General features: G+C 67.6%; 52 protein-coding genes. 21 read left to right on the top strand and 31 right to left on the bottom strand.

What is annotated here, in order from left to right:
- Positions 1-16: 16 nt before the first annotated feature.
- Together hpnI and F3J14_RS08300 are read left to right on the top strand one after the other, a co-directional pair.
- Positions 17-1,186 (top strand): bacteriohopanetetrol glucosamine biosynthesis glycosyltransferase HpnI, encoded by a 1,170-nt coding sequence (gene hpnI, locus F3J14_RS08305; RefSeq protein ID WP_166722572.1) that lies wholly within the window; start codon positions 17-19, stop codon positions 1,184-1,186.
- Positions 1,183-2,271, top strand: a complete 1,089-nt coding sequence (locus tag F3J14_RS08300; protein ID WP_166722571.1) for a lysylphosphatidylglycerol synthase domain-containing protein — start codon at positions 1,183-1,185, stop codon at positions 2,269-2,271. The genes hpnI and F3J14_RS08300 overlap by 4 nt, the downstream gene beginning before the upstream one ends.
- A gap of 75 nt (positions 2,272-2,346) precedes the next feature.
- Here F3J14_RS08300 and denD read toward each other — a convergent pair whose 3' ends face one another.
- The 8 genes from denD to F3J14_RS08260 form a co-directional block, all read right to left on the bottom strand.
- Complete coding sequence (denD, locus tag F3J14_RS08295) at positions 2,347-3,318, bottom strand: D-erythronate dehydrogenase (RefSeq protein ID WP_166722570.1); 972 nt, start codon at positions 3,316-3,318, stop codon at positions 2,347-2,349.
- Positions 3,319-3,346: 28 nt separating this feature from the next.
- Positions 3,347-4,123, bottom strand: a complete 777-nt coding sequence (gene otnI / locus F3J14_RS08290; protein ID WP_166722569.1) for a 2-oxo-tetronate isomerase — start codon at positions 4,121-4,123, stop codon at positions 3,347-3,349.
- A gap of 64 nt (positions 4,124-4,187) precedes the next feature.
- Positions 4,188-5,513 carry an MFS transporter gene (locus F3J14_RS08285; RefSeq protein ID WP_166722568.1) on the bottom strand — a complete coding sequence of 442 codons (1,326 nt, stop codon included), beginning with the start codon at positions 5,511-5,513 and terminating at the stop codon, positions 4,188-4,190.
- A 139-nt stretch (positions 5,514-5,652) separates the two neighbouring features.
- Positions 5,653-6,291: an aldolase gene (locus F3J14_RS08280; protein WP_166722585.1), complete on the bottom strand. Its 639-nt coding sequence runs from the start codon at positions 6,289-6,291 to the stop codon at positions 5,653-5,655.
- Positions 6,291-7,589, bottom strand: a complete 1,299-nt coding sequence (otnK, locus tag F3J14_RS08275) for a 3-oxo-tetronate kinase (protein ID WP_166722567.1) — start codon at positions 7,587-7,589, stop codon at positions 6,291-6,293. The genes F3J14_RS08280 and otnK overlap by 1 nt, the downstream gene beginning before the upstream one ends.
- A gap of 19 nt (positions 7,590-7,608) precedes the next feature.
- Positions 7,609-8,499 carry an L-threonate dehydrogenase gene (gene ltnD, locus F3J14_RS08270; protein ID WP_105831861.1) on the bottom strand — a complete coding sequence of 297 codons (891 nt, stop codon included), beginning with the start codon at positions 8,497-8,499 and terminating at the stop codon, positions 7,609-7,611.
- A gap of 70 nt (positions 8,500-8,569) precedes the next feature.
- Positions 8,570-9,274, bottom strand: a complete 705-nt coding sequence (locus F3J14_RS08265) for a FadR/GntR family transcriptional regulator (RefSeq protein WP_166722566.1) — start codon at positions 9,272-9,274, stop codon at positions 8,570-8,572.
- A 206-nt stretch (positions 9,275-9,480) separates the two neighbouring features.
- Complete coding sequence (locus F3J14_RS08260; RefSeq protein WP_166722565.1) at positions 9,481-10,554, bottom strand: GlxA family transcriptional regulator; 1,074 nt, start codon at positions 10,552-10,554, stop codon at positions 9,481-9,483.
- Positions 10,555-10,816: 262 nt separating this feature from the next.
- Here F3J14_RS08260 and F3J14_RS08255 point away from each other — a divergent pair, with 262 nt between their 5' ends.
- From F3J14_RS08255 to F3J14_RS08230, 6 genes are read left to right on the top strand one after another with little or no spacing between them, the layout of a single operon-like run.
- The gene (locus F3J14_RS08255; RefSeq protein ID WP_166722564.1) at positions 10,817-12,202 is read left to right on the top strand and encodes an L-serine ammonia-lyase; all 1,386 of its coding nucleotides are present in this window, start codon (positions 10,817-10,819) and stop codon (positions 12,200-12,202) included.
- Between the two features lie 15 nt (positions 12,203-12,217).
- Entirely contained in the window at positions 12,218-13,462 is a 1,245-nt protein-coding gene (locus F3J14_RS08250; RefSeq protein WP_006480591.1) for a sarcosine oxidase subunit beta family protein, read from the top strand.
- A 25-nt stretch (positions 13,463-13,487) separates the two neighbouring features.
- Entirely contained in the window at positions 13,488-13,802 is a 315-nt protein-coding gene (locus F3J14_RS08245; RefSeq protein WP_166722563.1) for a sarcosine oxidase subunit delta, read from the top strand.
- On the top strand, positions 13,799-16,810 hold the full coding sequence (locus F3J14_RS08240; protein ID WP_166722562.1) for a sarcosine oxidase subunit alpha family protein: 3,012 nt from the start codon (positions 13,799-13,801) through the stop codon (positions 16,808-16,810). The genes F3J14_RS08245 and F3J14_RS08240 overlap by 4 nt, the downstream gene beginning before the upstream one ends.
- Positions 16,800-17,429 carry a sarcosine oxidase subunit gamma gene (locus tag F3J14_RS08235; RefSeq protein WP_166722561.1) on the top strand — a complete coding sequence of 210 codons (630 nt, stop codon included), beginning with the start codon at positions 16,800-16,802 and terminating at the stop codon, positions 17,427-17,429. The genes F3J14_RS08240 and F3J14_RS08235 overlap by 11 nt, the downstream gene beginning before the upstream one ends.
- Entirely contained in the window at positions 17,426-17,866 is a 441-nt protein-coding gene (locus tag F3J14_RS08230; protein WP_006749884.1) for a dihydroneopterin aldolase, read from the top strand. Before F3J14_RS08235 ends, F3J14_RS08230 begins: the two co-directional genes overlap by 4 nt.
- Positions 17,867-18,160: 294 nt before the next feature.
- On the opposite strand, the gene F3J14_RS08225 is transcribed toward F3J14_RS08230, so the two are convergent.
- Complete coding sequence (locus F3J14_RS08225) at positions 18,161-19,273, bottom strand: alkene reductase (RefSeq protein WP_166722560.1); 1,113 nt, start codon at positions 19,271-19,273, stop codon at positions 18,161-18,163.
- A gap of 169 nt (positions 19,274-19,442) precedes the next feature.
- Between F3J14_RS08225 and F3J14_RS08220 the strand changes: the two genes are divergently transcribed.
- Positions 19,443-20,318 carry a LysR family transcriptional regulator gene (locus F3J14_RS08220; protein WP_166722559.1) on the top strand — a complete coding sequence of 292 codons (876 nt, stop codon included), beginning with the start codon at positions 19,443-19,445 and terminating at the stop codon, positions 20,316-20,318.
- Positions 20,319-20,391: 73 nt separating this feature from the next.
- Here the strand turns inward: F3J14_RS08220 and F3J14_RS08215 are convergent, their stop codons facing one another.
- The 5 genes from F3J14_RS08215 to F3J14_RS08195 all read right to left on the bottom strand — a co-directional run bounded on the left by F3J14_RS08215 (position 20,392) and on the right by F3J14_RS08195 (position 25,078).
- On the bottom strand, positions 20,392-21,060 hold the full coding sequence (locus tag F3J14_RS08215) for a lytic transglycosylase domain-containing protein (protein ID WP_166722558.1): 669 nt from the start codon (positions 21,058-21,060) through the stop codon (positions 20,392-20,394).
- Between the two features lie 220 nt (positions 21,061-21,280).
- A complete protein-coding gene (locus F3J14_RS08210) occupies positions 21,281-22,048 on the bottom strand; it encodes an ABC transporter permease (RefSeq protein WP_166722557.1) in 768 nt (255 codons plus the stop codon).
- On the bottom strand, positions 22,045-22,983 hold the full coding sequence (locus F3J14_RS08205; protein WP_166722556.1) for an ABC transporter ATP-binding protein: 939 nt from the start codon (positions 22,981-22,983) through the stop codon (positions 22,045-22,047). Before F3J14_RS08205 ends, F3J14_RS08210 begins: the two co-directional genes overlap by 4 nt.
- Positions 22,980-24,158, bottom strand: coding sequence for an ABC transporter permease (locus F3J14_RS08200; RefSeq protein WP_166722555.1), 1,179 nt, complete (start codon positions 24,156-24,158; stop codon positions 22,980-22,982). Before F3J14_RS08200 ends, F3J14_RS08205 begins: the two co-directional genes overlap by 4 nt.
- Positions 24,155-25,078: an ABC transporter substrate-binding protein gene (locus tag F3J14_RS08195; protein ID WP_166722554.1), complete on the bottom strand. Its 924-nt coding sequence runs from the start codon at positions 25,076-25,078 to the stop codon at positions 24,155-24,157. Before F3J14_RS08195 ends, F3J14_RS08200 begins: the two co-directional genes overlap by 4 nt.
- A 166-nt stretch (positions 25,079-25,244) precedes the next feature.
- Here F3J14_RS08195 and F3J14_RS08190 point away from each other — a divergent pair, with 166 nt between their 5' ends.
- A complete protein-coding gene (locus tag F3J14_RS08190) occupies positions 25,245-26,177 on the top strand; it encodes a 2-hydroxyacid dehydrogenase (protein WP_166722553.1) in 933 nt (310 codons plus the stop codon).
- Between the two features lie 16 nt (positions 26,178-26,193).
- Here F3J14_RS08190 and F3J14_RS08185 read toward each other — a convergent pair whose 3' ends face one another.
- The 3 genes from F3J14_RS08185 to F3J14_RS08175 form a co-directional block, all read right to left on the bottom strand.
- The gene (locus tag F3J14_RS08185) at positions 26,194-26,412 is read right to left on the bottom strand and encodes a hypothetical protein (RefSeq protein ID WP_166722552.1); all 219 of its coding nucleotides are present in this window, start codon (positions 26,410-26,412) and stop codon (positions 26,194-26,196) included.
- Between the two features lie 129 nt (positions 26,413-26,541).
- The gene (locus tag F3J14_RS08180) at positions 26,542-28,497 is read right to left on the bottom strand and encodes a Xaa-Pro dipeptidyl-peptidase (protein WP_166722551.1); all 1,956 of its coding nucleotides are present in this window, start codon (positions 28,495-28,497) and stop codon (positions 26,542-26,544) included.
- 603 nt (positions 28,498-29,100) lie between these two features.
- Positions 29,101-29,439: a helix-turn-helix transcriptional regulator gene (locus F3J14_RS08175; protein ID WP_034176340.1), complete on the bottom strand. Its 339-nt coding sequence runs from the start codon at positions 29,437-29,439 to the stop codon at positions 29,101-29,103.
- Positions 29,440-29,517: 78 nt separating this feature from the next.
- On the opposite strand from F3J14_RS08175, the gene F3J14_RS08170 reads away from it, so the two are divergent.
- Positions 29,518-30,423: a hypothetical protein gene (locus F3J14_RS08170; protein WP_166722550.1), complete on the top strand. Its 906-nt coding sequence runs from the start codon at positions 29,518-29,520 to the stop codon at positions 30,421-30,423.
- A 278-nt stretch (positions 30,424-30,701) separates the two neighbouring features.
- The gene (locus tag F3J14_RS08165) at positions 30,702-30,932 is read left to right on the top strand and encodes a hypothetical protein (protein ID WP_006749871.1); all 231 of its coding nucleotides are present in this window, start codon (positions 30,702-30,704) and stop codon (positions 30,930-30,932) included.
- A gap of 123 nt (positions 30,933-31,055) precedes the next feature.
- Here the strand turns inward: F3J14_RS08165 and F3J14_RS08160 are convergent, their stop codons facing one another.
- From F3J14_RS08160 to F3J14_RS08125, 8 genes are all read right to left on the bottom strand, one after another.
- The gene (locus F3J14_RS08160; protein WP_166722549.1) at positions 31,056-32,063 is read right to left on the bottom strand and encodes an aldo/keto reductase; all 1,008 of its coding nucleotides are present in this window, start codon (positions 32,061-32,063) and stop codon (positions 31,056-31,058) included.
- A gap of 62 nt (positions 32,064-32,125) precedes the next feature.
- Positions 32,126-32,458 (bottom strand): carboxymuconolactone decarboxylase family protein, encoded by a 333-nt coding sequence (locus F3J14_RS08155; protein ID WP_166722548.1) that lies wholly within the window; start codon positions 32,456-32,458, stop codon positions 32,126-32,128.
- A 96-nt stretch (positions 32,459-32,554) separates the two neighbouring features.
- Complete coding sequence (locus F3J14_RS08150; RefSeq protein ID WP_166722547.1) at positions 32,555-33,454, bottom strand: LysR family transcriptional regulator; 900 nt, start codon at positions 33,452-33,454, stop codon at positions 32,555-32,557.
- 69 nt (positions 33,455-33,523) lie between these two features.
- Complete coding sequence (locus F3J14_RS08145) at positions 33,524-34,426, bottom strand: alpha/beta hydrolase-fold protein (protein WP_166722546.1); 903 nt, start codon at positions 34,424-34,426, stop codon at positions 33,524-33,526.
- Between the two features lie 110 nt (positions 34,427-34,536).
- Entirely contained in the window at positions 34,537-35,268 is a 732-nt protein-coding gene (locus tag F3J14_RS08140) for an alpha/beta hydrolase (protein WP_166722545.1), read from the bottom strand.
- Positions 35,265-36,071, bottom strand: a complete 807-nt coding sequence (locus F3J14_RS08135; protein ID WP_166722544.1) for a DinB family protein — start codon at positions 36,069-36,071, stop codon at positions 35,265-35,267. The genes F3J14_RS08140 and F3J14_RS08135 overlap by 4 nt, the downstream gene beginning before the upstream one ends.
- 136 nt (positions 36,072-36,207) lie before the next feature.
- Positions 36,208-36,639 (bottom strand): YciI family protein, encoded by a 432-nt coding sequence (locus F3J14_RS08130; protein ID WP_166722543.1) that lies wholly within the window; start codon positions 36,637-36,639, stop codon positions 36,208-36,210.
- A 270-nt stretch (positions 36,640-36,909) separates the two neighbouring features.
- The gene (locus tag F3J14_RS08125) at positions 36,910-38,679 is read right to left on the bottom strand and encodes an ATP-binding protein (RefSeq protein WP_166722542.1); all 1,770 of its coding nucleotides are present in this window, start codon (positions 38,677-38,679) and stop codon (positions 36,910-36,912) included.
- A 154-nt stretch (positions 38,680-38,833) separates the two neighbouring features.
- Between F3J14_RS08125 and F3J14_RS08120 the strand changes: the two genes are divergently transcribed.
- Positions 38,834-39,064: a hypothetical protein gene (locus F3J14_RS08120; protein WP_166722541.1), complete on the top strand. Its 231-nt coding sequence runs from the start codon at positions 38,834-38,836 to the stop codon at positions 39,062-39,064.
- A 37-nt stretch (positions 39,065-39,101) separates the two neighbouring features.
- On the opposite strand, the gene F3J14_RS08115 is transcribed toward F3J14_RS08120, so the two are convergent.
- The 3 genes from F3J14_RS08115 to F3J14_RS08105 all read right to left on the bottom strand — a co-directional run bounded on the left by F3J14_RS08115 (position 39,102) and on the right by F3J14_RS08105 (position 41,699).
- Positions 39,102-39,806 carry an MBL fold metallo-hydrolase gene (locus F3J14_RS08115; RefSeq protein ID WP_166722540.1) on the bottom strand — a complete coding sequence of 235 codons (705 nt, stop codon included), beginning with the start codon at positions 39,804-39,806 and terminating at the stop codon, positions 39,102-39,104.
- Between the two features lie 172 nt (positions 39,807-39,978).
- Positions 39,979-40,749, bottom strand: a complete 771-nt coding sequence (locus F3J14_RS08110; protein ID WP_166722539.1) for an ABC transporter permease — start codon at positions 40,747-40,749, stop codon at positions 39,979-39,981.
- Positions 40,750-40,754: 5 nt separating this feature from the next.
- Positions 40,755-41,699 (bottom strand): ABC transporter ATP-binding protein, encoded by a 945-nt coding sequence (locus F3J14_RS08105; protein ID WP_166722538.1) that lies wholly within the window; start codon positions 41,697-41,699, stop codon positions 40,755-40,757.
- Between the two features lie 862 nt (positions 41,700-42,561).
- Here F3J14_RS08105 and F3J14_RS08100 point away from each other — a divergent pair.
- The 5 genes from F3J14_RS08100 to F3J14_RS08080 all read left to right on the top strand — a co-directional run bounded on the left by F3J14_RS08100 (position 42,562) and on the right by F3J14_RS08080 (position 48,350).
- On the top strand, positions 42,562-44,160 hold the full coding sequence (locus F3J14_RS08100; protein ID WP_166722537.1) for a DUF2957 domain-containing protein: 1,599 nt from the start codon (positions 42,562-42,564) through the stop codon (positions 44,158-44,160).
- A 71-nt stretch (positions 44,161-44,231) separates the two neighbouring features.
- The gene (locus F3J14_RS08095; protein ID WP_166722536.1) at positions 44,232-45,485 is read left to right on the top strand and encodes a DUF2957 domain-containing protein; all 1,254 of its coding nucleotides are present in this window, start codon (positions 44,232-44,234) and stop codon (positions 45,483-45,485) included.
- A gap of 74 nt (positions 45,486-45,559) precedes the next feature.
- Positions 45,560-46,384 (top strand): OmpW family outer membrane protein, encoded by an 825-nt coding sequence (locus F3J14_RS08090; protein WP_166722535.1) that lies wholly within the window; start codon positions 45,560-45,562, stop codon positions 46,382-46,384.
- Positions 46,385-46,500: 116 nt separating this feature from the next.
- Positions 46,501-47,004 carry an activator protein gene (locus F3J14_RS08085; RefSeq protein ID WP_166722534.1) on the top strand — a complete coding sequence of 168 codons (504 nt, stop codon included), beginning with the start codon at positions 46,501-46,503 and terminating at the stop codon, positions 47,002-47,004.
- A 248-nt stretch (positions 47,005-47,252) separates the two neighbouring features.
- Entirely contained in the window at positions 47,253-48,350 is a 1,098-nt protein-coding gene (locus F3J14_RS08080; RefSeq protein WP_166722533.1) for a hypothetical protein, read from the top strand.
- Between the two features lie 84 nt (positions 48,351-48,434).
- On the opposite strand, the gene betA is transcribed toward F3J14_RS08080, so the two are convergent.
- The 3 genes from betA to betI are packed head-to-tail and all read right to left on the bottom strand — an operon-like array spanning position 48,435 to position 52,243.
- Positions 48,435-50,135 (bottom strand): choline dehydrogenase, encoded by a 1,701-nt coding sequence (gene betA / locus F3J14_RS08075; protein WP_166722532.1) that lies wholly within the window; start codon positions 50,133-50,135, stop codon positions 48,435-48,437.
- A 22-nt stretch (positions 50,136-50,157) separates the two neighbouring features.
- Complete coding sequence (gene betB, locus F3J14_RS08070) at positions 50,158-51,627, bottom strand: betaine-aldehyde dehydrogenase (RefSeq protein WP_166722531.1); 1,470 nt, start codon at positions 51,625-51,627, stop codon at positions 50,158-50,160.
- Positions 51,628-51,658: 31 nt separating this feature from the next.
- Entirely contained in the window at positions 51,659-52,243 is a 585-nt protein-coding gene (gene betI, locus F3J14_RS08065) for a transcriptional regulator BetI (RefSeq protein ID WP_166722530.1), read from the bottom strand.
- 723 nt (positions 52,244-52,966) lie between these two features.
- On the opposite strand from betI, the gene F3J14_RS08060 reads away from it, so the two are divergent.
- The 3 genes from F3J14_RS08060 to F3J14_RS08050 all read left to right on the top strand — a co-directional run.
- Positions 52,967-53,869: an alpha/beta hydrolase gene (locus F3J14_RS08060; protein WP_166722529.1), complete on the top strand. Its 903-nt coding sequence runs from the start codon at positions 52,967-52,969 to the stop codon at positions 53,867-53,869.
- 67 nt (positions 53,870-53,936) lie between these two features.
- On the top strand, positions 53,937-54,506 hold the full coding sequence (locus F3J14_RS08055) for an isoprenylcysteine carboxylmethyltransferase family protein (protein ID WP_166722528.1): 570 nt from the start codon (positions 53,937-53,939) through the stop codon (positions 54,504-54,506).
- 19 nt (positions 54,507-54,525) lie between these two features.
- A partial coding sequence (locus F3J14_RS08050) for a glycosyltransferase (protein ID WP_166722527.1) occupies positions 54,526-55,509 on the top strand: 984 nt, incomplete at its 3' end.

Genomic DNA, 55,509 nt, shown 5'->3' with positions numbered 1-55,509 from the left:
ACCTCGGGAGAGAGGCATGGAGTTGTTGCAGGTGGTGCACGCGCTGGCCCGGGCGATGTCGCTCGTTTGCGTGTTGGGCGTGCTGCTGGGCATTGCCTACACGATCGCGGCCAGCGTGCTGGTCGGCCGGTTCTTTTCCCGCGCAGCGGCGGTGCCGCGCGATTTTCCAGGTGTCACCGTCGCGAAGCCGTTGCACGGCGACGAATGGCATCTTGGTCAGCATCTCGAAAGCTTCTTCGTTCAGGATTATCCGGGGCCGGTTCAGCACCTGTTCGGCGTGCACGACGCGGGCGACGCCGCGCTCGAAGCCGTCGAAGCGCTGCGTGTGCGCTATCCGGATGCCAACATCACGGTCGTCGCCGATGCGCGGCTGTACGGGCCCAACCGGAAAGTCGCCAATCTCGTGAACATGCTCGAACACGCGGAGCATTCGGTGCTCTGCCTTGCCGACAGCGACGTGGTGGTCGAGCGCGACTATTTGCGCGGCATCGTCGGCGCGCTACAGGAGCCGGACGTCGGCATCGTGACGAGCGTGTATCGCGGCGTCGCGTCGCCGGGTTTCTGGCCCGGTGTTGCCGTCGCGATGACGAACTACCATTTCCTGCCAGGTGTGATCACCGGGCTCTTCATCGGGCGCGCGCGTCCGTGTTTCGGCCAGACGATCGCGATCACGCGCGCGACGCTCGAACGCATCGGCGGCCTCACGCGTTTCGCGCATCACCTCGCCGAGGATCACGCGCTGGGCGAAGCGGTGCGGCAGATCGGGGCGCGAGTCGTGGTTCCGTCGTTCGTCGTCGGGCATGCGTGTGTCGACGACACGTTCGCAAACCTGTACGCGCACGAATTGCGCTGGAGTTGCACGATCCGCGCGGCGGACCGGATCGGTCACGCCGGTTCGGTGCTGATGCATCCGGTGCCGCTCGCACTGCTGGCGCTGCTGCTGTCCGGCGGCACGGCGGCCGCGTGCGGGCTGACAGTAGCCGCGCTGGCCGCGCGGGCGCTGCTGATGGTGAAAACGGCGCGCGCGATCGGCACGAGCCTGCGCGGCGCGCTCTGGTTGCCGTTCGTCGATCTGGTGCAGTTCCTGATCTTCGTGTCGAGCTTCTTCTCGTCGCATGTCATCTGGCGCGGCACGCGCTTTCGCGTCGACCGCGAGGGTTTGCTGTCGCCGGCGGGGAAACCATGACGCACGACACGCATTCCGACGATGAAGGCGCGGGGCGGCTGTCCACCTATCGCGACGCGCGGCTCCGGCATGCGGGACGCCTCGCTGCACTGGCCGGGCTGGCCATCGCCGTATGGCTGATCTGGCGCGAGCATCCATTGACGGTCCTGCACCGGCTGCAGGCCGCCGGCGCCGGGTTGCTGCTCGCCGCCATGGTTCACGTGCTGCCGATGCTCGCGAATGCATGGGATTGGCGGATGCTGATCCGCGGCCGGCGCCGGCCCTCCTTCGCGACGATGCTGAAGCTCGTCTGGATTCGCGAATCGATCAATGGGCTGTTGCCGGTCGCGCGGATCGGCGGCGAACTCGTGTCGTTCAGCTTGCTGCGGCAGGCGGGCGTGCGGCCGGCGACCATCGTGGCGAGCCTCGTCGCCGACATGCAGTTGACGCTGATCAGCCAGCTGGTGTTCGCGCTGGTCGCGATCGGCTACGTGCTCGACCAGGGCTCGTCCGATGCCGCGCGGGTGGCCGCGCAGCTCGCCATCGGGATGGCGGCGATGGTGCCGGTGCTGCTGCTGTTCGCACTGGTGCAGCATGCGCGGCCGTTCGAGCGGGCGATGCGCGCGCTCAACCGCATCACGAGCGGGAAGGTGGTGGCGCTGGTCGGCGAATCGGCGCGCACCGATCAGTCCATCCGGATGATCTGGCGCAGGACCGGCATCGTCGTGCGCTATCTCACGATCTGGCAGACGCTGCAGTTCGCGGGGCATGCGCTGGAAATCTGGGTCGCGCTGCACTTCCTCGGCGCCGATCCGACGTTCGCGCAAGCGCTCGCGATCGAGGCGCTGATTCAGCTCCTGAGCAGCATCGCGTTCATGATGCCGGGCGGGCTGGGCGTGCAGGAAGGCGGGTTCGTGCTGATCGGCGGGCTGCTCGGCTTCGACGCGCCGACCTGTCTGGCGCTGGCCGGCGCGCGGCGCGTCCGCGATCTGCTGTTCTATCTGCCGGGTTTGCTGGCGTGGCAGCACGCGGCCGGCGCGGCGCGCCCGCCGGGCGGGGCGAAGCGCGCATCGATGCGCGTAGGAGAATCCGCCAGGCCGCGCTGATGCGGCCCGACGGGGCCTGTCGCGCGGGCGTCGGCGGCGCTTGTGTGGCCGCTTGCCCGCTCGGCGGCGCGGCCGTCAACGCCGTTCGTCGGCGATATGGCTGCGGATCACGTCCGCGAACGACGTGTCGCCCTTCAACCCGAGCGCTTCCGCGCGCGTCGTGTCCCAGCGGCCCGGCCAGCTGCCGACGATCTTCTCGACGCGTTCGTCCGGCGCATGGCGGATCAGCTTCACGACGTCGTCGCCCGCGACTTCGCGCAGCGCCGCGATCATCTCGTCGACCGACACCGACAGGCCGGGCAGGTTGATCACCCGCTTGTTGCCGAGCTTCTCGCTGTCGATTTCACAACCGGCGACGAGCGCTTCGATCGCGCCGCGCGGCGACAGCAGCCACAGTCGCGTCGAACCCGGCACCGGGCACACGCTTTCCTCGCCGTTCAGCGGCTCGCGGATGATGCCGCTCGCGAACGACGACGCGGCGGCGTTCGGGCGGCCCGGCCGCACGCTGATGGTCGGCAGCCGCAGCACGCGGCCGTCGACGAAGCCGCGCCGCGCGTAGTCGCACAGCAGCAGCTCGGCGATCGCCTTCTCCGCACCGTATGACGATTGCGGATTCAGCGCGGTGTCGTCCTGCACGATGTCGGGCAGCACACCGCCGTAGACGGCCACCGAGCTCGTGAAAACGACGCGCGGACGATGGCCGCGCGCGCGGCACACCTCGAGCAGCGTGCGCGACGCGTCGAGGTTGATCCGCATGCCGAGATCGAAATCGGCTTCGGCCTGCCCGCTGACGATCGCCGCGAGGTGGAAGATCGCGCCCGTGCGCGTGTCGATCGCGCTTTCGAGCACCGCGCGATCGGCGATGTCGCCGATGATCGACGTCACGCGCGCGTCGCCGAAATCGCTGCCTTCGACGACGTCGAGCAGCACCAGCTCGTCGATCTTGCCGGTCCGGCCGTCGGGGCCGGTCAGCTCGCCGCGCTCGAGCAGCTTGCGCGCGAGACGCTGGCCGAGAAAGCCGGCGCCGCCGGTGATCAGTACTTTCATGTTCATTACCCTCTTAGGAATGCTTGAATCACAGGTACGGCTTGAGCCAGCCGAGGCCTTCGGACGTGCCGGCCTTCGGGCGATACTCGCAGCCGATCCAGCCGTCGTAGCCGAGCGCGTCGATCAGCGCGAACAGATACGGGTAGTTGAGCTCGCCGATATCCGGCTCGTGGCGCTCGGGCACGCCGGCGATCTGGATGTGGCCGATGCCCGCGAAATCGCGCTTGAGCTTCATCGCGAGGTCGCCCTCGACGATCTGGCAGTGATAGCAGTCGAACTGCACCTTCAGGTTCGGCGCGCCGACTTCCGCGCAGATCTCGTGCGCATCGTCCTGGCGGCTCAGGAAATAGCCGGGCATGTCGCGCTGGTTGATCGGCTCGATCAGGATCGTGATGCCGTGCGCGAAGGCGGCCTGCGCCGCATGCCGCAGGTTCGCCAGGTAGGTGTCGCGATGGCGCGCGCGGTCGGCGCCCGGCGCGACCATCCCGGCCATCACGTGCAGCTTCTTGTTGCCGAGCACGCGCGCGTAGTCGAGTGCCTGGTCGATGCCGCGCCGGAACTCGTCCTCGCGGCCCGGCAGCGACGCGATCCCGCGCTCGCCGGCGGCCCAGTTGCCAGGCGGCGCGTTGAACAGCGCCTGCTCGAGGTTGTGCGCGTCGAGCCGCGCGCGGATGTCCTCGGCGGCGAAGTCGTACGGGAACAGGTACTCGACGGCCTTGAAGCCGTCGTACGAGGCAGCGGCGAAGCGTTCGAGGAACGCGTGCTCGGTGTACATCATCGAGAGGTTGGCGGCGAAGCGGGGCATGGCAGCGGTTCCTGTGAATGAATGGGGCGGGGCGCACGGCGCCCCGCATCGAATGGCGGCAGGCTCAGCGGTTCACGAGTTTCGCGGGCGTGAGCCACACGGCGATCGCACCGATCACGAGCATCGACGCGAGCACGTACATGCCGGACGACGTGCTGTGCGTGAGGTCCTTCAGGTAGCCGATCACGTACGGGCTTGCGAACCCGGCGAGGTTGCCGACCGAGTTGATGATCGCGATCCCGGCGGCCGCGGCGGAGCCGGCGAGGAACGCCGTCGGCAGCGACCAGAACAGCGGGGCGCAGGTCAGCACGCCGCCCGCCGCGAGCGACAGGAACACGATCGACACCGCCGTATTGTGCGAGTACGACGCGGCGACCGCAAACCCGACGGCGCCCATCAGCGCCGGCACGATCAGGTGCCAGCGGCGTTCGCGGTGCTTGTCCGCGCTGTGGCCGAACAGGTTCATCACGACGATCGCGACGACGAACGGAATCGCCGACAGCAGGCCGATCTGCAACGTATCGGTGATGCCGGTCGACTTGACGAGCGTCGGCATCCAGAACGTGAGGCCGTACTGGCCGGTGACGAACGCGAAGTAGATCAGCGACATCCACCACATGCGCGGGTCGGAGAACACGGCCTTCAGCGAATGGCCGTGCTGCTGCTGTTCCTGCGGCTGCGCGGCGATTTCATCCTCGAGCAGCTGCTTCTCGCGCGCGTCGAGCCACTTTGCGCTGCGGATGCCGTTGTCGAGATACAGGATTGTCGCGATGCCGATGAGCAGGGCCGGCACGGCCTCGATCACGAACATCCACTGCCAGCCGTGAAAGCCGGAGCCGCCGTGAAAGCGTTCCATGATCCAGCCCGACAGCGGGTTGCCGAAGATGCCCGACACCGGAATCGCCGACATGAACACCGCGATGATCTTCGCGCGGCGATGCGACGGGAACCAGTACGTGAGGTACAGGATCACGCCCGGATAGAAGCCGGCTTCCGCGAGACCGAGGAGAAAGCGCAGCACGTAGAACTGCGTCGGCGTCTTCACGAACGCGAACACGGCCGACAGCAGGCCCCACGTGATCATGATCCGCGCGATCCAGATGCGCGCGCCGATGCGGTGCATCAGCAGGTTGCTCGGCAGTTCGAACAGGAAGTAGCCGAGGAAGAAGATGCCGGCGCCGAGGCCGAACACGGTTTCGCTGAACGCGAGGTCCTGCGACATCTGCAGCTTCGCGAAGCCGACGTTCACGCGGTCGAGATACGCGACCACGTAGCAGAGCATCAGGAACGGCACGATGCGCCAGAACACTTTCTTGTAGGTGCGGTCGAGCTCGGCCGATTGGGCGGGCGCGGTGGGCGAGCGGCTTGCGGCCGCGTCGAGAGCAGTCATCGTCGTCTCCATCGATATCGTGTGCCGGCGGCGCGTACGCCGCCGGATCGTGTGTGTGTGCTGAGGCAAGGGCCCGCGCACACGGCGGGCAGGGGAATCGGTACGTGGTTCGCGCGTGGTCCGTGCGCGATGCGTCGCGCTACCAGTGCGCGCCGAAGGCCTGGCGCAGTTCGTCGAGTGCGGCGTCGGACAGCGGCTCGGGCTTCGGATGCGTCATCAGCCACAGCCGCGCGGTTTCCTCGAGTTCCTCGAGCGCATACGACGCGTGCGACACCGACGGCCCCCACATCACCGGGCCGAGGCGCTCGAGCAGCACGCCGCGCACCTGGTCGGCGAGCGCCGCGACTTCGGCCGCGACGGCCGGGGCGCCGGGGCGGCGATAGCGGATCAGCGGAATGTGGCCGACCTTCATCACGTAGTACGGCGTGATCGGCGGCAGCACGTCGGTGTCGCACCACACGCCCGCGAGCGTCAGCGCGACGAGGTGCGTCGAATGCGTGTGGACGATGCCGTTGGCTTCCGTGTTGCGTGCGTAGATCCCGCGATGCAGCGTGAGCGTCTTCGACGGCTTGCCGCCCGATACCGGCTGGCCGTCGAGGCCGACCTTCGCGATGTCGTTCGGGTCGAGCCGGCCGAGGCACGCATCGGTCGGCGTGATCAGCCAGCCGTCGGCAAGCCGCGCGCTGATGTTGCCGGCGCTGCCGACCGCATGGCCGCGCGCATACAGGCTCGCGCCGACGACGCAGATCTCTTCGCGCAGTTTCGCTTCGTCGCGCATCATGCGGCTCCGTCGAGGGCGCGCAGCGCCTTGTCGAAAAAGTCCACCGTGCCGAAGTTGCCGGACTTCAGCGCGAGGCCGAGCGGCTGCGCGTCGATGGTGGCGGTGGCCGGCACGCCGGGGTCGATCTGCGCGCCGATCTGCAGCGACTTCACGTCGAGCGCCTGCACGACCGCACCGGACGTCTCGCCGCCGGCGACGACGAACTTGTGTACGCCGAGCTCGCGCAGGCCGCGGGCGATCGCCGCGAGCGTGCTTTCGACGAGATGGCCGGCCGCTTCGACGCCGAGCGCCTGCTGGACGGCCTTCACTTCGTCGGGCGTCGTGGTCGCATAAATCAGCACCGGTTGCGGCAGGTGCGAGCGCGCGAATGCGAGTGCGTCGTCGACGACGGGTTCGCCGCGCGATGCCGCGAGCGGATCGATCCGGAAGCTCGGACGGCTTTCGCGCCACGCGGCGACCTGGGCGTTGGTCGCCTTCGACGCGCTGCCGGCGAGCACGGCCGACAACCCGTCGATGCGCGGCAGCGAGGCCGCGTTGTCGCGCTCGGGCAGCAGCCCCGCGCGGCGGAAATTCTCCGGCAGGCCGAGCGCGACGCCCGAGCCGCCCGTGACGAGCGGCAGGTTCGCGCACGCTTCGCCGAGCACGTGGAGGTCGTGGTCCGACAGGGCGTCGGCGATCGCGAAGCGCGTGCCGTCCGCGCGCAGCGCGTCGATGCGCGCACGCACGGCGGCCGCGCCCTGCGCGATCGTGTCGTAGCGGATCAGGCCGACCTTCGACGTCGTCTGCCGCTGCAGCACGCGCACGAGGTTCGCGTCCTTCATCGGCGTGAGCGGATGGTGCTCCATGCCCGATTCGTTCAGCGGCACGTCGCCGACGAACAGGTGGCCGCGGAAGATCGTGCGGCCGTTCTCGGGGAAGGCCGGGCACGCGATCGCGAAGCCGCCGTCGGCCGCATCGAGCAGCGCGTCGGCGACGGGTCCGATGTTGCCCGCGTCGGTCGAGTCGAACGTTGAGCAGTACTTGAAGAAGAATTGTCGGCAGCCCTGCGCGCGCAGCCATTCGTAAGCAGCGAGCGATTGCGCGACGGCGTCGGCGGCGGGAATCGTGCGCGACTTCAGCGCGACGACGATCGCATCGGCGTCGACCATGGTGTCGAGCGCGGCGCCGTCGGCGGGCACGCCGATCGTCTGCACGGTACGCATGCCGCTCTTGACGAGCATGTTCGCGAGATCGGTCGCGCCGGTGAAATCGTCGGCGATGCAGCCGAGCAGGGGACGGGAAGCGGAAGCGGTCATGGCAGGAGCGTCGTTCGAATCAGCGGGCGGGCGGCAGCGTGATGCCGGGGAAAGTCTTGATCACGGCGGAATCGTCCTCGCCGCCGTGGCCGGCGCTCGACGCGCTCATGAACATCTGGTGCGCGGTGGCCGACAGCGGCAGCGGGAACTTGCTGCGGCGCGCGGTATCGAGCACGAGGCCGAGATCCTTCACGAAGATGTCGACGGCCGACAGCGGCGTGTAGTCGCCGTTCAGGATGTGCGGCACGCGGTTCTCGAACATCCACGAATTGCCGGCGCTGTGCGTGATCACGTCGTACAGCGCGTCGGCGTCGACGCCTTCGCGCAGGCCGAGCGCCATCGCCTCCGCGGCCGCCGCGATATGCACGCCGGCCAGCAGCTGGTTGATGATCTTCACCTTCGAGCCGATGCCGTGCGCGTCGCCGAGGCGATACACCTTGCCGGCCATCGCGGCGAGCACGTCGTCGCAGCCCGCATACGCGGCGGCCGGGCCCGACGTCATCATCGTCATTTCGCCCGAGGCCGCGCGCGCGGCGCCGCCGGACACCGGGGCGTCGAGCATCTGCAGGCCCGCGGCCTCGATGCGCGCGCCGAGCGCGACCGCGAAGTCGGGCGCGACGGTCGCGCTCGCGATCACGACGCCGCCCGGCTTCATCGCCGCGACCGCGCCGTGCTCGCCGAACAGCACCGTTTCAGTCTGCGCGGCATTGACGACGAGCGTGACGACGACGTCGCACTGCGCGCCGAGTTCGGCCGGGCTCGCGCAGGCCACGCCGCCTTCGGCCGCGAACGCCTGCAGCACGGTGTCGCGCACGTCGCATGCGTGCACGCGGAACCCCGCGCGCAGCAGCGAGCGGGCGACGCCCAGGCCCATTGCGCCGAGGCCGATGACTCCAACATTTCGTGACATGGTCAACCTTGATCGATTCGGGAAGAGGTTCGGGACGGTGGCGGCGCCCGGTCGGGCACCGCTGCCGGCTTCAGCAGATGCCGGCTTCCGCGAGACGGCGGGCGGCGTTGTACATGTGCGTGCGCGCCGCATTGCGCGCCGCCATCGGGTCGCGCGCGCGGATCGCGTCGGCGATCGCCGCGTGTTCCTCGCGCACCTGCCGCGAGAAATCCTCGCGCGTCGCTTCGTTGCGCCGCGTGACCTTCACGCCGGCCTCGAGGTACTGGTTCAGGAACTGCAGCGTCTTCAGGAAATACGGGTTGCCGGTGACGGCCGCGATCGTGCGGTGGAACGCGACGTCTTCCGCGACGCCGTCGCGCCCTTCGGCCGCCGCATCGTCGATCTTGCGCAGCGCGTCGTCGATGTCGGCCATGTCCTCGGCGGTGTGGTGCAGTGCGGCTTCGGCCGCGACTTCAGCCTCGATCGCGCGGCGCACCGCGAGCAGGTGCGGCAGCGAGCTGGCCTCGACGGCTTCCGCGTAGTCGATCCGCAGCGGCCGGATCGCGCCGTGCTGGTTCACATACACGCCGCTGCCCTGGCGCGGCTCGACCACGCCTTCGTTCTTCAGCCGCGAAATCGCCTCGCGGATCACGGTGCGGCTCACGCCGAATTCCTGCGCGAGCACGGCTTCCGTCGGCAACTTGCCGGTGGCCGAGAAACTGCCGGCTTCGATCTGCTTGAGCAGTTGCTGTGCGACGTGGTCGCTCATCGCACGGGCGGGAATTTTCTCGAACATGGCGCTCTGGTTTGTAGGGTGATGTGGTCATCATACAAATTTGGAACGGCGGCAGCATCCGGAATAACCCTCAATCAACGCGGCAGAACGTCGGCCAAATTGCCTGGAACCGGTTCCAAACTGGCGGGAACGTGCGGCGATCGTGTGCGCGGGTCGACGCGCGGTCGGAGGAGGAAAGGGTGCGCGCCGGGGACGGCGCGCGATCGTCAGTCGGCGATGTCTTCGACGGGATCGGGATCGGCCGCGGCCGGCTCGGCGACTTCCGCGACCTCTCCGCCGCGCTCGCGATAGGTTGCCGGCGGCACGCCGAACTGCTTGCGGAACTCGCGGCCGAGGTGCGACGCGTCGGCGAACCCGCAGCTCGACGCGATATCGGCGACGGTGCGGTCGGAGCTGGTCAGCAGCCACGCGGCGGTGCGCAGCCGCACCTGCTTCGCGAACGCCTGCGGGCTCCTGCCCGTCTCGGCCTTGAACAGCCGCTCGAGCTGGCGCGTCGACATGTCGAGCTTGCACGCGAGTTCCTCGAGCGGCAGCGAGCGCCCGACATGCTGTTCCATCAGAAGAATCGCGCGCTTGACCTTCGGGTGCGTGGCCGGTTCGAGGCCCGGCGGATGCGGCTGCGGCGCGTTGCCTTTCTGCATCTCGCCGACGAGCAGGATGCGCAGCGCCTTCTGCACGGTCGCATGGTCGAAATGGCGCAGCAGGATCGCGGCGGCGACGTCGATCGACGCGCGGCCGCCCGAGCAGGTGATGCGGCGCTGGTCGATCACGAACAGGCGGTCGGCGATCAGCAGGTCGGGATCGGCGCTCGGGAAGCGCTCGATGAAATCCCAGTAGTGGAACCAGCTCACGCAGGTGCGATAGCCGTCGAGCACCTTCGCGCGCATCAGCGTAAACACGCCCGTGCAGATGCCGACGACGGTCGCGCCGGCCGCCGCCGAGCGGCGGACGAACTCGAGCGTTTCGGGGCCGGCTTGCGGCCCCGAGTGCAGCAGCCCGCCGACCACGACCACGTAGTCGAACGGTTCGGCCCCATCGAAGGTTTCCCACGGCGTGATCTGGATCCCGCAACTCGCGCGCACCGGCGCCAGCGTTTCGCCGATCACGCTCCACGCGCAGCGCACGGGCTTGCTGTAGTCGCCGTCGTCGGCCGACAGCCGCAGCATGTCGACGAAACCCGAGAAGGCCGTGAGCGTGAAGTTCGGCAGCAGCACGATGCCGAAGCGGATGCGCTGCGGTGCCGGTTCGGCGAGGGGGGAAGCGGGTACGTCGGGTGTCATCGCGGTCAATCTCGTCACGCCGGAAAGGCAGGTCTCACTCGTTTCACTCGGTTTGCGGGGTACGTCTGCCGGGCGGTGCAGGCGCGGGCCGACTTGTGCTTTTGCGTCGCGAACCATCGCCAAAACGCACTTTCCGGCCGTCCTGCGCGGGGCTTGGCGGCGCTATCCCACGCCGATGCCGTTTTTGTTCTATCGGCCAATTTTACGCTTTGATGTACTGATGCCAACGACATTTCACGTACGCCCACCCAGAGGAAGCCAGATGAACGTCAGCGCGTTCGACCTGTTCAAGATCGGCATCGGCCCGTCCAGTTCGCATACGGTCGGCCCGATGATCGCCGCGTGCCGCTTCGCATCGCATATCGAGGACGCGAACCTGCTCGGCTTCGTGCGCCGCGTGCGGGTCGAACTATACGGCTCGCTCGGTGCAACGGGCAAGGGCCACGGCACCGACAAGGCGGTGCTGCTCGGTCTCGAGGGCCATCTGCCGGACACGATCGATCCGGACCTGATCGAGCCGCGGCTCGCCGGGATTCGCGCGGAGAAGTCGCTGGCGCTGCTCGGCAAGCAGACGATCCGCTTCGACGAGAAGGAGAACATCGGCTTCTATCGCAAGCTGATGAGCGGCACGAGCATCGTGCACCCGAACGGGATGCGCTTCCAGGCGTTCGACGAGCACGGCCAGTTGCTCGTCGAGAAAGAGTATTACTCGGTCGGCGGCGGCTTCGTCGTCAATCGCGACGGCGATCGCGTGAACGGCGTGCGCGCGGCGGTCGAAGTGCCGTATCCGTTCCGTACCGGCGACGACCTGATGCGCCAGTGCCGCGAACACGGGCTGTCGATCGCCGAGGTGATGCTGCGCAACGAATGCGCGCTGCGCCCCGCGGACGAAGTGCGCGCCGGGCTGCTCGCGATCTGGCGCACGATGGCTGCATGCGTCGAGCGCGGCTGCAAGGTCGAGGGCGAACTGCCGGGCCCGATGCGCGTGAAGCGCCGTGCGGCCGAACTGAACGGGAACCTGCGTGCGCGTTCGGAGGAGTCGCTGCGCGACCCGCTGTCGATGCTCGACTGGGTCAACCTGTATGCGATGGCCGTCAACGAGGAGAACGCGGCGGGCGGCCGGGTCGTCACCGCGCCCACCAACGGCGCGGCCGGCGTGATTCCCGCGGTGCTGCACTACTACGTGAAATTCGTGCCGGGCTCGAACGAAGCCGGCATCGTCGAATTCCTGCTGACGGCCGCGGCGATCGGGATCATCTACAAGGAAACGGCGTCGATTTCCGGCGCGGAAGTCGGCTGCCAGGGCGAAGTGGGCGTCGCGTGCTCGATGGCCGCGGCCGCACTTGCCGCGGTGATGGGCGGCACGCCCGACCAGGTCGAGAACGCGGCCGAGATCGGTATGGAGCACAACCTCGGCATGACCTGCGACCCGGTCGGCGGGCTCGTGCAGATTCCGTGCATCGAACGCAACGCGATGGGCGCGATCAAGGCGCTGAACGCATCGCGGATGGCGCTCAAGGGTAACGGCCAGCACTACGTCTCGCTTGATTCGGTGATCAAGACGATGCGCGAGACGGGTGCCGACATGAAGACGAAATACAAGGAAACGTCGCGCGGCGGTCTTGCCGTGAACGTCATCGAATGCTAACGAAGGATCACTAACATGAGCCGCTACTCGATATTCAGCCTGTTCCGCAACGGCCTCTCGTATCACGAGAACTGGGAAAAGCAGTGGAAGAGCCCGGAACCGAAGAAGGAATACGACGTCGTGATCGTCGGCGGCGGCGGCCACGGCCTCGCGACCGCCTACTACCTCGCGAAGGAGCACGGCATCACGAACGTCGCGATCCTCGAGAAGGGCTGGATCGGCGGCGGCAACACCGCGCGCAACACGACGATCGTGCGCTCGAACTACCTGTGGGACGAATCGGCCGCGCTGTACGAGAAGGCGATGAAGCTGTGGGAAGGGCTGTCGCAGGACCTGAACTACAACGTGATGTTCAGCCAGCGCGGCGTGATGAACCTCGCGCACACGCTGCAGGACGTGCGTGACACCGAGCGCCGCGTGAATGCGAACCGGCTGAACGGCGTCGACGCCGAATTCCTGACGCCCGCGCAGATCAAGGAAATCGAGCCGACGATCAACCTGAACAGCCGCTACCCGGTGCTCGGCGCATCGATCCAGCGCCGTGCGGGCGTCGCGCGTCACGACGCGGTGGCCTGGGGCTTCGCGCGCGGCGCGGATCGCGCCGGTGTCGACATCATCCAGAACTGCCAGGTGACGGGCATTCGCCGCGAAGGCGGCGCGGTGGTCGGCGTCGATACGGTGAAGGGCTTCATCAAGGCGAAGAAGGTCGCGGTGGTGGCGGCCGGCAACACGACGACGCTCGCCGACATGGCCGGCGTGCGCCTGCCGATCGAAAGCCACCCGCTGCAGGCGCTGGTGTCCGAGCCGATCAAGCCGGTGGTCAACTCGGTGATCATGTCGAACGCGGTGCACGCGTACATCAGCCAGTCCGACAAGGGCGACCTCGTGATCGGCGCGGGTATCGACCAGTACACGGGCTTCGGCCAGCGCGGCAGCTTCCACATCATCGAAAGCACGCTGCAGGCGATCGTCGAGATGTTCCCGGTGTTCTCGCGCGTGCGGATGAACCGCCAGTGGGGCGGCATCGTCGACGTGTCGCCGGACGCGTGCCCGATCATCACCAAGACCGACGTGAAGGGCCTCTATTTCAACTGCGGCTGGGGTACCGGCGGCTTCAAGGCGACGCCCGGCTCGGGCTGGGTGTTCGCGCACACGATCGCCCGCGACGAACCGCATCCGCTGAACGCACCGTTTGCACTCGACCGCTTCTACACGGGTCACCTGATCGACGAGCACGGCGCTGCCGCCGTCGCGCACTAATCCCCGCACTGAAGGAGAAAGAAACATGTTGCTGATCGAATGTCCGTGGTGCGGGCCGCGCGCCGAATCCGAGTTCACGTGCGGCGGTGAAGCCGACATCGTGCGCCCGGTTGCGAACGAGAACATGACCGACCGCGAATGGGGCGAATACGTGTTCATGCGCGAGAACAAGCGCGGGCTGCACCGCGAGCAGTGGCTGCACACGCAGGGCTGCCGCCGCTGGTTCAAGGTCACGCGCGACACGGTGACCTACGATATCAAGGGCTACGAAAAGTTCGGCGGGGCTGCCAATAGTGGCGCGGCTGCCGGCAACGCACACGAAGAGGGCACGAGCAAATGAGCCAGAAAGACCGCCTCGGCACCGGGGGCCGCATCAATCGCGCGATTCCGCTGACATTCACGTTCAACGGCCGCACGTATCAGGGCTTCCAGGGCGACACGCTCGCGTCCGCGCTGCTCGCGAACGGCGTGCACTTCGTCGCGCGCAGCTTCAAGTACCACCGTCCGCGCGGGATCGTGACGGCGGACGTCGCGGAACCGAATGCCGTCGTGCAGCTCGAGTCCGGCCCGTACACGGTGCCGAACGCGCGCGCGACCGAGATCGAGCTGTACCAGGGCCTCGTCGCGACGAGCGTGAACGCCGAGCCGTCGCTCGAGAACGACAAGTACGCGATCAACCAGAAGTTCTCGCGCTTCATGCCGGCCGGGTTCTACTACAAGACCTTCATGTGGCCGCGCAACATGTGGCCGAAGTACGAAGAGAAGATCCGCGAGGCCGCTGGCCTCGGCAAGGCGCCCGAGGTGCTCGACGCCGATCGCTACGACAAATGCTACGCGCATTGCGACGTGCTCGTGGTCGGCGGTGGCCCGTCGGGCCTCGCCGCCGCGCATGCGGCCGCGACGGCCGGCGCGCGCGTGATTCTCGTCGACGACCAGCGCGAGCTCGGCGGCAGCCTGCTGTCGTGCCGCGCGGAAATCGACGCGAAGCCGGCGCAGCAATGGGTCGAGAAGATCGAGGCCGAGCTGCGCAAGCTGCCCGACGTGACGATCCTGTCGCGCAGCACCGCGTTCGGCTACCAGGACCACAACCTCGTGACGATCACGCAGCGCCTGACCGATCACCAGCCGGTGTCGATGCGCAAGGGCACCCGCGAGCTGCTGTGGAAGGTCCGCGCGAAGCGCGTGATCCTCGCGACCGGCGCGCACGAGCGTCCGATCGTGTTCGGCAACAACGACCTGCCGGGCGTGATGCTCGCCGGCGCGGTGTCCACCTACGTGCATCGCTACGGCGTGATGCCGGGCCGCAACGTGGTCGTGTTCACGAACAACGACCGTGCGTACCAGGCCGCGCTCGACCTGAAGGCGTGCGGTGCGAAGGTGACGGTCGTCGATTCGCGTGCGTCGTCGAACGGCGCGCTGCCTGCCGCCGCGAAGCGGCAAGGCGTGACGGTGATGAGCGGTGCCGTTGTGACGGCCGCTTCGGGTAAGTGGCGCGTATCGTCGGTCGACGTCGCGTCCTACACGAACGGCCAGACCGGCAGCAAGCTGCAGTCGCTGCCGTGCGACCTGGTCGCGATGTCGGGCGGCTTCAGCCCGGTGCTGCACCTGTTCGCGCAGTCCGGCGGCAAGGCGTGCTGGAACGACGAGAAGGCGTGCTTCCTGCCGGGCAAGGCCGTGCAGGCCGAGGCGAGCGTCGGTGCGGCGGCGGGCGAGTTCGGTCTCGCTCGTGCGCTGCGGCTCGCACTCGACGCGGGCGTCGAAGCGGCGAAGGCCGCGGGCTTCGCGGCCCCGCAGCGCGTGGTCGCGCCGCAGGTCGCCGAAACCGTCGAAGGCGCGCTGCAGCCGTTGTGGCTCGTCGGCAGCCGCGAGGACGCCGCACGCGGGCCGAAGCAGTTCGTCGACTTCCAGAACGACGTGGCGGCCGCCGACATCCTGCTGGCCGCGCGCGAAGGCTTCGAGTCGGTCGAGCACGTGAAGCGCTACACCGCGATGGGCTTCGGCACCGACCAGGGCAAGCTCGGCAACATCAATGGGATGGCGATCCTTGCGCAGGCGCTCGGCAAGACGATTCCCGAAACGGGCACGACGACGTTCCGCCCGAACTACACGCCGGTGTCGTTCGGTACGTTCGCGGGTCGCGAGACCGGCGATTTCCTCGACCCGATCCGCAAGACGGCCGTGCATGAATGGCACGTCGAGCACGGCGCGCTGTTCGAGGACGTCGGCAACTGGAAGCGGCCGTGGTATTTCCCGAAGAACGGCGAGGATCTGCATGCGGCCGTGAAGCGCGAATGCCTCGCGGTGCGCAACAGTGTCGGCATCCTCGACGCGTCGACGCTCGGCAAGATCGACATCCAGGGCCCGGACGCGGTGAAGCTGCTGAACTGGATGTACACGAACCCGTGGAACAAGCTCGAAATCGGCAAGTGCCGCTACGGGCTGATGCTCGACGAAAACGGGATGGTGTTCGACGACGGCGTGACGGTGCGCCTCGCCGACCAGCATTTCATGATGACGACGACCACCGGCGGCGCGGCGCGCGTGCTCACGTGGCTCGAGCGCTGGCTGCAGACCGAATGGCCCGACATGAAGGTGCGGCTCGCGTCCGTCACCGACCACTGGGCGACGTTCGCGGTGGTCGGCCCGAAGAGCCGCAAGGTCGTGCAGAAGCTGTGCCAGGACATCGACTTCGGCAACGAGGCGTTCCCGTTCATGAGCTACCGGAACGGCACCGTCGCGGGCGCGAAGGCGCGCGTGATGCGGATCAGCTTCTCCGGCGAACTCGCGTATGAAGTGAACGTGCCGGCCAATGCAGGCCGCGCGGTGTGGGAAGCGCTGATGGCGGCCGGTGCCGAGTTCGACATCACGCCGTACGGCACCGAGACGATGCACGTGCTGCGCGCGGAGAAGGGCTACATCATCGTCGGCCAGGATACCGACGGCTCGGTCACGCCGTACGACCTCGGGATGGGCGGGCTCGTCGCGAAGTCGAAGGACTTCCTCGGCAAGCGTTCGCTGACGCGCTCGGATACGTCGAAGGAAGGCCGCAAGCAGTTCGTCGGCCTGCTGACCGAGGACGAACAGTTCGTGCTGCCGGAAGGCGCGCAGATCGTCGCGAAGGACACGCAGGTGTCGGCGGTCGATCCGACGCCGATGATCGGCCACGTGACGTCGAGTTATTACAGCCCGATCCTGAAGCGCTCGATTGCGCTGGCGGTGGTGAAGGGCGGCCTGAACAAGATGGGCGAGAGCGTCGTGATTCCGCTGGCCAACGGCCGCCGCATCACCGCGAAAATCTCGAGCCCGGTTTTCTACGATACCGAAGGGGTGCGCCAGCATGTGGAATGAAACGAGAAACCAGACGCCGGTGGCAGGCGCGGGCGTGACGCTTGAATCGCCGCTCGTCGGCTCGGCCGATGTGCTGAAGCCGCATCAGGCCCGCGCATCGAAGAAGTTCATGCTGCGCGAGCGGCCGTTCCTCGATCTCGTGAACGTGCGCGGCGAGCTGAGCGACCCGGCATTCGTCAGCGCGTTCGAGCGCGTGGTCGGCTGCCGGCCGCCGTCGGCGCCGAACACGGTGGCGCGCGCCGCCGAGTACGACGTGCTCTGGCTCGGTCCCGACGAGTGGCTCGTGCGCTCGAACGGTCCCGTCCAGGCGGGCGTGCTCGAGGCGCAGCTCGCGGAGGCCGTGCAGGGTTCGCATGCGGCGGCCGTCGACGTCGGCAGCGGCTACACGGTCGTCGAGGTCAGCGGCGAACGCGTGCGCGACGTGATCGCGCGCGGCTGCCCGCTCGATCTGCATCCGCGCGTGCTCAAGCCGGGCCAGTGCGCGCAGTCGCACTACTTCAAGTCGCCGATCACGCTGATTCCGACCGGCGACGATACGTTCGAGATCGTCCTGCGTCGCAGCTTCGCCGACTATTTCGTGCGCATCATGCTCGACGCCGCGGCGCCGCTCGCATCATGAAGCCGTTCGACGAACCGTTCGTGGCGATCGACGCGCCGCGCCTGCGCGGGCGTGGCTGGAGCGTGTTCGTCGACGAACTGAAGGTGCCCGCGCGAATCGGCATCCACGCGCATGAGCACGAGGCGCCGCAGCCGATCGTGATCGATGCGCGGCTCGGGTATCGCTGCGAGCCGAGCGAGCAGGGCGAGTGGATCGACTACGACGGCTACTGCGCGCGTGTCGCGTCGTTCCTGTCGCACAAGCCGCATACGCGGCTGCTCGAAACGCTCGTCGCCGATCTCGCGGTGCTGTCGTTTCGCGAATGGCCCGCGCTGGAGTCGCTGACGCTGTCGATGTACAAGCCGAAGATCCGGCCGGGGACGAAGCGCGTCGGCGTGTCGCTCGACTGGACGCGCGGGGATTACCTGCGGTGGACGGGGGCGGCGGGGCAGTTGTGAGCGGGCGGTGCCGGGTCGCGGGCGATCCAGTCAACGCGGGCGGCGGCGCGCAAGCGTCGCCGCGCTTGTTTTAATTCCTGAAATATCGGAACAAAGGGCGATGAGCCGCTGCCTTCACCATTGTTCCTTAAATATCGGAATAATTGGTCTGCCGTCTTGGACGATCAGGTGCGCCTGTCGATCGCCGGTCATCGGGACAAGGTCAACGTGGAACTGCTCGGATCTCGCGCGGTTCGCCTGAAATGCCGCGACACCGATCCTGCGTGTCGCGGCGCTCGCGCAAAAACGGCTTCGTTACGCCGCGGCCGCGCCGCTCAACGCCGGATAGTCGACATACCCGCGCGCATCGCCGCCGAAGAACGTCTCGCGCTGCGCGTCGTTCAGCGGCGCGCCGGTCTTCACCCGCGTCACGAAATCCGGATTGGCGAGCACCATCTGGCCGTACGCCTCGAGATCCGCGAGCCCCGATGCCACATCGACACCGATCGCGTCGCGCGTGCGGCCCGGACGGTTCAGGATCAGCGTGCCGCGCCAGCGCGCACGCAGCTCCGCGAGCAGCGATTCGTCGCCCTGATGCATGACGTGCAGATACGCGAGGCCGAGCCCGTCGAGCTGCGTCGCGAGGTAGCGATACAGGTCGACACCGTCAGGACCTTCGTCGATCCCCCACAGCGTGGTGCCGGGCGACAGGCGGATCGCCGTGCGATCCGCGCCGATCTCGTCGGCGATCGCCGCAGCGACTTCGATCGCGAACCGCGCGCGATTCTCGATCGACCCGCCGTATTCGTCGGTGCGCGTATTGGCGTTCGGCGCAAAGAACTGCTGGACCAGATACCCGTTCGCGCCGTGGATCTCGACGCCGTCGGCGCCGGCCTCGATCGCGCGTCGTGCGGCGAAGCGGAAGTCGTTCACGGTGTCGCGCACCTCGGCCGTCGTCAGTGCGCGTGGCGCCGGAATCTCCTGCATGCCCGTCGCGGTGAACATCGGCACGCCCGGTGCGATCGCCGACGGCGCGACGCCATGCCGGTGATGCGGCGTATTGTCGGGATGCGACATGCGGCCCACGTGCATCAACTGGATGAACAGCCGGCCGCCGCGCGCGTGCACGTCGTCGCTGATCGTTTTCCAGCCGGCGACGTGCGCGTCGGTATAGATGCCCGGCGTCGTCAGGTAGCCCTGGCCGTCGTCCGACGGCTGCGTGCCCTCGGTGACGATCAGCCCGACGCCCGCGCGTTGCGCGTAGTACTCGGCGGCCCATGCGCCGGGCGTGCCGTCGAACGCAGCGCGGCTGCGCGTCATCGGCGCCATCACGAGGCGGTTGGCGAGCGTGTACCGGCCAACGCGGACCGGGGCGAACAGTTGCGGCGTGTCCTGGTCGGCACCGGCCGGAACGAACAGTTGTTTCATCGGGTTTTCCTCATCGAAGTTCGGGATGCGCCATCGGGGCGATGCCGCATCGGGCGACAGCCGCGCGTGTCGCGCCGGCCTCGCCTCCACCCCTGCATCATCCATTGCTTCTTTTTCGAGATAAACGGGGTATTCTGGAGAACATTGATCCATTGATGGAGCAGTCGGCATGGAACTGCTGAACGACATGGCGCTGTTCGTGGAGGTCGTGAAGGCGCGCGGCTTTCGCAGTGCCGCCCAGACGCTGGGCATGCCGAATTCGACGCTGTCGCGGCGCATCGGTGCGCTGGAAAAGGCGATCGGTCTGCGATTGCTGCATCGCACGACGCGCCGGATCGAGCTCACGGAGGCCGGGCAGCTGTACTTCGAGCGCTGCAAGCGCATCGTCGATGAGGCGCGGCTCGCGCACGAGCAACTCGGTGAACTCCTGGCCGAGCCGGTGGGCGTGCTGCGCGCGTCGTTTCCGGTCGATTTCGCGGTGACGCATCTCGCGCCGCTGATTGTCGAATTCGCGAACCGCTACCCGAAGCTGACCTTCGATTTCGAACTGACATCCCGGCGCGTCGATCTGGTGAGCGAACCGTTCGACGTGGCGATCCGTATCGGGCCGTCCGAGGATTCGCAACTGGTCGCGCGGCGGCTCGCCACGCTCCGGAACTACCTGTATGCGTCGCCCGGCTATCTGGTGCGCGCCGGCGAGCCGCGCGAGCCGGAAGATCTCGCGCGGCACGCGTGCCTTGGCCTCCAGAAGAGCGGGTCATGGACATTGCATGACGGCACGCGCTCCGTTGCGGTGGCGGTGAGCAGCCGTTTTGCGGTGAACAGCGTCGGCATGCTGCGGCGCCTGGCCACGCTCGACGCGGGAATCATTGTGCTGTCGGAAGAGATTCTCGCGGACGACGTCGCCGCCGGGCGGTTGCGTCGCGTGATGCCCGAATGGGAAGGCGAGCCGATTCCCGTCTATGCGATGACGGAAACACGGCTGTTGCCCGCGAAAACGCAGGTTTTCATCGAGTTTCTGCACGCGCATTTCGCGCGAGCGTGACGGGCAATGGATGCCGTCATGCGTCCTACCGCTTCAGGAGACGCACGCAGGAACGCGCGGCCGTGCGGCCTGCTTACTTCGCGTTGCGGCTTGCGGCGGGCGCCGCCGCCGACGGATTGCTGACCGGCACCATGTGCGCCTTGCCGTCGCTCGCGGCGTTTGCATCGTCTTCAGGTTCGAGCACGAAGCGGAACGCGTCGACCCGCTGCATCACCTTCGCCGCATACGCATTCGATCCGCCGTAGCTCTTGAGCCCGGCCTGCACATTGCCGCCGGCCGCCCGCACATAGCCCGACAGGATCTTGGAGCCGGCCTCGACGTTCGCATTCGGCTCGGTCAGATCCTTCACGTTGCGCAGCATGCCGCGGTGGGCGGCTGGTACGACCTGCATCAGCCCGGTCGCGCCATGCTGGCCGCGCGCCTTTTCCTGGAAGCGCGATTCGATCGAAATAATCGCGTAAACGAGTGCGGGAGGCAGCGAATATTTCGTCGCAGTTACGCTCACGATATCGGCGAGCCGCGCGGCGCGCTCCTTCGCGAGACCGAATTTCTTCGTCAGGTACGACGTGATACGGCGGTTTGCTTCGTTCGGCTGATCGTTCGCGAGCGGGCCGGAGGCCTCGGTGGGCGCGGATGCGGCCGCTTCGGACGCGGAGGCAGGCAGCGTGGGCGCTTGCTGCGCCGAAGCCTGTTGCGCAATGCCGAGCGAAAGCACGATCAGCCAGAAAAACCGTCGTCGCATGGTGGAGTGCGGGGAAATGGGAGGCGCATAGTATATCGGCCAATCGTCCTGCGCGTTCGAGCGCGGGCTCGAATGAAAGCACGATGTAGGCTTGTATCGACGCGCGGCCGTGCGCAGACGGGATCGTTGCGCGAACACGCATCGGAGTCCGGATCAAGCGCGGCCCGATTTTTTGTCGCGCCGTCTTTTTCGCAGGTAAAGCCGCGACGGCAGGTGCGTGTTACGGCCGCCGCGCACTCGCCACCCGTGCCAGCGCGCCTATCGCATCGCTGACCAGCACGGCGAGCAGCCCGACGATCACGCCGCCCTGCAGCACGAACGCCGTGTTCGAGGTCTGCAGGCCCGCGATGATGACATCGCCGAGCCCGCGCGCGGCAACCGTCGACCCGATCGTCGCGGTACCGAGATTGATGACGACCGCGAGCCGGATGCCGTTCACGATCACCGGAAACGCGAGCGGCAGCTCGACCGACACCAGTTGCTGCCAGCCGCTCATCCCCATCCCGCGCGCGGCGTCGACGACGTCGCGCGGCACGTCCTCGAGTCCCGCGATCGTGCTCTCGAAAATCGGCAGGAGCCCGTACAGGACGAGCGCGATCAGCACGGGTTTCAACCCGAAGCCGACGGCCGGCACCGCGAGCGCGAGTACGGCGACCGGCGGAAAGGTCTGGCCGATGTCGACGACGCTGCGCGCAACCGGCAGGAAATCCGCGCCGGCGGGCCGCGTGACCGCGATGCCGGCCGCGATCGCGACCAGCATGCCGATCAGGCTCGACAGCGCGACGGTGCCGAGGTGTGCGAGCGTGAGGTCGAGCAGGCTCGCGCGATCGTAGATGACCGGCGCGCCGTTGTCCGCGAACGGCGCGAACACGCCCTGCAGCCACGCGGGACGCAACAGCAGCACGAGCAACAGCGCGAGCGCGGCCGCGCGCGCGACGTACGCGGGCAGCCGCCGCGGCACGGGTGAGTGCGCGGGCCGCGTCGTCATGCGGGCTTCCTCGCGTGTGCGCGGATCGCGCCGAGCGTAATGCGGCGCGCATCGCGCCCGTTGCCGTCGTCGACCGGCAATGCGTCGACGCCGCGCCACAGCAGCTCGGACACCGCGTCGCGCAGCGTGCGCGTCGCGGCGATCGGTTCGCCGTCGGCGTGACCGGATTCGGCCACCGCATCGATCGGCGTCAGCGCGAGCAGGCGCAGCGGCCGGTCGACGCCCGCGACGAGCTGTTCGACCACGCCTGCCGCCGGCTTGCCGAGAATCTCGGCCGGCGACGCGACCTGCAGCAGCCGGCCGCCGTCCATCACCGCGATCGTGTCGCCGAGCTTCAGCGCTTCCTCGATATCGTGCGTGACGATCACGACCGTGATGCCGAGGCGGCGCTGCAGCGCGTACAGGTCGTCCTGCGCCTTGTTGCGGATGATCGGATCGAGCGCGCCGAACGGCTCGTCCATCAGCAGCATCGCGGGCTCGGCCGCGAGCGCGCGCGCGACGCCGACGCGCTGCTGCTGGCCGCCCGACAGTTCGTGCGGCAGCTTGTCCGCGAATTCGGACGGCGCGAGGTGAAACAGTTCGAGCAGTTCACGCACGCGCGCGTCGATGCGCGCGGCCGGCCAGCCGAGCAGGCGTGGCACGGTCGCGATATTGCGCGCGACGCTCCAGTGCGGGAACAGGCCGTGCCCCTGGATCACGTAGCCGATGCGCCGCCGCAGTTGCTCGGGCGGAACGCCCGCGGTGTCGACGCCGTCGATGCGGATCGTGCCGCTGGTCGGCGCGATCAGCCGGTTGATCATCCGCAGCAGCGTCGATTTGCCGCTGCCCGATGCGCCGACGAGCGCGGTAATCGTGCCTTGCTTCATCGTCAGCGACACGTCGTCGACGGCGGCGATGTCGCCGAAGCGTTTGCCGATGCGTTCGATCTCGATCATGCAGTACGTCCCTTCGCGAGCGTGGTCGCGGCTTCGAACACGACGGCGGCTGCCAGCGCGAGTGCGATCGTCGGGATCGCACCGAGCAGCACGAGATCGGCGGCCGATTGCCCGATCCCCTGGAAGATGAAGGTGCCGAAGCCGCCGCCGCCGATCAGCGCGGCGACCGCGGTCAGGCCGATGTTCTGCACGAGCACGATGCGCACGCCGCTCAGGATCACGGGCAGCGCGAGCACGAGGTCGACGCCCAGCAGCCGCTGCGCGCGCGTCATGCCCATCGCGCGTGCCGCTTCCGTCACATGCGGCGGCACCTGCTCGAGTCCGACCACGACGCTCGACGCGATCGGCAGCAGCGAGTAGAGAAACAGCGCGAGCACGGCCGGCGCGACGCCGATCCCGCGGATGCCGAGCTCGGCCGCGAGCGGCACGTGCGCGGCGAGCAGGCCGAGCGGCGCCATCATCAGCCCGTACATCGCGATGCTCGGGATCGTCTGCACGATATTGAGCACCGGCATCACGACGGTGCGGACCGGTGCGATCCGCGCGCACGCGATGCCGAGCGGCAGGCCTGCGACGAGCGCGGCCGCGACCGAGCCGCCCGCGAGCGATACGTGCCGGATGGCCTCGCGCCAGAAGTCGTCGTTGCGCACCGCGTATTCGCGCATCACGGAAAGGCCGTCCCACCAGCCGCTCGCGAGCGGCACCGATATCGCCGCGATCGCGACGGCGAGCGCGACGAGGCGCCGCCACGGGCCGAATGCGAGCCGCGCGAGCGCGTCCGCGACGAGCACGGCCCACGCGAACAGCAGCAGCCAGACGCCAGCCGCGGGCGACACGCGCGCGAGCATGTCGTCGGGCGCGACGACGTGCGCCGCGGCCGCGCCGACCGCATAGGCGAGCGTCGCGAGCCACGTGCAGCCGGCCGCGAGCCGCCAGGCGGGGCGGCTCGCCGTCATTGCCCACAGCGCGCCGACGATCCACAGCGCGGCGAGCGCGGCACCTTGCGCGGACGGCAGTGCGGCGAATACCGACAGCCCCGTGCCGGCCGCGATGCGGTTCGGCCGCAGTACCATGAACGGCATGCCGACCACCGCGACGATCGTCAGGATACCGATCAGGATGCCGACCTTGTCGAGCGTGATGCGCCGCGCGGACGCCACGGCGCGACCCGTCACTTGACGAAGCCCTTCGACTTCAAGTAGCTCTTGGCCACGCCGGCCGCCGGTTCGCCATTGATCTGGATGCGCGCGTTCAGCGTCTGCAGCGTCTTCAGGTCGAGGCTCGCAAACACGGGCTTCAGGTAGTCGGCGATCTGCGGATGCGCCTTCAGCACGGCTTCGCGAATCACCGGCGTCGGCGCATAGACGGGCTGCACGTGCTTGTCGTCGTCGAGCACGGCGAGGCCGCTCGATGCGATGCCGCCGTCGGTGCCGTACACCATTGCAGCGTTCACACCGTCGGTCTGGTTCGCGGCGGCCTTGATCGTCGCGGCGGTATCGCCGCCGGACAGCACGACGAGCTGGTCGGGTTTCAGCTTGAAGCCGTACGCCTTCTCGAACGACGGCAGCGCGGATGCGCTGTTCACGAATTCGGCCGACGCGGCAAGTTTCACCTTGCCGCCGCCCGCGATCCACTTGCCGAAATCGGAGAAGGTCTTCAGGTGCCGCGATTGCGCGACGGGCGCGAGCACGGCGACGCCCCACGTATTGTTCGCGGGCGCCGGTGTGAGCCAGACGAGATGGTTCGCCGCGTAGTCGAGCTTCTTCGCGGTGTCGTAACCCTGGCTTGCGTTCTTCCACGCGGGATCGTCGGCCTTGTTGAAGAAGAACGCGGCGTTGCCCGTGTATTCGGGGTAGATGTCGATCTCGCCGCTCGTCAGCGCCTTGCGCACGATCGGCGTCGTGCCGAGTGCGATCTTTTCGGTGACGGGGATGCCGTGGGCCTTCAGCACCTGCGCGATGACGTTGCCGAGCAGGTTGCCTTCGGTATCGATCTTCGACGACACCACGACGGGCGTGTCGGCATGCGCACCGGGCGCGACGACGGCGGCGGCGAGCGTGAGGCCCAGGATCCGGGCGGGCAGGGCGAGTTTCATCGAGGCCAATCTCCAGGACGGGGGCGTACGCCGAAAGTTACTTGACTGAGCCGGCTTTGGCAAACCGCGTGCGGCGGCGTGCCCACAGCCCGTGTGGGGATTACCCGCATCCGTCATGCGGGCTTGTTACACTGGAATCCGTTCCCGCCTGCGGACAATTGCTGACATGAAGCCAGAACTGCTGGTCCTCATCGCATTGCGCGGCGATGCGCATCGCGAGATCGCCGCGTCGTTCGACGTGCGCTATGCCCCGACCGCCGAAGAACGCGAACGCGCGATCGCCGAATACGGCGGCACGATTCGCGCGGTGCTGACCAACGGCAGCACGGGTCTCGCCGCTGCCGAGATCGACCGGCTTCCGCAGCTCACGTTCGTCAGCGCGCTCGGCGCGGGTTACGAGCATATCGACGTCGCACATGCGAAGGCGCGCGGCATCACGGTCGTCACGGGCGCGGGCACCAACGACGATTGCGTCGCCGACCACGCGTTCGCGCTGTTGCTCGCGGCGGTGCGCGATGTCGTGAGGCTCGATGCGAAAACGCGCGCGGGCGTGTGGCGTGACGGGCTGCCGATGCCGCCGAACGTATCGGGCAAGAAGCTTGGCATCGTCGGGCTCGGCAAGATCGGCGAGAAGTGCGCGCGCCGTGCGGCCGGCTTCGACATCGAGGTCGGCTATCACAGCCGTTCGCGGAAGGACGCTGCGCCATACCGCTATTTCGACCGGCTCGACGCACTCGCGCAGTGGGCCGATTTCCTGATCGTCGCGACGCCGGGCGGCGCGGGCACCCGGCACCTGGTCGATCGCGCGGTGCTCGACGCGCTCGGCCCGGGCGGTTTTCTCGTCAACGTGTCGCGTGGCAGCGTTGTCGATACCGCTGCTTTGGCGGACGCGCTGCGCGAAGGACGCATCGCGGGCGCGGGGCTCGACGTGTACGAAGGCGAGCCGGAGCCGCCGCGCGCGTTGACCGGTCTCGACAACGTCGTGCTGACGCCGCACATGGGCGGCTGGTCGCCGGAGGCGCTCGACCGGTCGGTCCAGCAGTTTCTCGACAACGCCGCCCGGCATTTTGCCGGGCAGGCGGCGCTGACACCATTGTGAGCGTGCGGTTCTCCGGTCAGGCCGCGGTCGATCGGAGCTGTGCAGAACGGCAGCAAGCGGCCATGTGAATTCGTTGGCGACGCGCATCGGCGTCGCGTATTCGGACATGCACTACCGGCTCGGCCGCAGGTTTGAGGATCTCGATCACCACGGCTGCATGTTCGTCGCGCAGCCGCTCGTGCGCGGCCGGCATCTCGACCTCACCGCGCGGGTTCAGTACGAAAACAGGAATCATGTTCGCCGGTCTGGAACGGCACGCCGTCGCGGCGGCGGAGCAACAACGCGTTGCTCGGCTGAACCGATGAACCGCGCACCGCCGGGCAACGCGCAAGCGAAGCACGGGGTGCGCGGCCACATTACAGCGTCAGGACGACACGAGCGGCACCGTGACCGACGTGCCTGCCGGATCGAGCGCGAGACCCGTGCCCGGGGTCGGCCGCAGCGTCGCCTCGTTGTCGCTCGACAGCACGACGAGGCCGAGCTTGTGACCCGCTTCGAGCTTGTAGTCGCGCGGCATGAACGTCAGCTTCAGGTCATACGGCATCCCCGGCAACACGGGCTCCGAGAACCAGTCCGACAAGCGATTGCGCGGATCGGTCCATGCCCGCGTGACGATCGTCGCCGTGCCGTCCGGCGCGCGGTCGACCAGCAGCGCCGTCACGTTCGCGACGCCGGTGAAGGTCAGCCGCACGCGGGCGGTCGCGGTGCCGGACACGCGCGTCGCGGCCGTGAACGGGGCCGTCTCGAAGCGGCCGCGATGCTCGCCGGTCGTGGCGTTCGCCAGCGTGAGCGCGGGGATCGACGCATCGTCGGTGAAGCGCGCGAGCGGGCCGCCGCTCGGCATCCGCAGCAGCGTGCCGGTGCCGGTGCCGTCGCCGCCCGCGAAATACGCGACCGGCGTGGCGTGCCGCGCGGCCCAGTCCGCTTCTTTCAGCAGCGTGCCGTCGGCCTGCTCGACCACCGCGCGCGGATCGCGGTCGACGCCGTTGTCGATGCCGATCAGGTAGCGCGTGAACCAGCGGTTCACCTCCGCGGTCCACGCTTCGGCCATCGCCGGCACGCGGGTCGGGTCGGTATGCTTCAGCCGATGCAGCCATAGCTGCGTCGGCACGCCCTGACGCCGCATCGCGAGATACCACGACGTCGACTGGTCGGTACGCACGTTGTCGTCGGTCAGCCCTTGCGCGACGAGTGCCGGCGCGACCGCGTGCGCGGTCGGGATGTCGCGCGCGGCCCAGAACGGCGAGTAGTTGCCCGTCTTGCGGTCTTCCTGCTGCAGCGCCTCGTCGATCAGGTGCGTGCAGCGCTCCGGATGCGCATTCGTCAGCAGCGCCTTGATATAGACGTCGACGTCCTCGCCCTGGTAGCCCTCCGGCGCGCGCACGAGCCCGCCCGAGCGGTAGTAGCCGTACATGTTCGACAGTCCGGCGACCGGCACGATTGCGTCGAGCCCGCGCGTGCGCAGGCTCGCGACCATCTTCGGCAGCGTGCCGTCGTACGACACGCCGTACATGCCGACGTGGCCCGTCGACCAGTTCGCGACGACCGGCTTGCCGTTCGCATCCTTGGCGGTCGCATCGCGGCCGAGCCAGCGGATCACCGACGCCATCGCGACGGATTCGTCGCGCGTGAGGATCGTGGGGCAGCCGTCGGAACCGGCGGTGCCGAGCGAATCCGCATAGACGATCGTGAAGCCGCGCTGCACGAAATAACCTTCGATCCATGAACGGCCGGCCGCGGCCGCTTCGAGTTGCTGCAGCATCCGTACTTGCGGCGCGGCGGCCATGATCCGCGCGGACGCGCCGCCGGGGGCGGCTGCCGCCGCGGCGGGATGCGGCGTGCCGTCGAGTTCGACGTCGACGTCGTGGTTGGGGCTGTCGGCGAGCCCGGCGTAGTACGGGCTCGCGAGCACGATGACCGGCGTGCGCGCGCCGTTGGCGGTTTCGGACGGACGCACGATGCGCACGTGAATGCGGTCGCGCGTACCGTCGCCGTCGGAATCGACCGGCGTGTCGACCCACGCGTTCTCCTCGATCGTGCCGCCGGACAGCGACGGTTGTACCTGGCCGTTGCTGATCACCGGCCGGTAGCGTCCGCCGCTGGCCGGATTCGCATACGGAACGCCGGAAGGCGACACGCGCCCCGATGCGTTGTCTGCCGATGCGGCGCCATCGCCCTGTTGATCCTGACCTTGGCCCTGCGCGAATGCGGACACGCCCGCCACGCTGCCGCCGTCGTCACCGCCGCACGCGGCGAGCGTCGCCGCTGCGACGAGCGCGGGGAGCCATGCGCGACGCGATCCTCTGAAATGAAATTGCATTGCCGACCTCGTTCTTGTGATTGTGTGTGGACGACCAGTCCGCGATACACCCCCTGCGGGCCGGGCCGATTACTGCCTGCAACGAAGAGGAAACTGCACCATCGGGAAAGCGGCAGCGCCACGCATGCGCGTCACGCAGGACTGCGAATCAAATGCACGGTGCATGCCGCGCGTCCTTCCAGCTGAAACGGAACGACATCACTCGATGAAACGGGGATGTTGCGAGCTGCGGTGCTGCGCTGCGGAAACACGACGCGACGCGCGTGCGGCGACGGAATGAAACGGATCGGCGGTTTCGGCCGCGCCGCGCATCGTGATGGCTTGCCGGTTCGCGTTTGCTTTCCGGAAGCTTGCGCAAAACTTATCTCAGTGAAATCGTCGTGTCAAACTTTTTTAACCGAGGGTAAATAAAGTTTCGGCGCGTTGCCGATGCGGGGCGTGTGGTGCGATGGCGAGGCGCATGTTCGGCGACGTGCTTGCGGTTGCTCCGTGTCGCATCGCCCGATGCAAAACGGGCGATGACGAATCGTATTCGCCACCGCCCGCCCGTTACGTGCCGTCAGCCTTCCTTCCAGTCACGCAGTCATGAACGCATGCGCGCCGTCACCTGTCGTCGGCTTTCGCCTGCAGATCCTTCAATCCCTGAATCACGACCAACAGCGCGCGCCCGTGCTCGTCGGAGCCGTCCCAGGCGTCGACGATCGCGTCGCGCAGCAGATCGTTGTAACGGCGGCGTGCGGGGCCGGTATCGACGCCGTAGAAACTGCATAGCTTGTTGAATGGCGCACTGCGCCGCAGCCGATGCCCGTTCGACAGCCGCAGGCGCGAGACGGTCGGCTGGCTGACCCCGGAAAGTCGCGCGATTTCGCTGGACGAGCGCGTGTCCGCCATCAGACGGCGTAACAGGTCTTGTACAGGAAAATCGTGGTCCGGGGCTTCCATGCGATGCATTATACCTATACAGTTACGGTTGTTGAATGGGCTTGCTGTCACCAGCGAGGCTGTATCCCGAGAAAGTCGATGACACTGAAACACCTCCCTCCCACGTTCTGCTGGACAAAGATCGGTACCGAGTCCGGCGAGGAACTGCCGACCGTCGTGCTCCGCAAGGAATGGGAGCGCCGGCTCGGGGGCGGGCGTTTTCTGTGGGGCATCAACCAGCCGCTCGGCAGCAGCGCCCAAGTCGCCGCGCATCGCACGGGCTCGCTGCTCGCGCTGTTTTCGCCGGTCGCGTCGCGCCCGCGTTCGGGCGAGCGCAGGCGCGAGGACGCGCTGCTGTGGAATGCATGGGTCGATGCCAGCGGCCAGGTGCGGCCGCTGCCGCCGCACACGTTCATCGCGAGCCGCTCGACGCTGCCGTCGGGCCGGCGCCGCGAACAGCACTACGCGCTCGTCTGCGTATCGTCCACCGCGCTGACGGTCGGCACGCAATTGCGCGTGTTTCCCGATCACCTGCGCAGCGTGAGCACGGGCAAGCCGCTTGGCGTCGCGCAGGGCGCGGCCGTGGTCGACTGTATCGGGCGTGCGAAGGAGCAAACCGGCAAGAGCTATCCGCTCGCGCTGTCGGTCGAACTCGAAGCACCGTATTTCGTGCGGCTCGCGCAGCCGTGCGTGCTGAAGGCGCGCGATCTCGCCGACGTGAACAAGGCGACGCGGGCCGGCGATTTCGATCGCTTCGTCGAACTGGTCGCGCGCTTGCGCGGCCGATCGCCGACGGATGCCGTGCGCGGTGTCACGCGCGACCTGTTCGACGTGCCGCCGATCGAAACGGCGGCCGCCTACGTCGCGCCCACGCATGCCACGCGGCTGCGCAGCCGGCCGGCGGTCGAGCATCCGCGCGAGCTCACCGGCGATCTGTTCGATCTGTCGTCCGGTGAAGCGGCCGCGTTCGGCGGTCTCGCGCATCCGCGCATCGGGCGCGCGTGACGTTAGCGCCGCTCATGTGCGGCGCGTGATGCGGGCAGGAAAACTGATGCACGCGCAACGACACGGGCCAGTGTGGTTGCCATCTCGGCGCGCGCAAGAATTTGTTGCAATCTCGCCGTAGCGGATCGGCGAGCGTCGCGCGACAATCGCCAGGGAAGCACGCCGCACGGCGGGTGTGCGTCGACAGGCTGCCTGCCGTCGTTCACGCCGCCGACATGCGCAACACGCACACTGAGCGTCGGCTTGCTTCACACAGCAACCCTGAGGGAGAAGTGTCGATGTCGACCCACATCTGTTCGCGGGAAGCACGGGCTGCACAACGCTTCGTCGAAGCGACGCGTAACGTGGATCAGGCGTTTCGCGCCGTGCGCGGCGAAAGCGACGACGACATCTCGTCCGGCGAATATGCCCGCGCGATGTCGCGTCTCGATCGTGCGCTGGACGAACTGGCGCGTGCGCAGGAATTCTTCGATCGCGTGGTGAACGCCGACGCGGCGCACGGCAACTGAATTCGCGGCTTCCGCTTCCGCTTTTGCGTTCGCAGCCGTCGCTTTCCGTTTTTCGTTTTCGTTTGTTTGCCGCGTCGCGCTAAGCCCGGCGTGCCGACGCGCCACCGCGTCGGCAGACGAACCTCACACCTTTCGCCCTTCGACCGGATAGCCGGGATCCGTATAACCGTGCGTCGACGCATGTCCCGGCGGCACCAGCGAATCGACGAAGCGTTCGTCGTCCGGGTCGAGCTCGAGCGTCAGCGCATCGATGTAGCTGTCCCAGTGCGCCTCGGTGCGCGGCCCGGCGATCGTCGAGCTGACGATCCGGTTCTTCATCACCCACGCGAGCGCGAACGCGACGGACGTCGTGCCGCGCGCCGCCGCATGCGCGGCCACCTGCTGCGCGATGTGCAGCGACTCGGGCCGCCATTCCGTCTGCTGGATGCGCCGGTCGCCGCGGCCCGCACGCGAATCGGCGGGCGGTTGCGTGTCCGGTGCGTATTTGCCGGTCAGCACGCCGCGCGCGAGCGGGCTGTACGGAACGACGCCGATGCCGTAATGCGCAGCCGCCGGCAGCTGTTCGACTTCGGCCGTGCGATCGACCAGGTTGTACAGCGGTTCGCTCGCCACCGGGCGATCGATGCCGAGCTGGTCGGCGACGCGCACGATTTCGGCGATGCGCCAGCCTTTGAAGTTCGACAGCCCGACGTAGCGCACCTTGCCTTGGCGGATCAGGTCGGCCACCGCGCGCATCCCTTCCTCGAGCGGCGCATCGGTCAGCGTGCGATGAAAATACAGGATGTCGATGTAATCGGTGCCGAGCCGCTTCAGGCTCGCGTCGACCGATTCGTAGATCCATTTGCGCGACTGGCCCTGACGGTTCGGCCCGGCATCCGGTCCGGCCGGATAGCCGAACTTCGTCGCGACGACCCAGCTGTCGCGATGCCTTGCGATCGCACGGCCGACGATTTCTTCCGAGCGTCCGGCGTGATAGACGTCGGCCGTGTCGATGAAGTTGACGCCCTGGTCGAACGCCTTGTCGATGATGCGCGCCGACGTCGCTTCATCGGTTTCGCCGCCGAACATCATCGCGCCGAGACACAGCGGCGACACCTTCAGCGCGCTGCGCCCGAGATAGCGGTAATCCATGCAAGAGGCTCCGTGCGGGCGAGCGCCCGCGTTGGTTCAGGTCGGTTGAATCAGCGCGCGCGTCACGCCTGCACGCCCGCTTCGTCGAACACGCGCTTCGCGATCGGCAACGCCGAGCTGGCGGTCGGCCAGCCCGAATAGAACGCGAGGTGCGTGATCGCTTCGATCAGTTCGTCGCGCGTGATGCCGTTGTCGAGCGCTTTCTTCAGATGGAACGGCAGCTCGTTCACGCGATACAGCGCGACGAGGCTCGCGACCGTGATCAGGCTTCGATCGCGCGGCGACAAGCCGGGGCGTTGCCACACGTCGCCGAACAGCACGTTGTCGGTGTAGTCGGCGAGCGCCGGTGCGATTGCGCCGAAGGCCTGGCGCGCGGCGGAAGTCGGTTCGGACATCGATGGCTCCGGAGGACGTTGAAGACATCGACGATGGTAGCCACCGACGTGCTTATCGATAATCCCCAGGAATGCGCATGCACTTATCGAACCGGTTCATGAATGGCCGGGATGGCGCAGTGCATCGACGATCAGCGCGAATGCGCGAGACGATTGCCGCCGGCTCGCGTAGTACAGGTGATGGCCTGGAAACGTCGGACACCAGTCGTCGAGCACGCTGACGAGCCGGCCGGCCGCGACGTGCGGCGCGGCGAGTTCGGCCGGCACGTAGGCGAGGCCGTAGCCGGCGAGCGCCGCGTCGAGCATTTCATAGGTGCCATTGAACGTGACCTGGCCGTCGACGCGCACCTGCAGCGTGTCGTCGCCGCGCGCGAGTTCCCACGCGTACAGCGCGCCGTGAGTCGGCAGGCGCAGGTTGATGCAGTCGTGCGCGACGAGATCCTGCGGCGTCGCGGGCGGCTCGCGTTCCGCGAAATACGCGGGCGCGCCGACGATCGCCATTTTGAGGTCGGGCGAGATGCGTACCGCGATCATGTCCTTTGCGACCTGGTCGCCGAGCCGCACGCCGATGTCGAAGCGTTGCGCGACGATGTCGGACAGCCCGTAGTCGGTTACGAACTCGACCTTCAGGTCGCGGTAGTCGTGCAGGATCGGCGACAGCCTCGGCCACAGCAGCGTGCGGATCACGTAGTCGGTCGCATTGATGCGCACGGTGCCGGCCGGCTTGTCGCGCAGCTCGGCGAGCGCCGACAGTTCGTCCTCGATTTCGTCGAAGCGCGGCGCGAGATTCTGCAGCAGGCGCTCGCCGGCTTCGGTCGGCGCCACGCTGCGCGTCGTGCGCGTGAGCAGTCGCACGCCGAGACGCGTCTCGAGCGAGCGGATCGTATGGCTGAGTGCGGATTGCGACACGCCGAGCCGGGCGGCCGCACGCGTGAAGCTGCGCTCGCGCGCGACGGCGATGAAGGCCAGCAAGTCCGCAAAGTTGTCGCGCGGCATGGAGGAAGTCGGGTGGTCGATGCCTGCGCATCCTACCATCGGGCTTGCCGAGCGATACGCCGCCGCGCGTCAGCCGGCCTGCGTCATGCGCGCCGGATGGCCCGCGAAGCGGGTGTGCGGATCGTACGCATAGCCGCCGTGCTGGAACGACGTCGCGAAGAACCGCATCTGGTAGCCGATCGCATGCGCCCAGTAGTCCCACGTATGGCCGCCCGGACGCTCCGCATAATCGTGCGGCACGCCGAGCGCGACGAGCCGTTCGTGCAGCGTGCGGTTCGAGCTGACGAACGCGTCGTCGCGGCCGCAGTCGATCGTCAGGTCCAGATGCGCGCGGACGAACGCGCGCGCGCTTTCGACGATCGCGTTGCGGTTCCAGAACGACGCATGGCGGCCGGGGTCGCCGAATACGTGGTCGATGCCGGGTTCGTCCTCGCAGCAGCGCGGATCGACCGCGCCGCTGATGCTGCCGACCGCGCCGAATGTGTCGGGCCGGTCGAGCGCGATGCGCAGCGCGCCGAAGCCGCCCATGCTGAGCCCGGTGATCGCGCGCGCGCCCTTGGTCGCGATCGTCCGGAAGTGCATGTCGACATAGGACACGACTTCGTCGCCGACGAAGGTTTCGTAGCGGCTGCCCGAGTCGAACGGGCTGTCGATGTACCAGCTTTCGTGTCCGCCGTCCGGCATCACGAGGATCACGCGGTAGCGATCGGCCAGCGCGGCGATGCGGGTGTTCGCGGTCCAGTCGGTGTGGTCACCGCCGGAGCCGTGCAGCAGGTAGACGACCGGAAAGCGTTCGACGCCGCGTTCCGGGCCGTGGCGCAGGCGTGCGTAGTCGTCGGGCAGCACGACGGTCGCCTTGAGCGTCTCGTTCATCGCGGCACTCGGAATCGCGACGACCCGCGCCTGAAAGGCGATGGCCGGGCCCGCGACGGCGAGCAGCAGCACTAGCCACAACGCGCGTATCAGGTTCATTGAGCCTCGCTTCGGGAAAACCCTGTCCGGAGACTCTAGCAACCGCGCCTTTCAACCATATTTCGGCGAAACCTACGGGTTGTCAGGTGGCTGGCGCGCGGCCGGGCGCGTCAGCCGAGACAGCGCGCGAGCGTTTCCCGCAATGCGGCGGGCCGCTCGGCTGGTATCAGGTGCCCGCAGCCGTCGATCGTTTCGAAGCCGGTACAGCGTGCGAGCGCCCAGTCCGGCACATGCCAGCCCGCACGCGAGCGTTCGCCGGCGACGAGCCACACTGGATGGCGCTCGAATACTTCAGCGAGCGCCTGCAGATAACCGGATTCGCCGGTCGTCGCGACGACCGAGCGGCCCATCGCGCGCAGCGTCGATGCCGGCTGATGCGCAAGCCAGCGGCGCGCGTCGTCGAGCTGGCGCGGCGACGGTTCGTCGATCGCGCCGCGCAGCCAGCCGAGCGGGTCGCCGCGCAGTTCGTCGAGCATCGCGTCGGCGTGAGCGGGCGACATGCGGCCGACCGACGCCGACCAGAACGCATCGTCGAGCGTGAAGTTGCCTTCGACGTTGGCGATCCGGCGCACGCGCGCCGGATGCGCATGCGCGAACAGCATCGCGATCGCGCCGCCCACCGAGTGACCGACGAGGTCGACCGGCTGCGCGCCGTAGTGCGCGTCGACGGCCTGCCGCACGTGCTCGACCTGCGCGGCGAGCGTGATCGCGTCGAACGGCGCGGCGCGGTGGATACCGTAGCCGAGCAGGTCGGGGGCGAGATGCGGGCCGGGCCATTCGGGCACGTCGAACGTACCGATGAAACCGTGGACGAAGACGACGGGCGGGGTGGGGGCGCTCATTCGGCGGCCTGGGAAGCAAGGGGCGGCAATTCGAGTTCGGCGAGCAGTTCGTCGAGTTCGAGCACGTGCGTGAGGTCGTGGTCGAGCAGTTCGCGCACGAGTTCGTCGAGCGACATCCGGCGCATGCCGTCGCGCAGCCCGCAGCGTGCGAGTTCAGACGGTTGCAATGCGGCCGCGGTCGCGCACAGCGCGGCGCGTCCGGTGCGGAATGCGGCGAGCGCGTCGTCGAGCGGCTGGGCGAGGTAGTCGCGCTGCGCGGCGAGAGCGGTGCCGTCGACGGACGCGATCACCGGCAACTCGTGCGCGCGCACGGCATCGATGCGTTCGGCGAACACCGCATCGAGGTCGCGCAGGTGGCACGCATGTTCGACGAGCGAGAAGCCCGTGCCGGCCGGGCGGCGCGTGACGAGCGCGGCGGGAACGTGCGCGGCATACGCGGCGATCCGGGCAGGCATCGCGGCCAGCGCGGCGACGACGTCGGCGAACGGGCGCACCTGCGGATATGCGCTGAATACCGCGCCGTAGCTGAACAGCGCGCCGCCGAGCCGGCCGCGCGGCTGTACGACGTCGTGCCCGTGACGGCGCATCACGTCGGCGACCATCGCGCCGCAAAATTGCCGGGCCGTCGTGTCGGCTTCGATTTCGGGGAATTTGCGCGCGATCTCGTGCTGGATCGCGCCGATCGCGGCGACGCCGACACGCGACAGCGCCGCGAATTCAACATAGCGCTCGGGCTGCGCGATCAGCGCTTCGAGCTGCGCGCCGAGCGGCGTCGCGCGAAAACGGTCGAAACGGGAATGCATGACGATAGAGCCTCGCCGAGTAACGTAACAAAACGATACGTTACTCGGCGGGGTGCCGTCAATCTCCGGGGATCCATTTGTTCAGAGGATCCAGCCGGCACACCCGCACCCCTACCGCAGCGGCACCCGGCCCGGCTCACGCGTCGTGCTTGCCGTCCATCTCCGCGCGCAGCCGTGCTTCCTGTTCCTGAAGCTCCGGCGTGAATGCTTCGCCGAAGTCCTCCGGCGAGAAGATCGGACGGATCTCGATGTCCGACTCGGTCGGCATCGGATTCGGGCAGCGCTTGACCCATTCGACGGCTTCTTCCATCGAATTCACCTGCCACAGCCAGTAGCCGGCGATCAGTTCCTTGGTCTCGGCGAACGGGCCGTCGACGACGGTCCGGTCCTTGCCGGAGAAGTGCACGCGCTTGCCGCGCGAACTCGGATGGAGGCCTTCGCCGGCAAGCATCACGCCGGCTTTCACGAGTTCCTCGTTGTACCGGCCCATCGCGGCCAGCAGTTCGGTATCGGGCATCGCGCCCGATTCGGAAGAGGCCGTTGCCTTGACGATCACCATGACGCGCATTGTTGTTGCTCCTTGAACGGGAAAGGGGGAAATCCGCTATCGGCCGGCCGTGGGGCCGGCAAATCGATCGGTTACGACACTACGACGCGCGACGATCGCGCGAATCGACATCGCGCACAAAAAAATTCCGGTGTGACCGGTGACCGATGACCTGTGAAGCGCCGCGGCGTATTCGACGTCGTCCGTGCGGCAGGTGGTGCCGGAAAGATCCCGGCTGGACGACCGGCTCCGTGGCCGGCACAGGCGCGCGCATGCCGGCACGTCAGCCGCTCACGCCGCCTTTGTGTGCGCGTCGAGCATGTCGCGGATCCGGGTCGCGAGTTCGTCGCGGCGGTACGGCTTGCTGAGCAGCATGACGCCGGGGTCGAGCCGCCCGGAGTGGAAGATCTCGTCGCGCGTGTAGCCGGACGTGAACAGCACGGGCAACGGCGGCGTGCGCTGGGCGGCGCGGCGCGCGAGTTCGCCGCCCTTGATGCGGCCCGGCATGATCACGTCGGTAAACAGCAGGTCGATCGCCGTGTCGCAGTCGAGTATCTGCAGCGCGGCTTCGCCGTCGGACGCGGTGAGCACCTTGTAGCCGAGCTGCGTGAGCATGTCGACCACGGTCAGCCGGACCTCCGGGTCGTCCTCGACGACCAGGATGGTTTCGCGGCCGCGCGCGGCGTCGTGCTGCGGCGCGCGGGCAGGCTCTTCGGTGCAGACATCGTGACAGCGCGGAAACGTGAGCCGTACTGTGGTGCCCTGGCCCGGCGTGCTTTCGATCGACGTATGGCCGCCGCTTTGCTTGACGAAACCGAACACCATGCTGAGCCCGAGCCCGGTGCCTTCACCGTCCGGCTTGGTCGTGAAGAACGGTTCGAACACGCGCTCGAGCACGTCCGCCGTCATGCCGGCCCCCGTATCGCTGATCTCGAACGTCACGTATTCGCCGGCCGGCAACGGCGAGCGCGGTGCGCCGCCGGCCGGCGCGGGGTGCGCGTCGTTGTACGCGGCAATCGTCAGCGTGCCGTCGCCGCCCATCGCATCGCGCGCATTGATCGCAAGATTGAGCAGCGCGTTCTCGAGCTGGTGCCGGTCGGCGAGCACGTTGCCGACGTCGGGCGCCAGCGCGGTGACGATCCGCACGGTTTCGCCGAGCGCGCGGTGCAGCATCTCGCTCATCCCGTCGATCAACTGGTGCGGATTGAGCACCGTCGCCGACAACGGCTGGCGGCGCGCGAAGGCCAGCAGGTGCGACGCCAGTTGCGCGCCGCGCCGCACCGCGTTGTTCGCACTTTCGATTCGCGGCTGCGCACTCGCGCGCTCGCCGAGTTCGACGGCCAGAATCTGCAGGTTGCCGCTGATCACCTGCAGCACGTTGTTGAAGTCGTGCGCGATGCCGCCGGTCAGGCTGCCGATCGCCTCCATCTTCTGTGAATGGCGCAACTGTTCCTCGACCGCCGCGCGCTCGGCGATCGCATCGGCCACGCGTTGCTCGAGCGTTTCGGTCAGGCGGCGCAGCGCATCGTTGGACGACTGCAGCGCCGCTTCCGCCTGTTCGCGATGACGCGTGGCGAGCACGCGTTCGGTCGTCTCGATCACGACGGCGAGCACGCCGCCCGGTGCGCCATCGTCGTCGGGCAGTGGGCTGTAATGCAGATCCATCCACACGTCTTCGGGGCGTCCGCTGCGCAGCAGCACGAGCTCCTTGTCGCGATACGACAGCGTGCCGCCCGCGAGGCAGGTGTTCATCACGTTGCGATTGAACTCGGCGACCTCGGGCCAGCCGAGCTCGACCGGCTGGCCGAGCAGATAGGGGTGGCGTCCGCCGGCGAACCCGGCATACGCGTCGTTGTAGATCATATAGCCGGGCCGGCCCCACAGCATCACCAGCGGCAGCGGCGACGCGAGCACGGTGCGCACGGCCGCGACGAGGCTCGCCGACCACCTGTCGAGCGGGCCGAGGCCGGTCGACGACCAGTCGAAGGCGGCGACGCGCCGAGCCATTTCACCTTCCCAGCCCGGGCAATCATGATGCTGCGCGAACAATTCGGCATGCATGGAAGTGCTCCGTTAATGACATGGCGGCCGCGGCCTGGCGCGGCGAGTCGCGGGAGCCGATTCATTCTAGTGCAGATCGATCGCGCGGCGGGGCTCCGGAATCGCCTGTCAAAACTGGTATGCTGACCAGCATCACGTTCATGTGGAGGGCGCCATGGCAACGAAGGAAGTCTCGAAGAAAAAGTACCTCAAGATCCTGAACAAACGCCTGCGGGCCGAGCCCGATGCGCCGGCCGGCGCGTCGTTCGTGTTCTTTCCGATCGGCGCGAAGGCCCGGCATGCGACGGGCGTCGTGTCCGGCGAGCCGCACAGCAAACGTGAACTCGCGGTGATGGCCGCGATCCAGAGCAAGGCGGCCGCCGAATTCGTCGTGACCGGCGTCTGACCGGCCACGGCCGACCGCACGCCGCAGCGCATGCGCGCTACGCCGCCGCGGCCGCCTCGCAGTGGGCGATGACACCGGCGATCACGCGCGGAATGTCGTGCGTGATCGCCGGGCCGTGCATCGGCAGGATGATGTCGAGATCGAGCGCCTGGATGCGGCGCAGCGCGTTCGCCAGGTGTGCGAGCGACGGCAGGTAGTCGGAGCGGGTGATCGCATCGAGGATCGCGGGCAAGGGATCGTCGGTGTCTTCCCGGCCGAAGCGCATCAGGATGTCCGACGACAGCAGCGCCTTGTACGCCGGCAGATACACGACGAGCGCGTCCCACTGATGCACGTGCTTCGTGAAGACCGGCACGACGCCGGTGCCCGACAGTGTCGTCGGCTCGCCATCCTTCAGCGGAATCGCGCGTACGCCGAACACGTCGGCGAGCCCCCATGTACACATCGGATGTCCGTACGCGACGAGCGCCGGGTTGGCCGCGAGGAAATCGGGCAGCGCGCCCATTTCGTCGGCCTCGAAGTGCGGGACGATCACGCTGCTGACCAGCGACGGCGCGATGCCGACGGAGTCGAGCGCCGCGCTCAGCTGCGTGAAATTGGACCGGGTGCCCGTTTCGACGCACAGCACGTCGCCGTGCGGCGATCGTACGAAGAACTGGCTGAAGCACAGGTTCAGCGTGTCGACGTAGGTCGTGGCGCGAAACAGGCCGTCGCGGACGGCGTCGATTCGGCAGGCGCTCATCGGGGATCCTCGCGCAGGGAATGTGGCGGGCGCTGCGCCGCCCGTGCCCCGCTGGTTGCGGTGCGGCAGGCGGCAGCAGTCGATCTTCCGATTCAGTCTAGCAGCGTCGCTCCGGATGCGCGAACCGGGCGATCGCAGCGCGCGCCGTGCCGGGTACACGGCGCGCGCTGCGTCAGTTCTTCAGCTTGTAGCCGGTGCGGAACATCCACGCGACGATCGCGAGCAGGATCGCGAGGAACAGCGTGGTCGCCGCGAGGCTAATCCACACGTGCACGTCGGCCAGCCCGTAGAACGACCAGCGGAAGCCGCTGATCAGGTAGACGATCGGGTTGAACAGCGTGACGATGCGCCACGCGGGCGGCAGCATGTCGACCGAGTAGAAGCTGCCGCCGAGGAACGTGAGCGGCGTGATGATCAGGAGCGGCACGAGCTGCAGCTTCTCGAAGCTGTCGGCCCAGATGCCGATCACGAAGCCGAACAGGCTGAAGGTGATCGACGTCAGCACGAGGAACAGCACCATCCAGAACGGATGCAGGATGTGCAGCGGCACGAACAGCCCGGCCGTCGCGAGGATGATCAGCCCGAGCAGCAGCGACTTCGATGCGGCCGCGCCCACATATGCGATCACGATCTCCCAGTACGACACGGGCGCGGACAATATCTCGTAGATCGTGCCGGTGAAGCGCGGGAAGTAGATGCCGAACGACGCGTTCGAGATGCTCTGCGACAGCAGCGACAGCATCACGAGGCCCGGCACGATGAACGACCCGTAGCCGATCCCGTTCACGTCGCTGATGCGCGAGCCGATCGCCGAACCGAACACGACGAAGTACAGCGACGTCGAGATCACCGGCGCGATGATGCTTTGCATCAGCGTGCGGCGCGTGCGGGCCATTTCGGCGCGATAGATCGCGCGGATGCCGTGGAAATTCCAGTTCGCCATGTGCGTTACGCCCCTTGTGCGCCGTTGCGGCGGTTATCGATCAGGCTGACGAAAATATCCTCGAGCGAGCTCTGCGTCGTATGCAGGTCGCGAAAGCCGATGCCGGCCGAGCCGAGCGCATTGATCAGCTTCGCGATGCTCGCGTCGTCGCGCTGCGAGTCGTACGTATAGACGAGCGCGGCGCCGTCGTCCGCGCGTTCGAGCCCGAACGCGGCGAGTTCGGCCGGCACGGCCGTAAGCGGGTGTTCGAGCTGCACGGTCAACTGCTTCTTCCCGAGCTTGCGCATCAGCTCGCGCTTCTCTTCGACGAGCACGAGTTCGCCGCCGAGGATGATGCCGATCCGGTCGGCCATTTCCTCGGCTTCCTCGATGTAGTGCGTGGTCAGCAGGATCGTCACGCCGCTTTCGCGCAGCGAATCGACGAGCTTCCACATGTCGCGGCGCAGCTCGACGTCGACGCCGGCAGTCGGCTCGTCGAGGAACAGGATGCGCGGCTCGTGCGCGAGCGCCTTCGCGATCATCACGCGGCGCTTCATGCCGCCCGACAGCGTCATCAGCTTGTTGTCGCGCTTGTCCCACAGCGACAGCGCCTTCAGCGTCTTCTCGATGTGCGCGGGATCGGGTGCCTTGCCGAACAGGCCGCGGCTGAACGACACGGTCGCCCACACGGATTCGAACGCGTCGGTCGTCAGCTCCTGCGGAACGAGGCCGATCATTTCGCGCGCCGCGCGATACGCATCGCGGATGTCGTGGCCGCCGACCGTCACGCGGCCTTGCGTTGGCGTGACGATGCCGCAGATCGAGCCGATCAGCGTGGTCTTGCCCGCGCCGTTCGGCCCGAGCAGCGCGAAGATCTCGCCCGGGCGGATGTCGAGGGTCACGTGCTTCAACGCCTGGAAGCCGGACGCGTAGGTCTTGGAAAGGTCGGAGACGGAAAGGATCGGTTGCATGCTCACGGGTGGCACGGCCGCTCGGTCCGACGCCGCGCGCCGCGCGTGCCCGGCGCCGTCGCCGCGAAGCGGGTGGTGGCGGGGGCGGCATGGCGAACGGGCGTCATGTCGAACGGCGTTGTGGTGCGGGATCGCAGGACCGCCATATTAGCAATCGGAAGATGGAAATGCATTTCGATGGAAACGACATGCGATGCCGGTGCGGGATTCGCAGGAAATGCACGTGGGTCATTCAATAAAACGATGCTTTATTTGAATCGAGCGAACAATGCGCGTCGTTTTCGCTCTACCGGTGCGAGTCGACCGCCGTCGTTCCCATCCGCGTTGCACCGGGCGGGTATTTGTCTGAGCAAATAAATTGAAGGCTGTTTGAAAAACTGTCAAGCACCTTGAACTCACTAGGATTGCGCGATTCGGGCACGTTTGGAACTCTGCATCCATTTACTTGTGCGGATCGTCCGCTCATAGTCTCGACCAACGACGCATCACGATAACGAATCAAGCGTACGTACGGAGACCAATACATGAGACGCCTATCCGAGGGCCCGGCCGGACTGCCATGTCCGCGCTTTTCGCTGGATGCGGGCACGACGCGAGTCGCGTGCCGGCGTCATCGCATCGCGTTGCCGCTGTAGCGACGCACCCGATTCCGTTTCGATTGTCCCGCTGGCGCCGTGCCGCATGACGGCGCCGCCGGATAGCGCTTGCCTGCCGCGGCGGTCCTGATCGCATCTGCCGATCCGGCCGCGCGGCGCGCATTGCGCGCATCGTCATGCGCCGCGCACGCTCGCGGCGCAATACCAACCGGCGGGCCACGCAGCCCGTCCGAACGAGACCTGTCGTATCTGAAAAGGAGGGGTTGATGCTTTGCATTCCTGAATGGCGGAAGGCGATCCTGTCGTGCGCCGTGCTGGCGCTGCCGTTCGTCGCCGGTTGCGGCGGCGGCGACGATCCGGGCCCGATCAACGTGCCGCAGTGCTCGGGCAGCGCATGCGGGCCGAGCGGCGCCGAAACGACGCCGCCCGTCGTGACGAAGCTGTGTCCGGATTCGCTCGACTACACGACGACCTACACGGGCGGCGCCGGCAGCGGCGAATACGTGAAGGTGAAGTTCGACACGACCAGGCTCACCTATCAGATGCAGTTCCTCGAATCGTCGGTGCCGACGTCGGCGGGGCAGGTCAACGACACGCGCGCGGGCCTGACGATCAACGGCGCCTTCCATCATCCGACCAACCTGCCGACCGCCGAGCAGAACCGCTGCGCGTTCGTGCTCGACAGCGGCGCGACGAGCGACGGCGCGTATTCGGTGACGATCAAGCGCACCGATCCGCCGATGCTGTTCGTCGGGAACGGGGTGGTCGGCGGCGGGATTCCCGGCGCGACGATTCAATTCGACGGCATTCCGCTCGCGCCGGGTCTTTATATCGGCACCGTGCCGTCGCGCACGTTCGATTTCTATCCGTTCATCGGCTTTACCGACACCGAGACGGATTTCACCAAGGTGGCCGGCGTATACAACGAAGTCGGCATTCATCTGTCGCCGACCGGCAGCAGCTATCAGACCGCCACCCCGCAGGGCTGGCAGCCGGATGTCGTGAACTGGAACCAGACGCTCGGCGCGGACGGCACGTGCACGATCACGCCGGGCAGCGACTACTCGTGCCAGACGACCGGTACGCCGTGGACGCTGCGCAAGAACGCGGACGGCAGTGCCGACAACGTGTTCGTCAGCAGCGCGAAACCGGGCTTGCCGTATCCGTCGGCCGGCCAGGAGCAGCCGCTCGTGCTGCTGTCGCCGACCGAGGCGCATGGTGTGATGATCGTCGGCAAGCTGAACGGCGCGCTGATACCGATCGTGATTCGCGTCGGCTACTCGCACGCCGATGCGAGCAACCTGCTGGCGTCGGTCGCCGACGCGGAAGTCGGCATCTCGATGCTGTCTCCCGCGCGGTCCGTCGCGACCAATGTGCTGAAGGGCGGCTTCATCGGTGCGACGAGCGCCTCCGCGTGCGGGGTCGTGACGTCCAACGGCGTGTATGGCGCACCGGGGGTTTCGGGGCCGAGCTTCGACAGCCTCATGCCGCATCCGGACCTGCCCGGCACGTTCAACGGCACGTTCTTCATGCCCGAGGCCGGCAACTGCACGGACGGCAGCGCCGTGTCGACGATCGCCGCCAACTACACGTCCACGCTGTTTCAGGGCAATACCGCGGCATTCATCGACCCTCAGACGTCGTCCGTGAGCTCGCAGTTCGCGCTCGACTACACGCAGGCCACGCCCGGCAAGATCAAGGTCACGGCCTCGCAGGACTTCAACGCGAAGGGTGCGAACGGCAACGTGGCGATCTTCAGCAAGGGCGACACGGGCTGGCTCGTGACGGCGGGGAACGTCTACGCGATGGTCGTCAACAACAACAAGATCAACCCGTTCTTCACGGTCGGCGCGTTCGTCCAGTAACGGCGTACTGAACCCGGCACACCGGCGGCGCATGCGTCGCCGCCGGCGAATCTAAATTCAAGAGGATTCCTATGAATGTGAAGCATTGGATGGCCACGGCGTCGCTCGCGCCCGTGCTGGCCGCCTGCGGCGGCGACGGCGACCCGCCGCCCGCGCCGGTGGTGCGGCTGTGTCCGCAGTCCATCGACTACAACACGGTGTTCATCGGCGGGTCCGGTTCGGGCGAACTCGTGAAGGTGCAGCTCGACACCACGAAGATGACGTACCGGATGACCTACCTCGCGTCGCCCGTGCCGACCACCACCGGCACCGTGCAGCCGACGCGCGACACGGCGCCGGCCAACGTCGTCGACGGCACGCTGGCCGACGAGACCGGCCTGCCGACCGTGAAGTTGAACCAGTGCACGTTCCGGATGCAGAACGCGAGCCTCGACCCGAGCCGGCCGGCACGCCTGTTCCTCGGCGAAGGCGTGCTGGGCGGCGCGATTCCCGGCGCGACGATCCAGTTCGACGGCGTGATCGGCGTCGGCAAGATTCCGAAAACGACGTTCCCGTACTACCCGTTCATCAGCTTCTCGTCGCTCGAAACCGATCTGTCGAAGATCGCCGGCACGTACAACCAGCTCGGCTACCACCAGGTGCCGTCGCAGAACTTCCAGCCGGTGGCGCTCGACCAGCAGGTGACGATCAACGCGGACGGCAGCTACGTCGAAACGGACAACTTCGGCAAGAAGAACGGCGGGCAGCCGCTCGCGTCGAGCGCGACCGTGAACCAGCCGTTCACGCTGCGCCCCGATGCGCCGGCATTCCAGTCGCTCAACTACCAGCCGCAGGTGCCGGCGACGCTCGCCGCGCTCGATCCGGCGAAGGCCGGCAAGGGGATCCTGATCGTCGGCAAGCTGCGCAACCACCTGGTGCCGGTCTTCATCCGCACCGGCGCCGCGAACGCGGACCTCACGCAGGGCCCGCCGAGCGCGGACGACGAATCGGGCATCTCGTTCCTGAGCCCGCAGGCGGCGGTCGCGCCGGGCTCGCAGAACGGCGAGTACACGGGTGTCGACAGTGCGTTCAACTACCGCGCGACCGCGCTCGTCGGCGCGCAGGCGACGCTGCTCGATCCGTTCAACGCGTCGCAGGCGGCACTCACGCGTGCGCTGAACCTCGACTACACGCAGAAGGTGCCGGGCGTCGTGACGACCGTGCATGCGGACGCGGCGTCGGGGCCGGCGACCGGCAAGTTCGTGTTCACCGGCGGCGTGTTCGGGTTCCTCGACATGGCCGATACGCGCAACCCGTACTTCACGGTCGGCGCGTTCGTCCAGTGACCACGCGCGGATGGAGACGCGGCGGCGCCGCGCGCGGATGCGTGGCGCCCGGACAGAACGAGGGGGAAGGTTTCATGAAGAAGCTGATTGTCGCGGGTGTCGTCGCAGGCGCGTCGACGCTCGCATCGGCCCAGCAGGCGGGCGACAACGTCGCGACGCTGGGCTGGCTGCACATCATGCCGCAGGACTCGACCAACGGGCTGACGACGAATCTCGCGAACATGCCGATCAACGGGCCGCTGCGGCTGCCCGGTTCGTTCACGTCGCCGGGCACGAGCCTGACGGTCAACAACGCCGATACGGTCGGCCTCACGCTCACGCACTTCTTCACCGACCACATCGCGGTGACGTCGGTGCTCGGCGTGCCGCCCGAGTTCACGCTGACCGGGCACGGCGTGATCCGGCCGCCGGGCCCGGCCGGCGCGCTCGGCACCGTCGACATGGACAAGACGTCGAACCAGCCGGCCGTGAAGAATGCGCGGCAGTGGAGCCCGACGGTCATTCTGCAGTACTACTTCAATGCACCGACCGCGAAGTTCCGTCCGTTCGTCGGGATCGGCGTGGCCTACAGCTGGTTCAGCAACATCCAACTGAACGGCAACTTCGCGAGGGACATCAACGAGAACCTCGGCAGCGTGCTCGCAGCCGGCGCCGGCAAGCCGGGGCCGACGTCGGTGGAGGGCAAGGCGTCGTCGTCGTTCACGCCGGTCTACAACGTCGGCGCGAGCTATGCGATCGACAAGCACTGGGGGCTCACGGCGACGCTGACCTACATGCCGCTGAAGACCTACTCGTCGCTCGTGATCAAGGCGGCCGACGGATCGACGCTCGCGACCACGCGCACGCGGCTGAAGGCCGATCCGCTGATCACCTTCGTCGGCATTTCCTACAAGTTCTGAGCCGTGCGGCACGCGTGCCGGCGGCTTCCTGCGACCGAGCGGCCGGAGCGATCCGGCCGGGACGTCGCGTTCCTGGCGGCATGCCGCCATTTGTGAAGAGAGAGGGGGCAGTTCAAATGAGCATTCGCAAAATCGTATCGCTTGTTGCTGCAGTGGCATTCACCGCGGTTTCGGCCGCGCCTGCTTTCGCCGTGACCGTTTCGCGCGCCGACGGGCAGGCCATGAACCCCAACGGGGAGCCGTTCTCCGCGACGGGCCTCACGGCCCTGGCCAAGGGGTCGATCAACGCGACGTGCAACGCGACGTTCAACGGCACGATCTCGTCGACGGGCATCGTCAACATCACGTCGACGACGTTCACGGGCGGCGCGACGTGCGGCCTGATCAGCGGCAGCGCGACCAGCGCGTCGCCGTGGACCGGGCAGGCCGACAGTACGACGCAGCTGTCGATCAACAACGTGAAGGTGAACGTCACGCTGCTCGGCACGTGCGGGCCGAGCAAGGTCGTGACGACGTGGAGCGATCCGAACTCGTCGCTCACGTTCAACAATGCCGTGCTGACACCGGACTGTACGGTCGGCGGCACGGTCGTCACGTCGCCGAAGTTCCACGTGCAGTAAGCGTCGCGTGATCGAGGCCGGGCGCCCGCCATCGACGAGGGCCGTGCAAGGATGCGCGGCGGGCGTTCCGGTTTCGAGCTGCGTTCGCGTCGTCGCGCGTATCGGCGCGGCGACCGGCTGGCCGCCTGCGTCGCGATCCGACGCGGGTGGCCATACCAGGGGCCGGTGCGACGCACCGTGCCGCCTGCTTCGACCGAACCCGAAACGAGACAACCATTCCGATTCGCCAGAACCATTCCGGACCCCCCATGCTCACTGACCCAGCGAAGTATGGCGCCCGCGGTGCGACGCCTGACCGGCTGCGCACGGCCGCGTGGCTGCAGTACCTGATCGAACATCTGTACGACGCGGCTTGCGTGGCGGCGGCCGACGACGGCGACGACGCAACGGGCGTTCCGCGATCGTCGCGCGCGGCACGCGTGCGAGCGGGCTTGAACCTGCCGCACGAAGCGATCGCCGTCCTGCATGAACTCGCGCCGTGGATTGCAACGGACGGCGGCGGTTGCGCATGCGATGCGAGCGATCCGCCCGGCGGATGCACACACGTGCCCGACGCGCGGCAGCTTGCGCACGCGGAGCGATGCTGCCCGGGATCGCGCGCGGTATTCGAAGCCGCGCATGGATTCGTCGATGCGTGGACCTTCGACGATCCCGACGACGGCTGGGCCGCGCTCGAGCGGATTGCCCGCGGCGTCGAGCGAGGCAGCGACGATGCCGACGAGCATGACGCACCGCCCGCGAAGAACCTGAGAGAACGACGCGCGGCCGTCGCGGCGGCATGCGTGGAGCCGTCGGCCCGGCCGGGGGACGTCATCGATGCGATCGTGCTGCGCGTCTGCGGGCCGCGCGACGATGCCGCCCGCATCGACGAGATGGCCGCGCTCGCGATGTTCTGCGCCGAGTTGGCCGCCGGCAAAGGGATTTCCTTTGCCGCGTACGGCGGTCAGCACAATCTCGTCGCGCGCGCGATTCGCGAACGCCGCACCGATCTTGCGTCGGTGGACGGTCTGCTCGCGGCGGTGTCCGCGTGCCGGCTCGACCGGCTCGTCGGCGCGGGCAGTTTCTGGGCGTATTACCTGCTGGCGGGCATCGTGATTGCGGCGCCGGACACGGTGCGCGAATTCGCGCGCCGCTTCCACGGCGACGCGTGGCAGACGTGGCTCGATGAAACACTGGCGTGGCCGGCGCTCGGCCGCTTCGGGCGGAAGGAGGAGGTCGCGTTCGAGCATTTGCGCGGCGCGATGAGCCTGACGTCGCGCGCGAATCCGATCGTGCGCGCGAAGCGCGTGCGGCCGAGGCTGGCGGCCATCACGCGGTTCAGTACGGGCGCCGGGCGCGCCCAATGAAAAACGGCTCGCGGCGAGAACGCCGCGAGCCGTGCATGTTGCTGCCGCCACCGCTGCGCGCGGGGCGGGGGGGGGCTGGTGCGATTACACCGTCTCCGGCTGCCGCACCGCCTTCGCGACATTGCGCGCCATCGCCCCGTTCGCGACGAAGTAAGGCACGTCGACACGCGCGAGCGGCTGGCGGCCACGGATCTTGTCGGCGATCTTCTCCGCGATCATGATCGTCGGCGCGTTCAGGTTGCCGGTCGTGATGATCGGCATGATCGACGCATCGACGACGCGCAGCCCTTCCAGCCCGTGCACGCGACCTTCCTCGTCGACCACGGCCATGTCGTCGTAGCCCATCTTGCACGAGCACGACGGATGGAACGCGGTTTCCGCGCGGGACCGCACGAACGTGTCGAGCTCCTTGTCGGACTTGCAGTCGGCGCCCGGATTCAGCTCGCGGCCGCGATAGCGGTCGAGCGCGGGCTGCCGCATGATCTCGCGCGTCGCGCGGATCGCATCGCGGAACTCGCGCCAGTCGAGCGCTTCGGCCATGTAGTTGAACAGGATGCTCGGATGCGCGTTCGGATCGCGCGAGCGCAGCTTCACGCGGCCGCGGCTCGGCGAACGCATAGACCCGACGTGCGCCTGGAAGCCGTGCATCTCGATCGCGTTCGAGCCGTTGTAGTTGATCGCAACGGGCAGGAAGTGATACTGGATGTTCGGCCACGGATCGTCGTCGCGCGTGCGGATGAAGCCGCCCGCCTCGAAGTGGTTGCTCGCGCCGAGGCCCGTGCCGTTGAGCATCCATTCGAGGCCGATCTTCGGCTGGTTCCACCACTTGAGCGCCGGATACAGCGACACCGGCTCCTTGCACTCGTACTGGATGTACATCTCCAGGTGATCCTGCAGGTTCTGGCCGACGCCGGGCAGGTCGAGCACGATCGGGATGTCGAGTTCCTTCAGCCACGCGCCGGGGCCGACGCCCGAGCGCTGCAGCAGCTGCGGCGAGGCGATCGCGCCGCTGCACACGAGTACCTCGCGGCGCGCGTGCGCACTCGCGCGCTCGCTGCCGCGCAGGTACGTGACGCCCGACGCGCGCTTGCCGTCGAACAGGATGCGGTCGGCGAGCGCGTGCGTGACGATCTCGAGGTTCGGCCGCCCCTTCGCCTGGTCGAGGTAGCCGCGCGCGGTGCTGGCGCGGCGGCCCTTCGGCGTGACGGTGCGGTCCATCGGACCGAAGCCTTCCTGCTGATAGCCGTTCAGGTCGTCGGTGCGCGGATAGCCGGCCTGCACGCCCGCATCGACCATCGCCTCGAACAGCGGGTTCACGCCCGGCTTGCTGGTCGTGACCGACACGGGGCCGTCGCCGCCGTGATAGTCGTTCGGGCCGACGTCACGCGTCTCGGCTTTCTTGAAGTACGGCAGGCAGTCGAGATACGTCCAGTTCTCGAGCCCCTTGTGCGTCGACCAGTTGTCGTAGTCGAGCGCGTTGCCGCGGATGTAGCACATCCCGTTGATCAGCGACGAGCCGCCGAGCCCCTTGCCGCGGCCGCATTCCATCCGGCGGTTGTCCATGTGCGGCTCGGGGTCGGTCTCGTAGGCCCAGTTGTAGCGACGGCCCTGCAGCGGATAGGCGAGCGCCGCCGGCATCTGCGTGCGGAAGTCGAAGCGGTAGTCGGGGCCGCCCGCTTCGAGCAGCAGCACCGTGACGTTCGGATCTTCCGTCAGGCGCGTCGCGAGCACGTTGCCCGCGGAACCGGCGCCGCAGATGATGTAGTCGTATTCGCGTGTCGTCATGACGGGGTATCTCCTATCGTTCTCAAAACACCGGGTTGTAGCGGCCGAGCTCGACCTGTACCGACTTGATTCGAGTGTAGTGTTCGAGCGTCGTGATGCCGTTCTCGCGTCCGACACCGGATTGCTTGTATCCGCCAACCGGCATCTCGGCCGGCGATTCGCCCCACGTGTTGATCCAGCAGATGCCGGCTTCGAGGCGATGGATCGTGCGGTGCGCGCGCGACAGGTTCTCGGTCACGACGCCGGCCGCGAGGCCGTAGTGCGTGTCGTTCGCGCGGGCGATCACTTCGTCCTCCGATTCGAAATCGAGGATGCTCATCACCGGCCCGAAAATCTCTTCGCGCACGATCTTCATGTCGTCGCGGCAGTCGCCGAACACGGTCGGCGCGACGTACTGGCCGCTGCCGAAATGACCGTCGGTCAGGCGCGTGCCGCCCGCGAGCAGCTTCGCGCCTTCGGCCTTGCCGCTGTCGATGAAGCCGAGCACCTTGTCGAGCTGCGCGGCCGACACGAGCGGGCCGAAGTTGGTGTCGGCATCGGTCGGCTTGCCGACGCGAATCCGCTTCACGCGTTCGAGCACGCGCTGCGTGAACGCGTCCTTGACCGAGCGGTGCACGAACACGCGCGTGCCGTTGGTGCAGACCTGGCCCGAGCTGAAGAAGTTGGCGGTCACCGCGATGTCGGCCGCGCGGTCGAGATCGGCATCCTCGAACACGATCAGCGGCGACTTGCCACCGAGCTCCATCGTCACTTCCTTCAGCGACGACGCGCCTGCCAGCGACATCACCTTCTTGCCGGTCTCGACGCCGCCGGTGAACGACACCTTCGCGATGTCCGGGTGACCGGTGAGCAGTGCGCCGACCGAGCCGTCGCCCTGCACGACGTTGAACACGCCGGCCGGCACGCCGGCTTCCGTATAGATTTCCGCGAGCTTCAGCGCGGTGAGCGGCGTGACCTCGCTCGGCTTGAACACCATCGCGTTGCCGGCCGCGAGCGCGGGCGCCGTCTTCCAGCATGCGATCTGGATCGGGTAGTTCCAGGCGCCGATGCCCGCGCACACGCCGAGCGGCTCGCGGCGCGTATAGACGAACGACTCGGCGCGCAGCGGCACCTGCAGCCCTTCGATCGCGGTCGCGAGGCCCGCGTAGTACTCGATCACGTCCGCGCCGGTGACGATGTCGACCGCGAGCGTCTCGCCGATCGGCTTGCCGGTGTCGCGCGTCTCGATGGCCGCGAGTTCGTCGTTGCGTTCGCGCAGCAGGTCGACCGCGCGGCGCAGGATCCGCGAGCGCTGCATCGCGGTCATCGCGGCCCATTCGCGCTGGCCTTCCCGGGCTGTGGCGACCGCGCGGTCGACGTCGGCCGCGCTCGCCTGCTGCACCTGCGCGAGCAGTTCGCCGGTGGCGGGATCGAAAGTGTCGAAAGTCTTGCCGCTGGTGGCGTCGACGTAACCGCCGCCGATGTAGAGGCGCTGCAAACCGTATACGGACATGAGGATCTCCTTGAGGGCGACTGCCTGCGCGTCAGTCGGACGCGAGCAGCAGGTCGATGTAATCGTGGGCGAGCTTCAATGCAGCCCGGGTGTCGATCGGGCCGCCGGCGAGGGCGCCGCGCAGCCACAGGCCGTCGATCAGCGCGGCGAGGCCGCTGGCGGCTTCCCGGGCTTTCGCGCGCGGCAGCGCCTTCGCGAATTCCGCGCACAGGTTCGAATGGAGGCGCCGCGTGTTGACGTGCTGCAGGCGCTTGAGCATCGCGTCGTGCATGCTCTGCGACCAGAACGCGAGCCAGGTCTTCATCACGGGCGCGCTGACCTGCGTGTCGTCGAAGTTCGCGGCGACGATCGCACGCAGCCGCGAACGCGGGTCCTTGCGCGCGGCGACGCGACGTTGCGTGGTGGCCGCCCACAGATCGCGCAGCACATGCCGCATCGTGGCTTCGAGCAGGCCGTCCTTGTCGCCGAAGTAGTGGCTGACGATGCCCGTCGAGATGTTCGCGCGCTGCGCGACCGATGCGAGCGTCGTGCCGGGCAGGCCGGCTTCGTCGATCGAGCGCAGCGTGGCGTCGATCAACTGTGCGCGGCGAATCTCCCGCATTCCGACTTTCGGCATCGCGCACTCCTTTCGCCCGGACGGGCCCGTTCCTGGAAGTCGAGAGCTTAGCGGTTTTTTATTGATCGTTCAATCAATAAAAAACGAGGGTCTGACGGTGGATCGGGATGTCGGCGGACGGAAACCGATGCCGCCGCCGCGATTGTGCGGATGCGGAAAAACGAATTGAAAGAAGGTTAAATAATTTTAAGTTTGTTTAAAACGGATCGGGAAAAGCCGATGCAATAGTCGCGACAGTTTCCGGATTCGATTTATTACATGTCGAAAGAATGTCGAGCTATGTGAGAAATGCCTGAATCCGGAAATCCGAATTGCTAATGATGAGGCTGATAATTTCCGGAAATTCGTTTCAATCAGGCGATTGAATCGATACATATGATTGAATTTAAAGGATATTGTGCGCAGTGCGGCCCATTTCGCGACACGCTCGCAAACGATTGCGATCGCCTTTCGTCAGATTCCTCCTACCATAAAAAATGCTGAAAAAATTTGAATCACATGTATTCCCCGGTGGAGTAGAGGGAATCGTTGAAGTGACTTGAGTAAGTAATATTGCCCGTATTAGTATGGCGCCGCACCACAAGGAATGAATCGGCGCCGCGGGTATTTTCCGCGGTGCGTCGGCAATGGGCGCAGTCAACGACCGGAACACGGTCGGCGCCAGCCATTGCGCACCTGCAGCATGCCGCGACGCCGAGACGCCGCATCCACCGGAGAACGACGATGCCGACCGAAAAACACGTGGTCCCGCTACCGAATGGTCTGAAGGTCTACGTCGAACGGAACGTGTTCGATCCGTCATTCGACACGGCGATGCTCGTCAACGGCGCGCTCGCGACGACCGCGTCGTTCGGCCAGACCGTCCAGTATCTCGGCGAGCGGATGAACACGATCTGCTTCGACCTGCCGTATGCCGGCCAGTCGCGCCAGCACAACCCCGGCTGCTTCATCCTGACGAAGGACGACGAGGCCGCGATCCTCCAGCATCTGGTCGAGCGCTTCGCGCCCGCGTTCCTCGTGTCGGTGTCGTGGGGCGGCGTCGCGTCGCTGTTCGCGCTCGCGCGCGGCTGCCCGAGCGTGCGGCGCGCGGCGATCTGTTCGTTCTCGCCGTTCCTGAACGACGCGATGGTCGACTACGTGACGCGCGCCCGCGACCACATCGCGGCCGGCGAGAACCTGAAGGCCGCGCAGCTGCTGAACGACACGGTCGGCCGCTACCTGCCGCGCATCATGAAGCTGTACAACTACCGCTACCTGACGCGCCTGCCGCGCGACGAGCAGGATCAGGTCGCGTTCCACGTCGACCAGATCCTGTCGCTGCAGCCGGAGCGCTACCTGAGCGAGTTCTCGAACATCGGCGCCGAGCTGCTGTTCGTGAACGGCGAGCGCGATGAATACACGACGCCGGCCGACGTCCGCCAGCTCGCCGCGCATGTGCCGCGCGCGCGCTTCGGGACGATTCCCGACGCCGGCCATTTTCTCGACATCGAAGGCCGCGCGCAGCGCGAGGCCACGCGTGCCGCGCTGCTCGGCTTCTTCTGCGACGCGCCGCCCGTTGCCGCGGGCATCGGGCTCGGCGCCGCACACGCGTGCGTGTCCGCGCCGATGCCGGCCATGTCGTCGTGACGCGGCACGTCGCGCACCGCGCACGCCGCGCGCATCCGAATTCTCATCCACACGAGGCAGGCCAGCCGTGAATATCGTTCAGACCATCGCCATCGTCGTTCCGTGGGCCGCGTGGCTCGCCTACTGGATCATGACGTCGCAGGCCGTGAAGACGACCGTGCGCAAGGAGGCGTCGCGCTCGCGCACGCTGCAGTCGATTCCGCTGATCGTCGGCGGCGCGCTGATCATCCTGCCCGACCTGACCCTGCGCGCGTGGGTGCCGGACTGGCACCGCTTCGGCCTGCAGGCCCAGTGCGGGCTCGCGGTGCTGGTCGCGGGCCTGCTGTTCTCGGTATGGGCGCGGCTGCATCTCGGCACGAACTGGAGCGTGTCCGTCACGCTGAAGGAGAACCACGAACTCGTCCGCACCGGCCCGTATGGCCTCGTGCGTCATCCGATCTACACCGGCTGCCTGATCGCGCTGGTGGGCGCCGCGCTGATCGGCAGCGAGTGGCGCGGCGCGCTCGGCGTCGCGCTCGTATTCGCGTCGCTCGCGTACAAGGTGCGCGTCGAGGAGAGCTGGCTGACCGGGCATTTCGGGCCGGCGTACGCGCAGTACCGTCGCGAAGTCGCGGCGCTGATCCCCGGTTTCTACTGATCTTTCCGCGAGGCGCGCGATGGCGAAGATGATCGTGACCGCGATCGGCTCGGCGGGCGACGTGCATCCGCTGCTCGGCGTCGCGCGCGCGCTCGCGATGCGCGGCCACGAGGTCGTGTTCTGCACGCATCCGCCGTTCGAGGCGACCGTGCGCCGCTGCGGTTTCGCGTTCGTGCCGGTCGGCACCGCGGCCGAGTACGAGGCCGCGATGGCGAACCCGGCGCTGTGGGATCCGCGCACGTCGTTTCGCACGCTGTGGCAGGTGATCGCCCCCGTGCTGCGCCCGCATTACGACGTGCTGTGCGCACTGACCGATCGCGACACCGTGCTGGTCGGCACGCTGTGGGCGTTTTCCGCGCGCTTCATGCAGGAGCGGCACGGCACGCCGTACGTGTCGGTGCAGGTGTCGCCGTCGACGCTGCTGTCCGCGCACGTGCCGCCGACGCATCCGCGCCTGACGATTCCCGCGCGCTGGCCGCTGCCGGTGAAGGCGGCGCTGATGACGCTGATCGAGCGGCAGGTGCTCGATCGCGTGTGCGCGCCGGCGCTCAATGCGGTGCGCCGCGACCTCGGGCTCGCGCCCGCGCGGCGCGTGCTGGGCCGCTGGCTGCATTCGACCGATGGCGTGTTGTGCCTGTTTCCCGACTGGTTCGCGCCGGCGCAGCGCGACTGGCCGGCCCATCTTCTGCAAAGCGGCTTTCCGCTGTTCAACGACGTCGCGACGCCCGACGACGATCCCGCGCTCGACGCGTTTCTCGCGGCCGGCGAGCCGCCCGTGGTGTTCACGGCCGGGTCGACGCGCGTCGATCACGCCGCGTATGCGCGTGCGGTTGCCGATGCGATGCGCGCGACCGGCGCGCGCGGCATCCTGCTGAGCCCGCACGATGCGGCACCGGACGGCGACCGGCTGCTGGTGCGCCGCTTCGTGCCGATGCGCACGCTGCTGCCGCGTTGCCGCGCACTCGTGCATCACGGCGGGATCGGCACCGCGGCGCTCGCGTTA

This window comes from Burkholderia sp. Tr-862 (assembly GCF_011753085.1).
Lineage (GTDB): Bacteria > Pseudomonadota > Gammaproteobacteria > Burkholderiales > Burkholderiaceae > Burkholderia > Burkholderia ambifaria.
This window is presented reverse-complemented; position numbering and strand designations above follow the sequence as displayed.

What these genes read in the sequence shown, in the direction of transcription:
- hpnI (WP_166722572.1), top strand. Translation starts at nt 17, where the DNA reads ATGGAGTTGTTGCAGGTGGTGCACGCGCTGGCCCGGGCGATGTCGCTC.
- F3J14_RS08300 (WP_166722571.1), top strand. Translation starts at nt 1,183, where the DNA reads ATGACGCACGACACGCATTCCGACGATGAAGGCGCGGGGCGGCTGTCC.
- denD (WP_166722570.1), bottom strand. Translation starts at nt 3,318, where the DNA reads ATGAAAGTACTGATCACCGGCGGCGCCGGCTTTCTCGGCCAGCGTCTC.
- otnI (WP_166722569.1), bottom strand. Translation starts at nt 4,123, where the DNA reads ATGCCCCGCTTCGCCGCCAACCTCTCGATGATGTACACCGAGCACGCG.
- F3J14_RS08285 (WP_166722568.1), bottom strand. Translation starts at nt 5,513, where the DNA reads ATGACTGCTCTCGACGCGGCCGCAAGCCGCTCGCCCACCGCGCCCGCC.
- F3J14_RS08280 (WP_166722585.1), bottom strand. Translation starts at nt 6,291, where the DNA reads ATGCGCGACGAAGCGAAACTGCGCGAAGAGATCTGCGTCGTCGGCGCG.
- otnK (WP_166722567.1), bottom strand. Translation starts at nt 7,589, where the DNA reads ATGACCGCTTCCGCTTCCCGTCCCCTGCTCGGCTGCATCGCCGACGAT.
- ltnD (WP_105831861.1), bottom strand. Translation starts at nt 8,499, where the DNA reads ATGTCACGAAATGTTGGAGTCATCGGCCTCGGCGCAATGGGCCTGGGC.
- F3J14_RS08265 (WP_166722566.1), bottom strand. Translation starts at nt 9,274, where the DNA reads ATGTTCGAGAAAATTCCCGCCCGTGCGATGAGCGACCACGTCGCACAG.
- F3J14_RS08260 (WP_166722565.1), bottom strand. Translation starts at nt 10,554, where the DNA reads ATGACACCCGACGTACCCGCTTCCCCCCTCGCCGAACCGGCACCGCAG.
- F3J14_RS08255 (WP_166722564.1), top strand. Translation starts at nt 10,817, where the DNA reads ATGAACGTCAGCGCGTTCGACCTGTTCAAGATCGGCATCGGCCCGTCC.
- F3J14_RS08250 (WP_006480591.1), top strand. Translation starts at nt 12,218, where the DNA reads ATGAGCCGCTACTCGATATTCAGCCTGTTCCGCAACGGCCTCTCGTAT.
- F3J14_RS08245 (WP_166722563.1), top strand. Translation starts at nt 13,488, where the DNA reads ATGTTGCTGATCGAATGTCCGTGGTGCGGGCCGCGCGCCGAATCCGAG.
- F3J14_RS08240 (WP_166722562.1), top strand. Translation starts at nt 13,799, where the DNA reads ATGAGCCAGAAAGACCGCCTCGGCACCGGGGGCCGCATCAATCGCGCG.
- F3J14_RS08235 (WP_166722561.1), top strand. Translation starts at nt 16,800, where the DNA reads ATGTGGAATGAAACGAGAAACCAGACGCCGGTGGCAGGCGCGGGCGTG.
- F3J14_RS08230 (WP_006749884.1), top strand. Translation starts at nt 17,426, where the DNA reads ATGAAGCCGTTCGACGAACCGTTCGTGGCGATCGACGCGCCGCGCCTG.
- F3J14_RS08225 (WP_166722560.1), bottom strand. Translation starts at nt 19,273, where the DNA reads ATGAAACAACTGTTCGTTCCGGCCGGTGCCGACCAGGACACGCCGCAA.
- F3J14_RS08220 (WP_166722559.1), top strand. Translation starts at nt 19,443, where the DNA reads ATGGAACTGCTGAACGACATGGCGCTGTTCGTGGAGGTCGTGAAGGCG.
- F3J14_RS08215 (WP_166722558.1), bottom strand. Translation starts at nt 21,060, where the DNA reads ATGCGACGACGGTTTTTCTGGCTGATCGTGCTTTCGCTCGGCATTGCG.
- F3J14_RS08210 (WP_166722557.1), bottom strand. Translation starts at nt 22,048, where the DNA reads ATGACGACGCGGCCCGCGCACTCACCCGTGCCGCGGCGGCTGCCCGCG.
- F3J14_RS08205 (WP_166722556.1), bottom strand. Translation starts at nt 22,983, where the DNA reads ATGATCGAGATCGAACGCATCGGCAAACGCTTCGGCGACATCGCCGCC.
- F3J14_RS08195 (WP_166722554.1), bottom strand. Translation starts at nt 25,078, where the DNA reads ATGAAACTCGCCCTGCCCGCCCGGATCCTGGGCCTCACGCTCGCCGCC.
- F3J14_RS08190 (WP_166722553.1), top strand. Translation starts at nt 25,245, where the DNA reads ATGAAGCCAGAACTGCTGGTCCTCATCGCATTGCGCGGCGATGCGCAT.
- F3J14_RS08185 (WP_166722552.1), bottom strand. Translation starts at nt 26,412, where the DNA reads ATGATTCCTGTTTTCGTACTGAACCCGCGCGGTGAGGTCGAGATGCCG.
- F3J14_RS08180 (WP_166722551.1), bottom strand. Translation starts at nt 28,497, where the DNA reads ATGCAATTTCATTTCAGAGGATCGCGTCGCGCATGGCTCCCCGCGCTC.
- F3J14_RS08175 (WP_034176340.1), bottom strand. Translation starts at nt 29,439, where the DNA reads ATGGAAGCCCCGGACCACGATTTTCCTGTACAAGACCTGTTACGCCGT.
- F3J14_RS08170 (WP_166722550.1), top strand. Translation starts at nt 29,518, where the DNA reads ATGACACTGAAACACCTCCCTCCCACGTTCTGCTGGACAAAGATCGGT.
- F3J14_RS08165 (WP_006749871.1), top strand. Translation starts at nt 30,702, where the DNA reads ATGTCGACCCACATCTGTTCGCGGGAAGCACGGGCTGCACAACGCTTC.
- F3J14_RS08160 (WP_166722549.1), bottom strand. Translation starts at nt 32,063, where the DNA reads ATGGATTACCGCTATCTCGGGCGCAGCGCGCTGAAGGTGTCGCCGCTG.
- F3J14_RS08155 (WP_166722548.1), bottom strand. Translation starts at nt 32,458, where the DNA reads ATGTCCGAACCGACTTCCGCCGCGCGCCAGGCCTTCGGCGCAATCGCA.
- F3J14_RS08150 (WP_166722547.1), bottom strand. Translation starts at nt 33,454, where the DNA reads ATGCCGCGCGACAACTTTGCGGACTTGCTGGCCTTCATCGCCGTCGCG.
- F3J14_RS08145 (WP_166722546.1), bottom strand. Translation starts at nt 34,426, where the DNA reads ATGAACCTGATACGCGCGTTGTGGCTAGTGCTGCTGCTCGCCGTCGCG.
- F3J14_RS08140 (WP_166722545.1), bottom strand. Translation starts at nt 35,268, where the DNA reads ATGAGCGCCCCCACCCCGCCCGTCGTCTTCGTCCACGGTTTCATCGGT.
- F3J14_RS08135 (WP_166722544.1), bottom strand. Translation starts at nt 36,071, where the DNA reads ATGCATTCCCGTTTCGACCGTTTTCGCGCGACGCCGCTCGGCGCGCAG.
- F3J14_RS08130 (WP_166722543.1), bottom strand. Translation starts at nt 36,639, where the DNA reads ATGCGCGTCATGGTGATCGTCAAGGCAACGGCCTCTTCCGAATCGGGC.
- F3J14_RS08125 (WP_166722542.1), bottom strand. Translation starts at nt 38,679, where the DNA reads ATGCATGCCGAATTGTTCGCGCAGCATCATGATTGCCCGGGCTGGGAA.
- F3J14_RS08120 (WP_166722541.1), top strand. Translation starts at nt 38,834, where the DNA reads ATGGCAACGAAGGAAGTCTCGAAGAAAAAGTACCTCAAGATCCTGAAC.
- F3J14_RS08115 (WP_166722540.1), bottom strand. Translation starts at nt 39,806, where the DNA reads ATGAGCGCCTGCCGAATCGACGCCGTCCGCGACGGCCTGTTTCGCGCC.
- F3J14_RS08110 (WP_166722539.1), bottom strand. Translation starts at nt 40,749, where the DNA reads ATGGCGAACTGGAATTTCCACGGCATCCGCGCGATCTATCGCGCCGAA.
- F3J14_RS08105 (WP_166722538.1), bottom strand. Translation starts at nt 41,699, where the DNA reads ATGCAACCGATCCTTTCCGTCTCCGACCTTTCCAAGACCTACGCGTCC.
- F3J14_RS08100 (WP_166722537.1), top strand. Translation starts at nt 42,562, where the DNA reads ATGCTTTGCATTCCTGAATGGCGGAAGGCGATCCTGTCGTGCGCCGTG.
- F3J14_RS08095 (WP_166722536.1), top strand. Translation starts at nt 44,232, where the DNA reads ATGAATGTGAAGCATTGGATGGCCACGGCGTCGCTCGCGCCCGTGCTG.
- F3J14_RS08090 (WP_166722535.1), top strand. Translation starts at nt 45,560, where the DNA reads ATGAAGAAGCTGATTGTCGCGGGTGTCGTCGCAGGCGCGTCGACGCTC.
- F3J14_RS08085 (WP_166722534.1), top strand. Translation starts at nt 46,501, where the DNA reads ATGAGCATTCGCAAAATCGTATCGCTTGTTGCTGCAGTGGCATTCACC.
- F3J14_RS08080 (WP_166722533.1), top strand. Translation starts at nt 47,253, where the DNA reads ATGCTCACTGACCCAGCGAAGTATGGCGCCCGCGGTGCGACGCCTGAC.
- betA (WP_166722532.1), bottom strand. Translation starts at nt 50,135, where the DNA reads ATGACGACACGCGAATACGACTACATCATCTGCGGCGCCGGTTCCGCG.
- betB (WP_166722531.1), bottom strand. Translation starts at nt 51,627, where the DNA reads ATGTCCGTATACGGTTTGCAGCGCCTCTACATCGGCGGCGGTTACGTC.
- betI (WP_166722530.1), bottom strand. Translation starts at nt 52,243, where the DNA reads ATGCCGAAAGTCGGAATGCGGGAGATTCGCCGCGCACAGTTGATCGAC.
- F3J14_RS08060 (WP_166722529.1), top strand. Translation starts at nt 52,967, where the DNA reads ATGCCGACCGAAAAACACGTGGTCCCGCTACCGAATGGTCTGAAGGTC.